General features: G+C 40.7%; 49 protein-coding genes, 1 tRNA gene and 1 pseudogene (1 of these 51 running past the window's edge). 28 read left to right on the top strand and 23 right to left on the bottom strand.

Annotated elements, in window-relative coordinates; all coding sequences use genetic code 11:
* A protein-coding gene (locus RMX98_RS22515; protein ID WP_322681508.1) for a PAS domain S-box protein crosses the window boundary here: on the top strand, positions 1-1194 show its final stretch. Its footprint begins 4455 nt before the window's first position; 1194 of the gene's 5649 nt are visible here — the last part of the coding sequence; its start codon lies beyond the left edge, outside the window; it ends in the stop codon at positions 1192-1194.
* A gap of 460 nt (positions 1195-1654) precedes the next feature.
* Here the strand turns inward: RMX98_RS22515 and RMX98_RS22510 are convergent, their stop codons facing one another.
* Both RMX98_RS22510 and RMX98_RS22505 read right to left on the bottom strand, forming a co-directional pair.
* A complete protein-coding gene (locus RMX98_RS22510; protein ID WP_322681509.1) occupies positions 1655-2137 on the bottom strand; it encodes a hypothetical protein in 483 nt (160 codons plus the stop codon).
* A gap of 184 nt (positions 2138-2321) precedes the next feature.
* Entirely contained in the window at positions 2322-4448 is a 2127-nt protein-coding gene (locus RMX98_RS22505; protein ID WP_409881499.1) for a cytochrome-c peroxidase, read from the bottom strand.
* 274 nt (positions 4449-4722) lie between these two features.
* Between RMX98_RS22505 and RMX98_RS22500 the strand changes: the two genes are divergently transcribed.
* Entirely contained in the window at positions 4723-5646 is a 924-nt protein-coding gene (locus RMX98_RS22500; RefSeq protein WP_322681511.1) for a DMT family transporter, read from the top strand.
* A gap of 507 nt (positions 5647-6153) precedes the next feature.
* A complete protein-coding gene (locus RMX98_RS22495) occupies positions 6154-7929 on the top strand; it encodes an alpha/beta hydrolase (protein WP_322681512.1) in 1776 nt (591 codons plus the stop codon).
* Positions 7930-7975: 46 nt separating this feature from the next.
* Here RMX98_RS22495 and RMX98_RS22490 read toward each other — a convergent pair whose 3' ends face one another.
* The gene (locus RMX98_RS22490; RefSeq protein WP_322681513.1) at positions 7976-8419 is read right to left on the bottom strand and encodes a type II toxin-antitoxin system PemK/MazF family toxin; all 444 of its coding nucleotides are present in this window, start codon (positions 8417-8419) and stop codon (positions 7976-7978) included.
* A complete protein-coding gene (locus RMX98_RS22485) occupies positions 8413-8655 on the bottom strand; it encodes an AbrB/MazE/SpoVT family DNA-binding domain-containing protein (RefSeq protein ID WP_322681514.1) in 243 nt (80 codons plus the stop codon). Before RMX98_RS22485 ends, RMX98_RS22490 begins: the two co-directional genes overlap by 7 nt.
* Before the next feature lie 313 nt (positions 8656-8968).
* Here RMX98_RS22485 and RMX98_RS22480 point away from each other — a divergent pair, with 313 nt between their 5' ends.
* From RMX98_RS22480 to RMX98_RS22470, 3 genes are all read left to right on the top strand, one after another.
* Positions 8969-11398, top strand: a complete 2430-nt coding sequence (locus RMX98_RS22480) for an ATP-binding protein (RefSeq protein ID WP_409881744.1) — start codon at positions 8969-8971, stop codon at positions 11396-11398.
* A gap of 52 nt (positions 11399-11450) precedes the next feature.
* The gene (locus RMX98_RS22475) at positions 11451-11924 is read left to right on the top strand and encodes a response regulator (protein WP_322680817.1); all 474 of its coding nucleotides are present in this window, start codon (positions 11451-11453) and stop codon (positions 11922-11924) included.
* Between the two features lie 280 nt (positions 11925-12204).
* Positions 12205-14019 (top strand): ATP-binding protein, encoded by a 1815-nt coding sequence (locus RMX98_RS22470; RefSeq protein ID WP_322680818.1) that lies wholly within the window; start codon positions 12205-12207, stop codon positions 14017-14019.
* Positions 14020-14339: 320 nt separating this feature from the next.
* Here the strand turns inward: RMX98_RS22470 and RMX98_RS22465 are convergent, their stop codons facing one another.
* The gene (locus RMX98_RS22465; RefSeq protein ID WP_322680819.1) at positions 14340-14846 is read right to left on the bottom strand and encodes a hypothetical protein; all 507 of its coding nucleotides are present in this window, start codon (positions 14844-14846) and stop codon (positions 14340-14342) included.
* A 448-nt stretch (positions 14847-15294) separates the two neighbouring features.
* On the opposite strand from RMX98_RS22465, the gene truB reads away from it, so the two are divergent.
* Entirely contained in the window at positions 15295-16179 is an 885-nt protein-coding gene (gene truB, locus RMX98_RS22460; RefSeq protein WP_322680820.1) for a tRNA pseudouridine(55) synthase TruB, read from the top strand.
* A 3-nt stretch (positions 16180-16182) separates the two neighbouring features.
* On the opposite strand, the gene RMX98_RS22455 is transcribed toward truB, so the two are convergent.
* From RMX98_RS22455 to RMX98_RS22435, 5 genes are all read right to left on the bottom strand, one after another.
* Positions 16183-17703: an ABC transporter permease subunit gene (locus tag RMX98_RS22455; protein ID WP_322680821.1), complete on the bottom strand. Its 1521-nt coding sequence runs from the start codon at positions 17701-17703 to the stop codon at positions 16183-16185.
* Between the two features lie 284 nt (positions 17704-17987).
* Positions 17988-18767 carry a hypothetical protein gene (locus RMX98_RS22450; RefSeq protein WP_322680822.1) on the bottom strand — a complete coding sequence of 260 codons (780 nt, stop codon included), beginning with the start codon at positions 18765-18767 and terminating at the stop codon, positions 17988-17990.
* 211 nt (positions 18768-18978) lie between these two features.
* Positions 18979-19815: a protein-glutamate O-methyltransferase CheR gene (locus RMX98_RS22445; RefSeq protein ID WP_322680823.1), complete on the bottom strand. Its 837-nt coding sequence runs from the start codon at positions 19813-19815 to the stop codon at positions 18979-18981.
* A gap of 35 nt (positions 19816-19850) precedes the next feature.
* A complete protein-coding gene (locus tag RMX98_RS22440) occupies positions 19851-20387 on the bottom strand; it encodes a hypothetical protein (protein WP_322680824.1) in 537 nt (178 codons plus the stop codon).
* Between the two features lie 185 nt (positions 20388-20572).
* A complete protein-coding gene (locus RMX98_RS22435; protein ID WP_322680825.1) occupies positions 20573-21139 on the bottom strand; it encodes an HD domain-containing protein in 567 nt (188 codons plus the stop codon).
* 795 nt (positions 21140-21934) lie between these two features.
* On the opposite strand from RMX98_RS22435, the gene RMX98_RS22430 reads away from it, so the two are divergent.
* Positions 21935-22234, top strand: coding sequence for a hypothetical protein (locus tag RMX98_RS22430; RefSeq protein ID WP_322680826.1), 300 nt, complete (start codon positions 21935-21937; stop codon positions 22232-22234).
* Positions 22235-22246: 12 nt separating this feature from the next.
* Here RMX98_RS22430 and surE read toward each other — a convergent pair whose 3' ends face one another.
* Positions 22247-22927, bottom strand: coding sequence for a 5'/3'-nucleotidase SurE (gene surE / locus RMX98_RS22425; protein ID WP_322680827.1), 681 nt, complete (start codon positions 22925-22927; stop codon positions 22247-22249).
* A gap of 641 nt (positions 22928-23568) precedes the next feature.
* Between surE and psb32 the strand changes: the two genes are divergently transcribed.
* Positions 23569-24306, top strand: a complete 738-nt coding sequence (gene psb32, locus RMX98_RS22420) for a photosystem II repair protein Psb32 (protein WP_322680828.1) — start codon at positions 23569-23571, stop codon at positions 24304-24306.
* A 206-nt stretch (positions 24307-24512) separates the two neighbouring features.
* Here the strand turns inward: psb32 and RMX98_RS22415 are convergent, their stop codons facing one another.
* Positions 24513-24896: a DUF4346 domain-containing protein gene (locus RMX98_RS22415; protein WP_322680829.1), complete on the bottom strand. Its 384-nt coding sequence runs from the start codon at positions 24894-24896 to the stop codon at positions 24513-24515.
* A gap of 915 nt (positions 24897-25811) precedes the next feature.
* Between RMX98_RS22415 and RMX98_RS22410 the strand changes: the two genes are divergently transcribed.
* Positions 25812-26492: a glutathione S-transferase family protein gene (locus RMX98_RS22410; protein WP_322680830.1), complete on the top strand. Its 681-nt coding sequence runs from the start codon at positions 25812-25814 to the stop codon at positions 26490-26492.
* A 75-nt stretch (positions 26493-26567) separates the two neighbouring features.
* Here the strand turns inward: RMX98_RS22410 and rpiA are convergent, their stop codons facing one another.
* Positions 26568-27278, bottom strand: coding sequence for a ribose-5-phosphate isomerase RpiA (gene rpiA / locus RMX98_RS22405; RefSeq protein WP_099099407.1), 711 nt, complete (start codon positions 27276-27278; stop codon positions 26568-26570).
* Positions 27279-27578: 300 nt separating this feature from the next.
* Positions 27579-27965, bottom strand: a complete 387-nt coding sequence (locus RMX98_RS22400) for a hypothetical protein (protein WP_322680831.1) — start codon at positions 27963-27965, stop codon at positions 27579-27581.
* Positions 27966-28219: 254 nt separating this feature from the next.
* Between RMX98_RS22400 and RMX98_RS22395 the strand changes: the two genes are divergently transcribed.
* The 3 genes from RMX98_RS22395 (at position 28220) to RMX98_RS22385 (ending at position 31213) form a co-directional block, all read left to right on the top strand.
* Positions 28220-28801, top strand: coding sequence for a restriction endonuclease subunit S (locus RMX98_RS22395; RefSeq protein ID WP_171974115.1), 582 nt, complete (start codon positions 28220-28222; stop codon positions 28799-28801).
* A complete protein-coding gene (locus tag RMX98_RS22390) occupies positions 28798-30264 on the top strand; it encodes an N-6 DNA methylase (RefSeq protein ID WP_322680832.1) in 1467 nt (488 codons plus the stop codon). The genes RMX98_RS22395 and RMX98_RS22390 overlap by 4 nt, the downstream gene beginning before the upstream one ends.
* 268 nt (positions 30265-30532) lie before the next feature.
* A complete protein-coding gene (locus tag RMX98_RS22385) occupies positions 30533-31213 on the top strand; it encodes an S-layer homology domain-containing protein (protein WP_409881506.1) in 681 nt (226 codons plus the stop codon).
* A gap of 30 nt (positions 31214-31243) precedes the next feature.
* Here RMX98_RS22385 and RMX98_RS22380 read toward each other — a convergent pair whose 3' ends face one another.
* Positions 31244-32446: a hypothetical protein gene (locus RMX98_RS22380; RefSeq protein WP_409881742.1), complete on the bottom strand. Its 1203-nt coding sequence runs from the start codon at positions 32444-32446 to the stop codon at positions 31244-31246.
* Positions 32447-32928: 482 nt separating this feature from the next.
* Here RMX98_RS22380 and RMX98_RS22375 point away from each other — a divergent pair, with 482 nt between their 5' ends.
* On the top strand, positions 32929-34569 hold the full coding sequence (locus tag RMX98_RS22375) for a metallophosphoesterase family protein (protein WP_322680834.1): 1641 nt from the start codon (positions 32929-32931) through the stop codon (positions 34567-34569).
* 303 nt (positions 34570-34872) lie between these two features.
* Here the strand turns inward: RMX98_RS22375 and RMX98_RS22370 are convergent, their stop codons facing one another.
* Entirely contained in the window at positions 34873-35805 is a 933-nt protein-coding gene (locus RMX98_RS22370; protein WP_322680835.1) for a serine hydrolase, read from the bottom strand.
* A gap of 9 nt (positions 35806-35814) precedes the next feature.
* On the opposite strand from RMX98_RS22370, the gene RMX98_RS22365 reads away from it, so the two are divergent.
* The 3 genes and pseudogenes from RMX98_RS22365 (at position 35815) to RMX98_RS22355 (ending at position 38963) form a co-directional block, all read left to right on the top strand.
* Entirely contained in the window at positions 35815-36543 is a 729-nt protein-coding gene (locus tag RMX98_RS22365) for a C40 family peptidase (protein ID WP_322680836.1), read from the top strand.
* Between the two features lie 14 nt (positions 36544-36557).
* On the top strand, positions 36558-37571 hold the full coding sequence (locus RMX98_RS22360) for a glycosyltransferase family 2 protein (RefSeq protein WP_322680837.1): 1014 nt from the start codon (positions 36558-36560) through the stop codon (positions 37569-37571).
* Between the two features lie 139 nt (positions 37572-37710).
* Positions 37711-38963 (top strand): annotated as a pseudogene (locus RMX98_RS22355) (MFS transporter).
* A 38-nt stretch (positions 38964-39001) separates the two neighbouring features.
* Here RMX98_RS22355 and RMX98_RS22350 read toward each other — a convergent pair.
* Positions 39002-39075 (bottom strand) — tRNA-Arg (locus RMX98_RS22350).
* 34 nt (positions 39076-39109) lie between these two features.
* Here RMX98_RS22350 and moaC point away from each other — a divergent pair.
* On the top strand, positions 39110-39616 hold the full coding sequence (gene moaC, locus RMX98_RS22345) for a cyclic pyranopterin monophosphate synthase MoaC (protein WP_322680838.1): 507 nt from the start codon (positions 39110-39112) through the stop codon (positions 39614-39616).
* A gap of 167 nt (positions 39617-39783) precedes the next feature.
* On the opposite strand, the gene RMX98_RS22340 is transcribed toward moaC, so the two are convergent.
* Positions 39784-40455, bottom strand: a complete 672-nt coding sequence (locus RMX98_RS22340) for a Uma2 family endonuclease (protein ID WP_322680839.1) — start codon at positions 40453-40455, stop codon at positions 39784-39786.
* A 124-nt stretch (positions 40456-40579) separates the two neighbouring features.
* Between RMX98_RS22340 and RMX98_RS22335 the strand changes: the two genes are divergently transcribed.
* The 3 genes from RMX98_RS22335 (at position 40580) to RMX98_RS22325 (ending at position 41765) form a co-directional block, all read left to right on the top strand.
* Entirely contained in the window at positions 40580-40837 is a 258-nt protein-coding gene (locus RMX98_RS22335; protein ID WP_322680840.1) for a hypothetical protein, read from the top strand.
* 118 nt (positions 40838-40955) lie between these two features.
* Positions 40956-41264 (top strand): DUF3181 family protein, encoded by a 309-nt coding sequence (locus tag RMX98_RS22330; protein ID WP_289799595.1) that lies wholly within the window; start codon positions 40956-40958, stop codon positions 41262-41264.
* A gap of 285 nt (positions 41265-41549) precedes the next feature.
* Positions 41550-41765, top strand: coding sequence for an acetyltransferase (locus tag RMX98_RS22325; protein WP_322680841.1), 216 nt, complete (start codon positions 41550-41552; stop codon positions 41763-41765).
* Between the two features lie 86 nt (positions 41766-41851).
* Here RMX98_RS22325 and RMX98_RS22320 read toward each other — a convergent pair whose 3' ends face one another.
* The 5 genes from RMX98_RS22320 to RMX98_RS22300 form a co-directional block, all read right to left on the bottom strand.
* Complete coding sequence (locus RMX98_RS22320; protein WP_322680842.1) at positions 41852-42334, bottom strand: ABA4-like family protein; 483 nt, start codon at positions 42332-42334, stop codon at positions 41852-41854.
* A gap of 110 nt (positions 42335-42444) precedes the next feature.
* Positions 42445-43485: a cobalamin biosynthesis protein CobW gene (cobW, locus tag RMX98_RS22315; RefSeq protein WP_322680843.1), complete on the bottom strand. Its 1041-nt coding sequence runs from the start codon at positions 43483-43485 to the stop codon at positions 42445-42447.
* 361 nt (positions 43486-43846) lie between these two features.
* Positions 43847-45055 carry an SfnB family sulfur acquisition oxidoreductase gene (locus RMX98_RS22310; RefSeq protein WP_322680844.1) on the bottom strand — a complete coding sequence of 403 codons (1209 nt, stop codon included), beginning with the start codon at positions 45053-45055 and terminating at the stop codon, positions 43847-43849.
* A 55-nt stretch (positions 45056-45110) separates the two neighbouring features.
* On the bottom strand, positions 45111-46208 hold the full coding sequence (sfnG, locus tag RMX98_RS22305) for a dimethylsulfone monooxygenase SfnG (protein ID WP_322680845.1): 1098 nt from the start codon (positions 46206-46208) through the stop codon (positions 45111-45113).
* Positions 46209-46880: 672 nt separating this feature from the next.
* The gene (locus RMX98_RS22300; protein WP_322680846.1) at positions 46881-47597 is read right to left on the bottom strand and encodes a heme oxygenase (biliverdin-producing); all 717 of its coding nucleotides are present in this window, start codon (positions 47595-47597) and stop codon (positions 46881-46883) included.
* A 569-nt stretch (positions 47598-48166) separates the two neighbouring features.
* On the opposite strand from RMX98_RS22300, the gene glmM reads away from it, so the two are divergent.
* From glmM to hpsP, 7 genes are all read left to right on the top strand, one after another.
* Positions 48167-49639 (top strand): phosphoglucosamine mutase, encoded by a 1473-nt coding sequence (gene glmM, locus RMX98_RS22295; RefSeq protein WP_322680847.1) that lies wholly within the window; start codon positions 48167-48169, stop codon positions 49637-49639.
* Positions 49640-49852: 213 nt separating this feature from the next.
* The gene (locus RMX98_RS22290; RefSeq protein WP_322680848.1) at positions 49853-50719 is read left to right on the top strand and encodes a glycosyltransferase family A protein; all 867 of its coding nucleotides are present in this window, start codon (positions 49853-49855) and stop codon (positions 50717-50719) included.
* Between the two features lie 35 nt (positions 50720-50754).
* Positions 50755-52410 carry a hormogonium polysaccharide biosynthesis protein HpsL gene (gene hpsL, locus RMX98_RS22285; protein WP_322680849.1) on the top strand — a complete coding sequence of 552 codons (1656 nt, stop codon included), beginning with the start codon at positions 50755-50757 and terminating at the stop codon, positions 52408-52410.
* An 11-nt stretch (positions 52411-52421) separates the two neighbouring features.
* Complete coding sequence (locus RMX98_RS22280) at positions 52422-53573, top strand: glycosyltransferase family 4 protein (protein ID WP_322680850.1); 1152 nt, start codon at positions 52422-52424, stop codon at positions 53571-53573.
* A gap of 394 nt (positions 53574-53967) precedes the next feature.
* The gene (gene hpsN, locus RMX98_RS22275; protein ID WP_322680851.1) at positions 53968-54948 is read left to right on the top strand and encodes a hormogonium polysaccharide biosynthesis glycosyltransferase HpsN; all 981 of its coding nucleotides are present in this window, start codon (positions 53968-53970) and stop codon (positions 54946-54948) included.
* A gap of 47 nt (positions 54949-54995) precedes the next feature.
* Positions 54996-56171, top strand: a complete 1176-nt coding sequence (hpsO, locus tag RMX98_RS22270) for a hormogonium polysaccharide biosynthesis glycosyltransferase HpsO (RefSeq protein WP_322680852.1) — start codon at positions 54996-54998, stop codon at positions 56169-56171.
* 49 nt (positions 56172-56220) lie between these two features.
* Positions 56221-57393, top strand: coding sequence for a hormogonium polysaccharide biosynthesis glycosyltransferase HpsP (hpsP, locus tag RMX98_RS22265; protein ID WP_322680853.1), 1173 nt, complete (start codon positions 56221-56223; stop codon positions 57391-57393).
* The last annotated feature ends 278 nt before the right edge of the window (positions 57394-57671 follow it).

Here is a 57671-nt window from a genome sequence, read left to right as displayed (position 1 = left end):
CTTTTGGGTAACGCCGTCAAGTTTACTCAAACAGGGGGAGTAACCTTACGAGTGAGCTTAGGGAGCGGGGAGCAGGGAGTAGGGGGAGCAGGGGGAGCAGGGGAGGCAGGGGGAGCAGGGGAGGCAGGGGAGGCAGGGGAGCAGGGGAGAAGTTGCAGTAAGTCTTTCTCCTCTGCCCCTCTGCCCCTCTGCCCCTCTGCCCCTCCGCACCTCTGCCTCTTTTCAATTCCCAATGCCCCATTCCTCCACTTTGAAGTCGAAGATACTGGACGGGGAATAGCACCAGAAGAAATGAATAACCTGTTTCAGCCTTTTGTTCAGACAACAAGCGGTATCCAAACCAAGGAGGGAACTGGGCTAGGGCTGACTATCAGTCGGCAATTTGTGCGGTTGCTGGGGGGCGATATTCACTTGACGAGTAGCGTTAGGCAAGGATCTACTTTTAGTTTTGACATCCAAGTGAATTTAGCCGCAGCTTTAAAAGCTTCGCCAAAGTTGAGTAAGGGGCGTGTACTCAAGCTGGCAGCAGACCAACCATCTTACCGTGTTTTGGTAGTGGATGACCGCAAAGAAAACCGCGATTTAATTGTGCAACTTCTTGGTAGCATTGGCTTTGAGATTAAGGCTGCGAATAATGGACAAGAAGCGATCGCTATTTGGCAAACTTGGCAACCTCACCTAATTTGGATGGATATGCGGATGCCTGTAATGAACGGTTACGATGCAACAAAAGAGATTAGAGCCAAGGAAAAAAATATAACTACAAATCACCGCACCGTAATTATTGCCTTAACTGCCAGTGCTTTTGAAGAACAACAAGCAAGTATCTTAGCCGCAGGTTGCGACGACTTGGTTCGTAAGCCATTCCGAGAGCAGGTGATTTTTGAAAAAATAGCTGAATATTTGCAGGTGCGTTATGTTTACGCAGAAGAAAGCCATGAAGATGGAACAGACAACAACCTAGAAAATATTGAATTTTCCCTTTTGGATCTTCGCTCTGCAATTACCATTATGCCTACTCAATGGGTAACAGAACTTAATCAGGCAGCCATTGAAGTCGATGCTGAAAGGATTTTCCAATTAATTGAGCAAATTCCGCCAACACATTCTGCTTTGGCAGAAAAATTGGCAAATTTAGTTCGCAGCTTCTGCTTTGATGAAATTATTGGACTAACTGAGGAAAATTGTAACTGAGTTTAGGATTGTAGACTTGCAAAAAGCAGCTGAACTACTTCGGCAACAAGGAAATACGGAGGGGTATCAAAAAGCTTTAGCGTTGATTAGAAAATATCAGCAGTAGAGTGGTGGGCAATGGACAGATACGGAGATGGTGCGATCGCATATTTGATAAGTAAAACTAAATTTGTATTAAACAAATTAGTTTTTTTATTATAAATAGTCATTTAATGATAAGTTAAAAAGAAGTTTTAGTTAATAAAATTCTTTTTAAACTTATTAATTAACAAGTTTTAGTGACTACAACTCCTTCTGGAGTTACTAACGAATAAGCTTTAGTGACTACAACTTCTTTCAATAAACAAATTCAGGAGTCAGCAATCTTGACGCAACGCTCGTTCCTCACTAACGCTATCCACGAGTTGTACAGAATACCCAACTGAATTATGACTCCTGAATTCTGTTCGATAAATATTTATCAAGTTGTTGCTAAAGCTGGTTCTGCCAAAAAATCTTTCAGATTTTCTTGCTGAGTGGCAAATTTCAAATACTGAGATGTCATTTCTGGTGTTAGCAATTCTATCATTAATCTGTTTTCCACCCAGAACTCAATCACATCAAAGAAAGAATCGCGGTTACAGCGCACTACACGCCAACCTTCACGGATACCGATTTCTTCAATTTCTTTCTGACTACTGGGTACAGAAATAGCTGCATGAATATCTGTATACATAGAGGTAATTGCAGTATGTACAAATACGCATTCTTCATCATTTTCACCAGGTTTAATTTGAGAGCCTAAAGGATAAAGTTCAATGGCTGTACCGTATTCATCAAAAGGTATAACCATATAGCTTCCTGGGTTAGGAGGAAAGGGAACAGTTTGCGCTTTTAAGATTTCTGCCAGAACTTGAGCAACATGGCTAGGATTTTTAACAGCAATTGAAATATGGTGAATCATAGGATAACCTCAGTTCGATATTTTATAAATTAGGAAACAATCGGGGAGAACTAGGGGAGGTAAGAAAGGGTGAGGACTGGGGAAAGGGAAAAGGGAAAAGGGAAAAGGGTAAGGGGTTTAAACCCTTTCCCCCTTCCCCCTTACCCTTTTCCCCGCCAAGTTCCCTTGGCGTAGTACTAGCAAGCTAACTCAAGAAATTTGGCGTGCCCTTACCACCATTCTTACCAACAGGGGCAATTTCTAGTAGACTATCTGTGGCTTTGCCAGAACCATCGTTGGTAACGGATGTAGAGTTACCCGGATGTCCATTGGGAACGAACAATTGCGGATGATCAAAGGGCGCTTTCTCGTGAACAACTCGCTCATCAGTGAGTCCTTTTAAGAAAGCTACTAGGTCATCCTTTTCAGATTGGCTTAATCCCAAGGGAGGGAGAACGCCTTGGTCGCGGAAATCTCCACCACGATTGTAGAAGTCTACCACTTGCGGCAAAGTCAAATAGCCACCATTGTGGAAGTAAGGGGCGGTGAGTTCTACGTTGCGTAATCCAGGAGTCTTAAACTGTCCGTTGGCAAGTACAGTGTCATCGGGGTTAACTGTAAGATTGGGGCTTGAACCGAGAAGTAGTGGGAATTTCCCTAAAGCAGCTACCCGCGATTCCGAAAGCGGATTACCAAATGGGTCTTGACCACCAACACCAGTATCTTCTAGCGTAGGTCTAACGCCAATATTGAAGAAGCCTCTGTCTGAGACGATTTTGGGAGTGGAGGTGGTAGCTTTGAGTCTTTGGTTCTTGACGTTGCTAACTGAGGCGCTGGTGAGTTCCAACCCACTATGGCAGAAGATGCAACCAGCTTTACCCCCGAAGAGGTCTTTGCCTCGTTGCTGCTGTTCGGTGAGGGCGGTGGTGTTTCCTTCTAAGAAGCGATCGTAGGGCGTATCGTTGGCAATAAGTGTAGACTCATACAACTGAATTGCCAGCCCGAAGAATAGCGAGAAGTTATACTCTAACAGCGTGTACTCATCGGTTTGGGAAGAGTTATCAGGCTTCTTGACAAAAGTCCGTCTACCTTCAGCATCAATTTGGATGAGTTGATTAGACTTCCACCACTCCGGCTTGAAGGCATCTTTAACCAGATCGTCGTAGGTTCTATCTTTGAGTCCAGGTTTCGGCCATCTACTGTCTGCACCTAAAACGCTGTCTTGTGGATGCACAAGCTGTTGGCCTAGTGGTTTGAGGCGAGATAATTTTTGCGCCAGTTTTCGGGGAAGTTTTTTACCTTTAGCAGCACTGCGAGATTTTTTGTCAATTCGCCCAAACTTATCACCAATTTCTTGAAAAGTGCGACCATCAGCCGAGGACTCGAAGGAACTGAGTGGCGGCCCGACTGCTTGGGAAGCTAAAGATGCATTATTCAGGCTGACTTTGACAAATTCAAGCTGATTTGGATTTTCTGCTTTGACGATAGAGGCGTTAGGATCTCTTAAACCGAAGGGATTCACCCCATTAAATATATTCTGTGCCCTTCCATCCCAGAAATTGCGGAAGTTGAATGCTGCGTTAATTACGGTTGGTGTGTTACGTGGCTCGACGCGGCGCACATTCGTACCTCCCACGTTAAACACTGGGTCTGCTTCATTTGTTACTTGGTCTTCCGCACTACCAGGTATGACATCCACAAACTTCGTATTGAAAACCCCCTGAGAGGAACTGACATCGTTACGGTCAGACACAACGGTTGTAGAATCACTAGATAGCTTGTGAAAGGGAAAATCTTCTGGCTTCAACTGATAGTTAGGTAGGCCGCCTACATCAAAAGCTGTATCTGGATTCTCTGTACCATCGGGGTTAACTCGCAAAAGCCCAGGAGCAATCTGATTTTTGGATCTGTTGTCGGCTCCAACATGGAAGTGACAACTAGCACAGGAGGTCTTTCCATCGCTCCCAACCTGCATATCCCAAAAAAGAGTCTTTCCTAATTTGATTGCAGCTACTTTGTCTTTTACGAAATCTCCAAGATTGTCAGGCTCTGGAACCGCTACACTCTTGAGCGAAACTGGAGCCGACCCTGTAACCTGTGCTGATACAGTATTTCCAGCTATTACTGCTGCCAAAATAATGGCAGCTATTGTTATAGTCCTTAAAAATCTTGATCTTAAGTACTTCGGCTTGCCATATCTAAATCTCCAGCTTTGGCGTTTTATTTTTGTCACCAAAGATTTGAGCAAAAATCGCTCTCTTGAGATCAACAGCAAATAACTAGATAAACTAGTAATAAAGACTACTAAGGTAATTATGGGTATAATTCCCATATTTTTTTGTAAATCAATAACATCGAAATAAAGTATACATTTACAATTGAGTTTGAAAATTAATATTCATGTAAATTAATTACGCAATTTACAAACTTTATGTGAACAATCAAATACCATCTCTGGGCTAAAAATGAATTGAGTATGCTAGATAAGCTGTTCTATATTGAATTTGCCTTAGCTAGGCTATTAAGATAATTTATCAACAAGAAGCTGATAAAATTTAGATATGTATTAACTTAATTATCAGCCCTACTTTGAGTAGGATATTTGAATGTCACTACATCAAAGTTCTGGTCGGTGGCGCTTAGGTCTAGGGTTATCTTTATTGACGGTATTATTATGGGGAATTTTACCTATTGCTCTTACAGTAACTCTACAAGTACTTGATGTTTATACCCTTATTTGGTTTCGCTTTTTGGGATCATTTGTAGTGCTTGCTGTGTATTTAGGAATACGAGGTAAATTACCAAAGTTAGAAGAATTGCGTTCTGCTTCTGGAAAGTTATTAGCGATCGCGACATTTTTCTTAGGGATTAATTACTTTTCGTTTATCCAAGGTTTAGCATTAACATCGCCTGCTAACGCCGAAGTTCTGATTCAATTATCTAGCCTTTTATTAGGTTTTGGAGGGTTAGTAATTTTTAAAGAACGTTATCGACTGTCCCAATGGATTGGCGTTAGTGTGATGATTTGCGGTTATGTTTTATTTTTTCGCGAACAACTCACGAATTTAATTACAGCACATGGCACATATATACTAGGTAGTGTTTTAATCGCGCTAGGATCGACAGGTTGGGCTATTTATGCTTTGGCACAAAAGCAGTTATTACAATCTTTATCTTCCACCAGTATCATGTTGGTTATTTATGGGGGCTGTGCTTTATTATTCACACCTATAGCTAAAGTTAAATCACTTTTTATACTCGATAGTTTCCATTTAGGAATGCTGATTTTTTGTGCCTTAAATACCTTAATCGCTTACGGTGCTTTTTCTGAATCATTACAACATTGGGAAGCATCACGAGTAAGTGCAGTAATAGCTTTAGCTCCCATTGTGACATTAATAGCAGTCGCAGTTGTATCAGTTATTGCACCTGATTGGACACCACCAGAACACTTCACTCTTATAGCAATATTGGGAGCGGGTTTAGTAGTTACAGGTTCAGTAGCGATCGCCTTGGGAAAAGCTGATTAATTGCAATGTTTTTCAGGATTTTTACTAGATTTTTCATCTAGTAAATTTGTGCAATATTCAAAGCTACAACATAAACACTGAGGCAGACTATTTTTTATTTGTTATGATTTAATAGTGAAGGCAAACTACTGAAGTCATCTAGATACTTTACTCATCTACGTGACTTTGTAGGATTTAATTGTTGACTTGATAGCCGAAAAAACCTTGAAGAAGAATTCAAAAATCAAAATTCAGGAGTCAGAATAAATTACTAGGGCATTGGGAATCACTACTTTTTTGACTACTAAATCTCAGATTTAGTGGAAATTATAAACCCATTTATACCCTTTATTTTCAGCCAGCTACATTCGCAAGTCATACATTAATTCATCGTGAATTATAATTACTGACTCCTAAATTCTGTTTTGAGAAAATTGAGGCTAATAACTTTAAGTAAACCAAGCAGGGCGCCCGAATAACTACCAAAGCCAACACCTGATAAAACCAGACCACCGAAACAGTTGAGCGATGAATAGTTTGTTTGGTAATTGGGCCAGCACCCTCAGAAAAAATTCTTTATTGCTGGTTCTTTCAATGGTGCTGCCAACGTTTGGAATTAGTAATTCTGTGTTGGCAGCAGAGCGGATTTATGCATCTTATTCAGCTTTAGAACTTTCCATTTCAGTCAGGACTTTAGAAAACTACGCCAAAACAGGTGTAATTAGCGAAGATTTGGCAGCCTATCAGCAATATCTTCCTTTACAACAGCTTCAAGAACTGCGGCAGATTTTACTTAATCGTGTAAAAGTTAGTCCGGTAGTAGTTTCGCAACTTCTCTATACACCCCAAGGACAATTTTTACTGCATCGATTGGCGCAAGTGATTAAAACCAATCAGCCAGAACCAGGATTTGCTACTTTGCGTTCGGCGCTAATTTTGGCCTCTGGTGAATCGGGAGGCTTGACACTTTTAAATGTGTTGCGTAAATATCCCACCAGCAGTATTCGCCTTGATGTCGCCGAGACTTTTGAAATAGCTACGGAATTGGAGAAACTTGTTAACCAAACCCATCAGGCGATCGCAGTTGTTTCTCAAAAGTCTAAAATAGAAGCTGAGAGCATTTCTCAACCAAATTTCTCGCAATTGCCCGATTTAAAGGTTCCGGGAAAATTTAAGTCGCAAAAATACATCCTGAAGTTTTTCGACTCAACCCGCAATCGCCTTTTATTGACTGATGTTTACATTCCCAATGTCCAGAAGACTGCACCGATAATTGTCATTTCTCACGGCTTGGGTTTAGACAGCAGTAACTTTCAATATTTAGCCACTCATCTAGCTTCTTACGGATTTGCTGTCGTTGTTCCCAATCACCCTGGTAGTGATGCGAAACAATTGCGTTCTCTCTTAAAAGGACGCGCTATTGAAGTAGCAGAACCAAGTGAATTTCAAGACCGACCTTTGGACATAACATATATATTGAATCAATTGCAAAAAGGTAATCAATCTGATTCACGGTTTAAAGGTCGCCTAAATCTGCAACAAGTCGGAGTATTTGGTCAATCTTTGGGAGGCTACACAGCCTTGGCCCTAGCAGGCGCTAAAATTAACTTTGAGCAGCTAAAACAAGACTGTCAACCAGCAGCACTCCAAAATACCTGGAATATGTCTTTACTGCTCCAGTGTCGCGCTTTAGAATTGAGCATTAGTAAGTCTGGCAAAGATTATAACCTCCGGGATGAGAGAGTAAAAGCTGCGATCGCAGTTAATCCTATTACTAGTTCAATTTTTGGCAAAGCTGGCTTAAGTCAAATCAAAACTCCAGTGATGATTGTCAGCAGTAGTGATGATACTGTTGCACCAGCTTTATCCGAGCAAATTTTACCTTTTTCCTGGTTAACGAATCCTCAAAAGTATCTCGTCACCCTTGAAGGTGGCACTCACTTCTCCACCATTGGCAATGCAAACCCTGCAAATCAACAAGTAGCATTACCTGCTGATATGATTGGCGATGCTTCTCAAGCGCGTCGTTACATGAATGTTTTGAGTTTACCTTTCTTCCAAACATACATTGCAGGCAGGCCGCAATACACACCCTACCTAAACGCCGCTTACACTCAAAGCATTTCTAGTAAGCCTCTTGGTTTGAGTCTCGTTAAGTCATTGAATACAACTGAATTAGCACAATTATTGGATATAAAATCAGCCAAACTCGTTAAAAAGAAAGTTCCCAACACCATAGTCAGCTTCGGATTTTGGATGTTGGATATTGGTGTTGCGTTGCTGCATGTAATGATTTTTATTTGATTTGTACAGACGTAATTAATTACGTCTGTAGAGTTTATTTACACCTTTATAAAATCAGAGGTTCAATTCTTGCTTGCACTTCTTCAATTAACTCCTGTTCAACTTTCTCTACAAACAAAACCTTTCTAGCTTTCCAGTCTAGTGATTTGATCTGATCGGCTAGCACCACGCCACTGGTTATCATTCCGTCAGGAAGCGGAACCTCAAAGTTAAAACCTTTTTTTTGATTAGTAATTGGACAAACTATAACTATAGAAGCCATTCGATTGTATTTTAATGGCGACATAACTAAAAAAGGACGATAGCCCATCTGCTCACGCCCTTGAGGTTTTAGTTCAGCATTAAGCGTTTCAGCAATATCTTCAAATGACATTCCTGATGTTCTCAGGGCTAATACATGTCGAATCGAATCAGCCGTAATTTGCTTTGTAGTTCCGCAGTCTAACTTGACAATATCACCTCTATCTGGAATGTATGGTTTAACTACCAAACTTCATTCCCCACAGCAGATCCACTATCTATTTCAGAATGAAAATTATCTGGAGTCATACCTTCCAATAATTCATCAAGCGTATATTTTTTTCGCTGCTGCGGCGTGATGACAATACTATTGCCTGAAATGCTGAAAGTTATGTCTGTCCCCTCTTTGACATTAACTTGTTCAGCCAAGGCTTTCGGAAGTCGAATAGCTAGACTGTTTCCCCACTTCGTAACAACTGTAGTCATAACTACCTCAAAATAAATGCTTTCTTAGAGAATTTCACACCCAAACATAAAACTTTCGGAGCTTGACGCACCTAATTTTGGAATATTTTACGTATCTACTTTGAATATACCATAATTTGTATTTTCGCTATGTTACAGAAGCCTTGCCACGCTACTACACCATCTTCTAATGATTTGCACTTACCTTAACTAGTGTAAAAACCATAATCAGCACAGATAGATGCGATCGCATTCATACTTCTCGATTTATACTTTAAAGAAATATGACATTTAATTACGCTATTTTAAAAATCAGCTTTACATAAGTTCAGTTATGAGCCAGCCGGAATATACTACAGCCCAAGCTACTGCCCTGACTAACCACGATCGCAAACCTATTCACATACCTGGCTCTATTCAACCTCATGGCATTCTCCTGGCACTCAGTAATCAGCTAGAGATCCTACAAGTTAGCAATAATACCCAAGTGTATTTGTACAAAGCTCCAGAAGAGTTGCTCGGTCAACCTTTGAGCTATTTACTTGAACCTCAACCAGTAGAAATTGTCAAGCAGTGCTTAGTAAAAAAGGTTGGCAGTGCTAATGTGTTTAAAGTATTAATAAATACTTTATATGGAGAAATATACTTTGATGCTATTGCTCATCGTACAGAAGAAGCTGTGATTCTGGAGCTAGAACCAACTGACTCGGAATTTGAGATGAGTTTCTTAAACTTTCATAGTTTTGCGAGTGAAGCGATCGCTAAAATGCAAAGGACATCGAATTTGGGAGAATTTTTGCATTTAGTAGCCGAAGAAGTTCAAAAAATCATCGGTTTCGATCGAGTGATGGTTTATCAATTTGACGAGTCAGAAGCGGGTTCTGTTGTTGCAGAAGTTAAACGGGAAGATTTATCACCTTATTTAGGACTCCACTATCCCGCTACAGATATTCCAGCGCAGGCTAGGGAGTTATACACGCGCTGCTTTCTGAGATTTCTCCCCGATTTGACTGCCGAACCTGTCAAACTAGTTCCAACGGAAAATCCGACTACACATCAGCATCTTGACTTAAGCTACTGTCTGCTACGGAGTTTTGATTGGTGTTGTACTGAATATCATCAAAATATGGGAGTGAAGGCTCTTTTGGTGATTTCAATTATTCAAGAACAAAAGCTTTGGGGATTAATATCCTGCCACCATCAAACACCAAAGTATATTTCTTACGAAGTCCGCAAAATGTGCGAATTTTTGGGACAGATTGCATCTTCAGAATTAGCACACAAAATTAGTAACTCGGAATGGGATTATAAAGTAAAACTCAAATCGCTACAGTCTGAGTTTCTAGAATCTATTTCCCAAGCAGACAATTTTATTGATGCCCTAATCAAACCGGAACTCCGCTTGCTCGATCTTGTTAGTGCTTCAGGAGCTGCGGTTTGTCTGGATAATGAAATTACTCTTGTAGGAACAACACCGAATATTGATGAAGTTCAAGCACTTATTGAATGGGCGGATACTCAAGTTAGTGACAACCTGTTTGCTACTGATTCTCTGCCGAAGCTTTACCAAGAGGCGCTAGTATTTAAAGATACTGCTAGTGGCTTGTTGCTACTGCGGATTTCTAAAATTCGGCGCTATTATATCCTTTGGTTTCGCCCTGAAGTTCTTCAAACGGTACACTGGGCAGGAAATCCACAAGAATCTATGCAAGCACAGGCAGACGGTAGCTATACCCTGTCTCCCCGAAAATCCTTTGAACAATGGCAAGAAACGGTTAGATTAACTTCTCTGCCTTGGAAACCTTGCGAACTTGACAGTGCGATCGCTTTGAATAATGCGATCGTTGGTATTGTACTCTCAAAAGCAGATGAATTAGCTAAAATCAACCTGGAGTTAGAACGCAGTAATCAAGAACTAGCATCCTTTGCCTACGCAGCTTCCCACGACCTCAAGGAACCTTTGCGAGGCATTTATAACTTTTCAACAGTGCTGTTAGAAGACTATGCCCAAGTATTAGATGATGATGGAATGGAGTGCTTGCAAACAGTAGTATCCTTGTCTGTACGCATGGAAACTCTGATTAATGCTCTCTTGCGACTCTCGCAGTTAGGACAAGCCCAACTGCGCTTGCAAGCAACTGACCTCAACGAATTACTCAACCAAGTAATCGACATTTTTCGTGCTAGTCGCCAAGACTCTGGGCTTGCCGATATTCGCATTCCTCGGCCTTTACCAACAGTTTTGTGCGATCGAGTCCTGGTTAATGAAGTCTTCAGTAATCTGCTTGGTAATGCGTTCAAATACAACGATAAAACAGAGCAATGGGTTGAGATTGGCTACTTTTCTCAAGAAGAGGCAGGGGAGCAGGGGAGCAGGGGAGCAGCACTTCGGCTCCTTTCGACTTCGCTCAAGGCAAGTCGCTCAGTGACCGAGGAGCAGGGGAGCAGGGGAGCAGGGGAGCAGGGGAGCAGGGGAGAAGTTGCAGTAGTTTCCCCTCTGCCTCTGTGCCCCTCTGCCCCTCTGCCTCTTTCCCATGCCCCATACCCAATCTTTTATATCCGAGATAATGGCATTGGAATTCCACAGCATCACTTAGAAACTATCTTTAGATTATTTAAGCGGCTCCATTCCCAAGAAAAATATGGCGGAGGAGCCGGTGCTGGACTAGCTATTGTTAAGAAGATTGTTGAGCTTCATAACGGTAAAATTTGGGTGAAATCTACTGTAGGCGTTGGCTCAATTTTTTATTTTACGCTGGAATAGTTTAAGATAATGACTAAATATATATTTTTGTTAAGCTCTTTTAAGACTACGAATGACAAAAAAACTTCATGAACCTCTGCTCGTTGTTGAGGACAGCAATGAAGATTTTCGGATGCTGCAACGTCTGATGCAGCGTATGTCTGTCCAGAACCCCATACACCGTTGTACTAATGGGGATGAGGTTTTAGAGTTCCTCTATCAACTGGGGAACAATGCCTACACGAAAGGCGAAGACCTACCTAACCCTAAAGTAGTATTACGGCCCTCTGTAATCTTGCTCGATCTCAATTTGCCAGGTATTGATGGGCGTGACATTTTAGATCGGCTCAAGCAAGATAAGAGTTTCAAGGGAATCCCCATCGTTGTTTTTACCACATCATCTAACCCCAAGGATATTGAATTGTGCTACCAAAAGGGCGCAAATGGATATCTGGTAAAACCGATGGATGCTCAAGAACTAAAAAAGACGATCCAGGCATTTGTAGACTACTGGCTGGAAGCCAATACGCCGCCTGTGTTTGATTAATTTATTTATTTTCTGTTGATCTGGCAGTAGGGGAAAAACGATAATAAATGAAACGGCTCAAAGGACACAGAGACATTTTCCTCTTTGAGTCACTGTGTCTGTTTGTCTCTGTTAGATTCCTTTTCCCCATTCTCCTGTTTTTGACTATTTGGTATTTCTTTAGGATTACTAAAGAATTTAAATTTTATTTACACTTATTTTATATTATTTTTAGAATTATGCAAGAAAACACAATCTGGATAAAAGGGATCTATATGGCTCCCTGATCCTCATAACCTTAATGTTGGACACATGGACGCTACTTATCATCGATGATTGTGCCGCAGATCGGAAAATCTATCGTCGATATCTTTTGAAAGATCCGCACCAGTCCTACCAGATTTTGGAGGCAGACTGTGCAGAAGAAGGACTTGCTTTGTGCCAAAAAGTACGCTGCGATGTCATTTTGCTGGATTTTTGCCTACCTGATATGAGTGGGTTAGAACTTTTCGATCGCATCCAGCAGGAGATATTTAAGACTTCTGTCCCCGTGATTATGTTGACAGGGCGCGGTGATGAAGAAATCGCTGTGCAGGTAATGAAACGGGGTGCTTTGGATTACTTAGTCAAGCAAAATCTGACACAGGATGTGCTGCAACTAGCAGTCCGCAACGCCATTAAGCAGTTGTGCTTGCAAGCGCAACTGCTCAAAACTCAGGAGAGACAACGCCTAATTGCCACAACTGCTTTACGAATTCGCCAGTCTCTTAATCTAGAGCAAATTTTGAATACGGCTGTAGCTGAGGTTCAGCAACTTCTGAAGTGCGATCGCGTGATGGTTTATCAGTTTGCCCCAGATAGAGATGGTAAGATAGTCGCCTCATCAATTGAGTCATACCGCACTGTGGCATTGTGCGATCGCGTCGGGGCTAGGGCTGGGGAGCAGGGGAGCAGCACTTCGGCTCCTTTCGACTTCGCTCAAGGCAAGTCGCTCAGTGACCGAGGAGCAGGGGAGCAGGGGAGCAGCACTTCGGCTACGCTCAGTGACCGAGGAGAAGTTGCAGTAGGTCTTTCCCCTGTGCCCCTCTGCCCCTCCGCCCCTCTGCCTTTTGTGCCTAATTCCCAATCCCCAATCCCTTATATTTATGAGCTTGGCTTGTGTAATTGTGTCAATCTAAAAGAGCAATTTAATACTAAGGCAAATCTGGTAGTTCCGATTAATCTGAGCAACAATGGGAACCCAACGCCCAAACTTTGGGGTTTATTGATTGCTCACCATAATTCCGGGGAACGACATTGGCAAACTGATGATGCAGAAATGCTCAATGAAGTATCAGTACAGTTAGCGATCGCGATTCAACAAGCGGAATTATTAGCCCAAACTCAAGCAGCCCTTGCCAAAGAAAAGCAACTCAATGTATTTAAATCCCAAATAATTACAACGGTTTCCCATGAGTATCGAACGCCGCTAACTTCAATTCTGGCTGCGGCATCAACTTTGGTAAAACATAGCCAGCAATTAGATGAGTCTAAACAACACAGGTTCTTGGGAATCATTGAGCAGAAAGCCAGGTATATGTCCAAACTTGTGGATAATATGCTTCTGGTTAACCAACTTGAACTGGAAAAACCCAAGTTTCAACCAATATCAGTCGATTTACTGCAATTTTTTTCTGACCTTTTAGAACAAGAGCGAGAAACAGTAGACGATCGCCACGAATTGATTTTTAAAATTACTGGTAATAATCATTTATTTTGGGGCGATCGCGGGCTTTTGCAACAAATTTTTATTAACTTGATGTCCAATGCAATTAAGTATTCTCCAGATGGAGGTAGTGTAGAATTCCACCTGATTGGCAAAGAATCAGAAGCTATTTTTTACATTAAAGATGGGGGAATTGGTATCCCGATGGCAGATCAAGAAAATTTGTTTCAATCCTTCAGCCGTGGAAGTAACGTTGACACAATTCCTGGTACAGGCTTAGGGCTAGCGATCGCTAAAGCTTGTGTCGAGTTACATAGTGGCAATATTACCTTGTCGAGTGAAGTGGGGCAAGGAACTAAAGTTACAGTTAGCTTACCGAAAATATGCCCAACTGGTCAATTATCCACTTGATTTAACGTGAGTTCGATAAACCTCTCCCTCCCAACCTCCCTCTCCCACGGAGAAAGGGAGGAGCAACGATCAATTAGGATTTTGGCTCCCCTCTCCGACACGGAGAAGGGTTGGGGGAGAGGTCAAAAAAGGGCTTGTCGAACTCACGTTGATTTAGATAATTTTAAAAAGCATATTGTAATATCATGTCCGCCAAATTACCCATAATAAAAGAACCCCACCCCCAACCCCACCCCGCTCTTTGGGAGGGGAGACAAAGCACAGCTTTGGCGGGGTGGGGTGATTCGGGTTTAACAAGCAATCAGGCGGACATGATATAATTATTGCTCTTGAATTTCTATCTTGCTAATTAACCATTCTTTGATTGTTTTTCCGCAAGGCTCAGAACTTTGGCAATCACTGACGTTCTCTAGAGAATAAGACATTTTTACTTTTTTGTTGACGTATTTCTCTGGTTCGCAAACCTCAAAGACTGCACCGACACCTTCATATACTTTCCCATTTTCATCGACAACAGTAACGTAGCATTTCAAGTCTCCGTTTTGCATATCTTTGATAGTACCAAAACTTGGATTATCGTTTTTAATTTCCTTGGATTGATTGTTTTTAGCAGATGTTTTTTTAGTTGAAGCTGACTTAATAGTTTTTTTACTGTTATCTAGTTTTACTTGACTTACAGAAATAGATTCAGAATTAACTTGTGTAGCTATTGCAGTATTTGTTGGATTAACTTTATTCTCTTGAGAAACACTATTGTCTAAGTTACTACAACTCACAATCAACATAGAGCAAAAAAGCAATGTAGTAGTGAAGATTGATTTTTTCATTTGATTTATGTTAGTAAAAATTATTGATAGTTGTTTTGCTCAAAGCGCTACAGTAAAATCTTTGATTGACAATCAAAACTTTCATGAAGTTTTCTATTAAGTTTCTTGATTATTACAGTTTTATATGTTGAAAGTTATAAATGACATCGTGATATTTGCGGAAAATACTCGGCGTTATCTGCACTTTTTGGATATTATTCGGTAAAGTGCTTAGAGAATGTCTTGATACTGATAAAATAATGCAGAATAGAAGAATAATGCAGAATAGAGAATTCAAAATTCAGAAATCTTGACGCTCTTTACGACTCGCTATCCGTTTTTTCGGTCAGAATGAATTCTGACTCCTGACTCCTGAATTTTGTTTCAATAAACTTTGATTGCTAAATATTAATGCTTTGAGCAGTAAATAAGTATTTAATAGAGTTTAGAAGCTGTTAGTATTGATTTTGTGTTATTTCAAGGTTTTCTCAACTTAAACAAACCATTTGACTGGACTTCCCACGACTGCGTAGCGCGGGTGCGAAAATTGCTGCGCCTCAAGCGTGTAGGACATGCGGGAACCTTAGATCCAGCAGCTACAGGGGTTTTACCGATCGCACTTGGTAAAGCCACAAGATTATTGCAATATCTGCCAGAAAATAAAGCTTACAAGGCTACGATTCGTTTGGGTGTGCGGACTACAACCGATGATTTAGAAGGTGAAATCATTAGTTCTCAAGCTTGTCCGGGATTGAGTTTGGCAGAGGTGAAAACTGCACTGGCACAATTTGAAGGCAAGATTGAGCAAATCCCACCGAATTATAGTGCAATTCAAGTGGATGGGAAACGTCTCTACGACTTAGCACGCCAAGGGAAAATGGTGGAAGTTCCAGTGCGAACAGTGGAAATTTTTCAGATAGATATTTTGGACTGGAGAGAAGGAGATTTTCCCGAATTGGATGTAGCGATCGCTTGTGGTTCTGGTACATATATTAGAGCGATCGCTCGTGACTTAGGTGCAATCTTAAAAACTGGTGGCACTCTTGCGGCTTTGATCCGTACTCAAAGCAGTGGTTTCGATTTAACAGATAGTCTCACTTTCACCGACTTAGAAACTAAATTGCAAGGCGGGACGTTTCAACCCCTCGCTCCTGATGCAGCCTTACAACATTTGTTGTCTGTGACTTTACCAGCAACATCTGCTCAAAAATGGTGTCAAGGTCAGCGAGTTTCTCTAAATTCTGATGTTATTGGAATCGTGCGAGTTTATGAAGAAGAGACTCGCTTTTTAGGTGTTGGACACTTACAAGATGAAGTGTTAATTCCGCAAATGGTTTTTGAACCGAGTTCTTAAAACTTACTTGCTTTTTTCTTTAATGGGATTGAGCGATCGCTCCAAGCGACTAAACGCTTGAGAAGAAAGCAAGGTGAGGAATAAATAAACCAAGGCGACAGTGGCGTAAATCTCAAATGAACGATAGTTCTCAGCGACAATCAACTGTCCTTTGCGGAACAACTCTTCAAACCCGATGATCGCGACTAAGCTGGTGTCTTTGAGCAAGCTAATGAACTCATTGCCCAGAGGTGGCAGCATCCGCCGCAGGGCTTGAGGAAAGATTACATAGCGCATCGTTTGCACTGAGCTTAAACCCAGTGATTTAGAGGCTTCTGCTTGCCCTGGCTCAATTGATTGAATGCCCGCGCGGACAACTTCAGCAATGTAAGCAGCGCTATTGAGACTCAATGCAATCACCCCTGCTGCTAAACGATTTAAAGTGAAGGTGAAACCAAAATTTTGCGCTAAAGCAGGCAACCCAAAGTAAACCATAAAAATCTGCACCAGCAACGGTGTTCCCCGGAAAAAATCTACATACGCTCTAGCAATCCAGGGCAAAGGCGGGGTGGGTAAAAGGCGAACAATTCCAATCAGTGTACCCCCAATCATCCCCAGCAAAACTGAGATTGCTGTGAGTTCAAGTGTTACTAAAGCCCCACTTAGCAAGGTGGGTAGAGACTTAAAAATAATGCTTAGTGAGGTAAATAGTTGGGATATGCCTTTTTCGGAAGTCTGGTTTTCGATGGGTGATTTTTCTGGTAGTTGTGGCGGTTGGATACCAAACCACTTTTGGTAGATTTTGGTGTAAATACCATTTTTCAGCACCGTTTCTAGACCTTGGTTAATCGCTTGCAGGTTGGGCGATCCTTTGGGTGTAGGAATGCCATAAAATTCTTCTGTAAGCAGACTGCTGGCCACTTTGAGTCCCTTGAGGTTGCCGCTTTTTATGCCATATAAGATAACAACTCGATCGTTAAGAATGGCATCGACATTACCATTGATTAATGCTTGAAAGGTTAAAGGTGAATCATTAAAAGTGCGAATTTCAGCACCGGGAATACTTTTAGCCTTCTGTGCGCCAGTTGTGCCAATTTGCACGCCAATGGTTTTGTTTTTAAGATCGCCGAAATTGCTAATGTTTTGATTATCTGTGCGGGTGACGATCGCTAGCCCTGATTTGAAGTAAGGACGCGAGAAAGAAATTGTTTTTGCGCGTTCGGCAGTAATCGTCATTGCCGCAACTGCGGCATCTACACTTTGCGCTTGCAATGCTGGAATCATCCCAGCAAAAGGCATATTTTGATACTTAATTTTAAAGCCAGCAGATTGAGCGATCGCATTCATCAAATCAATGTCAAAGCCTTGCAACTCTCCACTAGCAGATTGAAACTCGAAAGGCGGAAAGGTAGGTTCTGTAGCAACTGTAAGTGTGTTACCAACAGTGGAATTATCTGTAATACAACCCGAAAGTAAAAGTAGACAGCTTAAGCTGAAGCCAAAAACTAGCTGACGTAACCAAAGAACAACAGGTAATCCAGTCATAATTTTTTAGACTTCTCCAAAAATACCTAAGCTGAGACTATGACTGGTTTTCCAAAATCAGCCGAACATAATATCAGGAGATCAGAAACATTATTTATTCCCCTCATTTCAAATCCCAAAATTACGAATTACGAATCGGGGTACAAAGCAATACATTTCGGATAAGCATTTTTCACTTTCCATGTGGTCTGGGGATAAGGGGCGGGGGTAAAGGGTAAAGTAAAGGATGTATTCAAAACCTTTCCCCTTTCCCCTTTAACCAAACTGTATTGCGGTACAAGGCATTAAACCAAATAACTTGTATTTGGTACGATCGCAAAGAAGGCATACTCATACCAAGCAGTCCAGATGAAACTGCGAATCCATCGCTGGCGTTTTTCAGGACTCAATTCATATTCAAACGCCCCACGAGATACATCAATGGAAGATAGATGAGAGTTGCAACCGCAGCCATGCTGATAAGTAAAACCGTATTTAGAAGCAATACTTTGCACCTTCATTTGGATAGCAAACACCTTACCTGCATGGAGTATGGCATCCCAAGAACGTTTGTGTTCGATATCGCGTTGATCGAATCGCAAGGCACGTTCTTCAAAAACATGATCGCGGTAAATTGGTGCTAAATGCACATGATAGAAACTTGCTGGTAGTTCATAACCAAACTCGTTGAACAAATCTATACCAATGCGAGCCACTTTTACTTCATTAGCATATTCTGTTCCTTTTGACTCCACATCACGGAGAATTTCTGCAAAGTTCGGATAGCTGTGTTTGAGAAAGTCTTGCCCAAAAAACTCTAGAGTTTCCCATGCTAGTTGTGCAAATAGCTGGGAAAATGCCGATATCAAGTGAGCTAGTTGGGGGCGATCGCTAAATAAATCAACATCACCACGTTCTAATTTATACAAAAATAACTGTGCCATCTCAACATAGCTTTGGGGTTGGGAAAGTCCGACACTCGTGGTTCCTCTAGCAATGTCTTGCCATATAGAAGGTAGTTGAGAAACATGAACCGCATTTTCTCCAGCAATGACTGCAACAGGAGGACATTCGAGAAGTTGCATCGACAATCTCCTTTAAGACTTTAATGTGTAATTTACCTTAAGCGATCGCTTTATTTATCTTCTGAACACAATAAAAAATGTTTGACAGACTGTCTTTTGACAACGAGCATAATTTTATTTCTAAAATTTTTTGGTTGATTGGGCATGGGGCATTAATTACTTGACGATAATTTCTCATTCATAATACAGTTTTTTTCTCAGAATATTCTCTTCAAGCACCTGCAATTTTCTTATATATTTTCTCACCTTTGATTATCTCTTCATAGTGCTGCTCATGAGAGGTGAACCTGATAGATTCTTGTTTTCCTAAACCCAAGATTCCAAAGGTGCAGAGACTATTATAAAAAAGTTCATGTACCCGCTTTTGAAGTACTTGATTGAAATATATGAGGACATTACGACAAAGAATAACATTAAACTCATTAAAAGAACTGTCAGTTGCTAAATTATGCTGGGCGAAAACAACATTTTCTCTTAGGGATGCTCGAAAAATCGCGTTATCATAAGCTGCTGTATAATATTCTGAGAAAGACTTCTTGCCACCTGCTTTCAGATAAAGATGAGTATATTCCTGCATCATTTTCAAAGGGAAAATCCCACTTTTGGCATTTTGTAATACCTTCTCGTTCGTATCAGTGGCATATATACGGCAACGATGGTAAAGTCCTTCTTCTTGCAGTAAAATTGCCATTGAATATACTTCTTCACCAGTTGAACATCCAGCGTGCCAGATACGAATAAATGGATAGGTTTGCAAGAAGGGGATAACTTGATTTCTGAAGGTGTTATAAAAGCTGGGATCGCGAAACATTGAGGTTACATTCACCGTCAGAGCAAGCAAAAATCGTTCCAAATAGACACGGTTGTGGAGTAACCGCTCTTGCAATGCAGAAACATTTGTTAAACCCTCTAACTGCATGAAACTCTGAATGCGGCGCTTGAGTGAAGAAAGAGCATAATCGCGAAAGTCATAACCATAGTACTGATAAAGACCTTCCAAAAGCAGATGTATTTCAATATCCTCCAAGATCGGTTTGGGCAGAGGCATAATATTCATACTTCATAATTCATAATTTATAGGTTTCAATTTAACCGAATGGCTGTTACGACTAAAATAGCGATCGCTGTTATTGAAATCCCAGCTAACCATCTAACTTGATAGCGGAGATTTTTAATTTCTTGGCTCAGAATTTCTTTTTGCGGTATGGAATATGGTTCTAGTTGTACAACTTCGATAGGAACTTGTTGGGGTGTATTTTGGGGTTTTTCAAAAGCAACCTGTGTATGTAGCCAATTAGTAATCAATTGCGGACAGTTCTTTTTAAACCAATTTAAAGCTATGACTCTAAAAACTGGTTTGGACATTCTGGCAATTAATTTCATCACCCTATTTAAGGGTTTCAGGCGAAGCTTTTGATTGATCAGATTGACTGAACCAACATCATAAAGACAATCCAGAATTAGTTTTACAGTGGCTTCTTCACTGTTAATCAAGTTTTGTAATAAAAGCAGAACATCATGCATACGCTCTGCTTCCATATACTTTTCTGCCACGTTTTCTGGAGGACTCACTGAAGGATTTAGGTTTGGATTTAGAGCGTTCTGTCTTACTATTGTCATATTGGTAACATAGCAGCCATAATAATTTAACTACACCTATCTACCGAGAGAAAGATTTTTTATCTAGAGAGAGAACCTAAAAGTCAAAAGTTGTTCGTGAGAGATATGACTATATCGTGTCTGTAAAAAGGCTATTTGTATAGTTTAGTATGAATCTTTTTTCTATTTCTGAGGAAAGAAAATTTTTATTGAGAAGCTAATAGCTCAATTTGGACAATTACCCGTTCTAATTCCTCAATTATTCCAGTGGTTCCTGTCTTTCTGAAGGCATCCACAAGCGCCCGATAATACCAAAGAGTACCATCTTTGCGTCCCTGAAACCGTTCCCAAAGTGATTCGCCCAAAATACGGTAATCTTTGAGAATAGACTGGGCGTTGTAAAGTTTATCTGCTGATGAGACAAGCAAAACTGATGGGGAAGCAGTAGGAATATGAGCAATATATGCTTCCTTGCGTTGTCGCCAAGGGGGTTTTGGATCTGTATCAGCGTCAGTACAACCATCTACAATTGCTGTTACATTTTCGCCAAAGCGACGGCGAATTTCTTCGCGTGTTGCAGCGCCACCTTGGTCTTCGATCGCATCGTGTAATAAAGCTGCGATCGCTTCATCTTCATTTGCCCCGTATTCTAAAGCAATACTGGTGACACCTAATAAATGTGCAACATAAGGCACACCCGAACCTTTACGAACTTGGTTGGCGTGCAGTTCGGTGGCGTAGGTGAGGGCTGCGGTAAAACGTTCTGAAAGCATTGTAATAGAAAGAGTCAGCAGATTTTAAATTTTTGATTTTGGATTTGTGTTACCCACAAGGGGGCATGGCAAAACGTTAGTCTGGCATAAACCAAAAGATTCTTTAATCTAAAATTGGCACAGTCAGGAAAATTCGATCAAATAAAGGGTTTGTGTTAATTTTATAACAAACCGCTTCCAGCGTAGAGGTAACAAAGCATGAGAAGAATATAATTATTGGGGCTTGATTATACTAGAAACTTAGCTTAATTAAAAGTATTTATTTTAACTATACTTTACCTAATCTTAGTTAAGTTTTAAGTTCCACGTTTTTAATTAAGTGTCGGCTCCTTTTGTCTTCTCTCAAAGGGAGACGCTAAAAACGATCTGCCTCGTGAACTATAAATAGCTAAATACAACATTGGGTAGAAGCATTAAAGAAGGAAATCATACATATTGTCAAAACGGAATTCAGGGGTCAGAATGAGCTAAACCCTAGCTATCCGCTAACAGAATTGAATTCTGTGTGAAAAAGCGTCTGAATCAAAGGGTTTAATACCCCCACTAAATTTTCTCTTTCAGAGACGCTGCGCGAACGGTTTAATGGTCAACAAGACAGTGGTGGGTCTGAATCCCCCACGCTCTTGATTCTGACTGGAGCAACGGAAACGTCTCCGGCTTTGCTCCTGAATTCTAACTTCTGAATTCTTCTTCAACGTAATCCCAGTGTTATCTAATGTTTATACTGGGATTAATTATTTCAATTGCTATTAAGAATCGTACTAAAATGCTATCTCAAAATTAGGGTGTAAGGAAATGATTTCAGCAGGGGTAGAAGTAAAAATAAATCGTTTGGAATCTATTGTTGAGCAAATTGGGGAAGCAGTACTCTCTACAACTGAGACAATTGAAAGTCTTGCAGAAAGATTAGAGAGTCTCAGCATCCAAATCGAAACACAGGGACAACAGGTGCAACAGCAAGGCTATCAAATTGTCGCTTTGTGTAATGCGGTACAGACTCTTGCAGAATCTCACCATGATTCACTACAAAAAATCCACGAACTTACACAAACTGTAGATCGGTTTATGTCCTTAATTCAAGGATTAAATGACTAGTAGCAATAATTGTCAAACCCTTAACTGAGTTACTGCGATATTGCCTGAAAAACATACATCTACATCGCTACCAGGAGTGCGATCGCGTTTGCTATATTCCCCTACATAATAAAAATCATCGCCCTCAATTCGATAGTTCACGGGTAAAGGTTTGGTACAGGGTTGGCAAAACACCAAATTAGGATCTGGTTCTCCTGGTTGCAGATGCGGCAAGTTTACATTCCAGAAGCTTCCCGGTTCTAGAGGACGTTTGAGTAAATCTGCTAAAACTTCAGCTGTTAATTTGCCAGCCAGATCCCAATCAAAATTCTGCTTGGCTTTGCGATACTGAGAAATGGCAACTCCCGGAATACCGTGCATCGCGCCTTCTCGCACAGCAGCCACTGTGCCAGAAATATAAACATCGACTCCCAAGTTACCGCCAGCGTTGATACCTGAAAGGATAAATTTGACATCTGCGTTAATTTGTGATATAGCAATTCTTACACAATCAGCAGGAGTTCCAGCGATCGCATATTCAGTCTGAGAACGTCGCTGGAGGTTAATGCCACGAGTAGTAGTAACTTGATGTCCACAGCCAGACTGATGATCGGCAGGAGCAGCGATAATAGTATTTTTGCCCTTTACAGCTTTGAGTAGAGCTTGGATACCAGGGGCATCAATGCCGTCGTCGTTAGTTAAAATTATAGTCATGTATATATTATTGATATAGATTTAGCTAAAATATCAGAAAAATGCAGATATCATAATAGGCAATAGGCAATAGGCAAGAAGCTTTTTTGAGTTGTACTGATTTTTTTCAGAAATCAAATATGAGTCCTATAGAGACTTAGCAGTGAGATATTTCTGCATTATTTTTCACTCATATCTGGTGTTGCTGAATTGAGGAATGAATTTGGATGTAGAGACGTTGCAATGCAACGTCTCTACAAGGATTTTGAAATAACGCAAAATTATTTTTCATACCGCAATCAGCAACGCCCATATCTTTAATGGCTACGGCAAGAAAAACTACTTGCAGATATGAAAAAATATACTTGATTCTGCCAAAAATATTGATCGTAGGATATGATTTCTAGATGGTTTGCAAATTCCGCCCTAAGCATTTGGGTTAACTCCCAAAATGGGCGGTATTTCTTGTCACTAGCAAGGGTGTAAGGGTCAGGTTAATGCTTGCAAATGCCTTGAGAAGAAATTTGTGTAATCCAAAATCCCGTACAATATATATCTGCTGGCAGTAGCAGAAATTTTATACTGGAGAAAACCGGGAAAGAGGTGATTTTTCCAGTGGTTCTGTAGTATTTTTGGTGCAAGTTTGTCTTAGGGATCACACGATGAAACAGCTCCTCAAACAAGTATTTAGCAGTCAAAAACACCTCATCCAGCTAATTCTACCTTTGGTGACGGTTATTTTAGCAGCCTCGCTGTTTGTCGCACCTGCTTTAGCCACAGGTGTCTATCAAATACCCAATCTCACACCGGGAAATAACACGTGGGTTTTGGATCAAGGTGAAGTCATCAGCCGTCTGAATGAAGGTAAAATTAGCAACGCTTTCGAGGATTTGGCAAAGCAAACTCAGAAGGAAGTCAGAATTGTTACTGTTCGCCGCCTCGACTACGGCGAAACACCGGAAAGCTTCAGCAAAGAACTGTTTGAAAAATGGTTTCCCACAAAAGAAGCCCAAGCTAATCAAACCTTATTGGTTATTGATACAGTTACCAATGGTACTGCCATTATTACTGGGGATCAAGTCAAGCCAATGCTTACTGACTCTATTGCCGAGAGTGTAGCTACTGAAACAGTAAGCGTGCCGTTACGCAATGGTAATAAATACAACCAAGCATTTTTAGATGCAAGCGATCGCCTAGTAGCCGTTCTTTCTGGTAAAGCCGATCCAGGCCCACCCAAAATTACTGACAATGTGCAGGTTGAAGGTACTTACAAGAAAGCAGAAGAAACCGACCAAGGTAATGCTACTGCTTGGGTAGTCGGATTGTTAATTGCCGCCACCGTTATCCCAATGGCGACTTACTATATCTATCAGATAAATCAGCCATCATCTGATGGGTAATGGGAGATTCAATTTTAGATTTTAGACTTCGACTCCTTTCGGCTCCGCTCAAGGCAAGTCGCTCAGTCGAACGATTTTAGATTTTTCCTTCAGGGAGAGCCTAGCAACTTCTCTACAAGACGCTATACGAACGCGGAGTGTCTCGTAGAGAAGAGAGAAGGCCGCGCTGCTTTACCAAAATCCAAAATTAAAAATCTAAAATTGGCTTAATCCTGAACATACTCTTGCCCTGTGACTAAAGCAATCTCAGCTCGGACAAATTCTCTACCCAAATAAGCTGCATGATTTAATTGAGTTACAGGAGAGGGCTGAGTTTCTTCAAAAATCTTCACGCAAAGTTCTTTAGCCGTCCTCGCGTTAAAAACTGTTGTATGAGTTCGTTCTACTTTTTCTCGCGCCGGAATTACCTTTCCTGTTTCTGGATCGACAGCTAAACCACGCTCATCAATTACATTTGTAAAATGCTTGGCATAAATTAACGCTGCATCTCGATCCAAGTAAATAATGAAATATCCACCGGAATCAAGGTCAATATGACGCTGAGAAAGTTTATCATCAATTGCGGCTAAATTCTCAACTATTAAATCCATAAGCATTATAAAAAGAAAATTTCTTTTTTGAGGGTTCTTATACTCTATATCAAGTGTAATTCCTATCTTCCTTAGTCTTCTCTTACTGTTGGCGCAATCGAAAATAAGTTTAATGCAATAAAAGATGATCGTTTTTAGTAATCTTTGTATCAAATTGATGATGATTGTGATTAATAATACATTTATCCGACAAATAATCTCAGGGCAGTTTTGACATAAATCATCCGGTTCCTGTACGGAATCTAGAAAAGCCGATGAATAATCGCTCTACCTTTATGCAAGAGAGAGGAATGGAAGTGAGGTCAGAATATTAAGTCGCACATCGCGTTAGGTATACATATTTCAGAAAGACTGTATAATCTTCTTACTACGGTAAATTGACCGATGAACCGTAATATATAGGACTCATATTTGATTGCCTGAAAAAAACTCAGTACACTTTTATTCCTTCTTCCCAGTCCCTAGTCCCCAGCGATGCACTGAGTTTCGACTACGCGGTAATCGAGCGAAGTCGAGATTCAACTACCGCGCAGTCGTTGTGTCCCCGGTTTTCACTCCTTAATTCAGGAATCAAATCGGATTACTATATCCAAACAGCATCGATACCCAATACTTTTCGGGTTTTGGGGGAAAGGGGAAAGGGAAAGGTTTTAATTCACCTTTCCCCCTTACCCTTTAACCTTTTCCCAGACCAAAAGAGAGATTGTTAAGCTTATCCGAAAAGTATTGCATCGATACCTGCCAGTCAAATTAATTATTTAATTGTAAGGATCAACACAGTTAGTTTTTGTATTGTTGCTCTGGTTTGAGTTTAGCAATTTAAAATGCTCTGTGTTCGCGATAATTACAAGCTGTCGTTTGAGTTTGGCAATCTCAAACATTCTGTGTTCACGATAATTACAAGGAAAGAATTTCATGAGCAACATACAACTGTACTTTGCCAAAGCATCTACCTTCTCTCAACGCACGCGTGTAGTTTTACTGGAAAAAGGCATTGATTTCACCCCGATAGAAATTGATTTACAAAATAAACCAGATGGGTATACACAGATTTCCGCTTATGGCAAAGTGCCGGCTATCAAACATGGGGATATTGAAATCTACGAGTCTGCGATCATCAATGAATATTTAGATGAGGTTTTTCCAGAACCACCTCTACTACCCCGCGATCCCGCAAACAAAGCGATCGCCCGGATTTGGATAGACTACGCCAATACTCGCTTTGTACCTGCATTTAACAAATTCCTACGCGGGAAAGATGCCCAAAAACAAGAACAAGGACAAAAAGAGTTTACAGAAGCACTCTTGTATCTTGAACAACAAGGATTGGGCAAAGTGTCTAATGGTAGTTATTGGTTAGGAGATCAGTTTAGCCTTGTTGATATCAGCTTCTATCCCTGGTTTGAACGTTTACCACTCCTAGAACACTTCCGCAAATTCACGCTACCAGCAGAAACACCTCGTTTGCAGACATGGTGGAACAGCTTAAGCGATCGCCAGTCAATTCAAGCAGTAGCAAATCCTGTAGACTTTTATTTGCAAAGATTCGCCAAAATTCTCGGTGAACCTCTTCCTGTTGGTGCAGCTCAAAAATAATTTCCCCTTACCTCTTCATTCACAAGTTTGAGCGCCAAAAGCAGGCGCTCAGACTTTCCGTAAAATCTACAACTCTTACAGTTGCCGCACTAATGGCTGACCATCTTTGACTTCACCAATTAAAACTAAATCGACGCAGTTAACGAAGATACCATTTTCCAGAACGCCGGGAATGTTATTCAATGTTTTTTCTAGTCCGGCTGGATCTTCAATAGAGTCAAATCTGACATCTAAGACAAAGTTGCCTTGATCGGTAATCACTGGGCCAGCTTTTTTTACACCCATACGCAGTTCTGGTTTGCCACCGAGTTTTTTGATGGCATTGGTAACAGGAGTAATTGCCATTGGAATTACTTCCACAGGCACAGCGAAACTAGAACCTAAGCGCTCTACTAACTTACCACTATCTACCACGACGATAAACTGTTCAGCTAGATAGTCTACGACTTTTTCGCGGGTATGTGCTGCACCACCGCCTTTAATCAAATTCTTCTGCGGATCGACTTCATCTGCCCCATCAATGGCAATATCGATGTGGTCGATAGCGTCTAAGGTGGCCAAGGGGACACCATACTGCTTCGCCAGCACTTCTGACTGAAACGAGGTAGGTATGCCAATGATATCTTTGAGTTCACCAGACTTGAGGCGATCGCCCAAAAACTGAATCGTATATGCTGTAGTTGACCCCGTACCCAACCCGACAATGGAACCCGATTTGACTAGGGCGGCGGCGGCTTTGCCAACTTCTTGCTTCATTAACTTTACGGGATCTGCTGCTGCGGTCATTGCCAAAACTGCTCCATAAAACTTATCTAAGATGAACATAACCTAAGTTACACACCTTTTACTGTTTATTTTCAGCTTCATAAGAGAGCGTCAGCAACACTTTCTCGACTCGTGTTTTTGGTCAAGCCAAGCAAAAGAAAGATACTTTTTCAATTTTAAAGATACATTGAAATCTCTATCTTTAATAACACTACAGTTTTTACAATCAAAAGCTTGTGAATAATTTTTGCTGATGTAAATAGAACACCAAAGTGTCATTTGTGAGACATTTTGGTGTTCCATAGTGAAAATTATAAGACCTTAACCAGGATATAGCGGGATACGATTACTCAGTTCTGGAAAACGCTGCTTAACGTAAGCACAAAGCTGGTTATAACTTTTGCTTTGAAGTTTGTCCAAGTCTTTATAAGGGTCAAGTCCCTGAGCCTTGGCATGTTCTATGGTTATTGCCATAAGGATTTTACAAGCTTTAGCCTCAGTTTCAATCTTTTGCTGTGCCTCAGCCTCAGCCCTTTTTTGGCGTACAGCCTCAGCCCGATCTTGCTGGATATAGCTAATCCGCGCGAGAAATTCAACGGATTTGTTGAGAATCTCACGCCCGTCTTCTCGGTTAATCACCATAGATAAAAATGTCAGAGGGTCTGACTGAGAGTCATCTGAGTTAGGATTATTTGGTGGAGAGATCATAAATTTTTCCTCAAATTAAATTGACGGTCAACAGGCAGTGCGCCTGACCGTTAATGGATGGACAACCAAATTACAAACCTTTGAAATTAAAACAACGCTGCTGGACTGGTACTCCAGCTAGCGTTTTTTTCATGGTTTTACAATCTGGTTGCGGATATTCTAGCAAGCTCTATGCTAGACTGCCAAGCAGTAAACTTATTACTGCAATTGCAATAAGTAACTTACTGCTTATTAATAGATATCTTAGCAGATTTATGTCTCATTCAGTTCTGCCTCTTCAGAAAATAGGGGAAATATTCCAAGGAATTACACTTAGCCGTTATGCAGACGATAACGGTAGACCAGAGCGCGTTGTTAGCTTGTCTGATCTTGAGTACCTATACATTGAACGTAACCCAAGTGTGGTTCAGTTACGCTTATCTGATCTTGAGCGGTATCGAATAAAAACTGGCGATGTCGTGATTTCTAACCGAGGTACGCTTCTAAAAGCGTCAGTAGTTACAGATAAATTAGAAGGGAGCTTGGCAAGCAATAACGTGGCTGTTATCCGCCCCATAGTAGAAATTGATCCTGTGTATTTGGCAGTTTTAATGCGTTCAAAATGGCTAGAACAGCAACTAGCCACTTTGTACTTGCAATCTTCTACCATTCAATTGATTCCAATTTCTCAATTACGTACTCTCAAGATTCCATTACCTAATTTGGAGACTCAAAATAAATTAGCTCAACTTTTTTTAGCTACTGAAAGAGCTAACCGCATTACCTTGGAAATTTTAGACACACGAAATAATTTATCAGAATTTGCTCTTTTTCAAACTTTGGAAGGACAGCAATGATTACTTTAGAATACTTGAAAGATATACTTTGGACTGCTGCTAGTATCCTACGGGGGTTTTGTAGCGGTGATGATTATATTAACTATTTGTTCAGGCTTCTGCTTCTAAAGCGATTCTCTGATTTATTTGAGGAAGAATCTTATAAAGCCAAACCACGGTTTTTTCTTCCTGCAATTTCGCAATGGAATTATTTACAGCAAATACCTGAAAATATTGGTCAGGCACTTAATGAAGCTGGTAGAGCTATTGAAACTTATAACCCAGGCATCAAAGAATTACAAGGAATTTTCATAAATTATAATTTTGAACATAACCACAGTCAAGTTGCCCTTATAAAGCAAGATCAAGTGCTACGCCAATTGATTTGGCATATCTCAGAGATTAAACTCCAGAATAAATACTTTGCTAAACCAGACTTATTAGGAAAAGCTTGTGAATACTTCACAGCACAATTCGCAGCTAGTCTTGGTAAAAAATCTGGAGAGTTTTTTACTCCGCAGAAGGTAGCAGAACTCTTAGTACGTCTGCTTGAACCACAACCAGGAATGAGTATTTGTGATCCTTGCTGTGGATTAGGAGGTATTTTGACTGAATGTATCAAGCAAATTAAACATTTGGGAAATAAGCAAAATGATTTACTGCTTTATGGACAAGAGATAAACCAAAATACTTTTAGCCTTGCCAAAATTAATTTACTTTTGCACGACATTTTTGATTTTGACATCCGCTTGGGAGATACTATCCGCGAACCACAATTAGTTGAAAGCGGTAAATTAATGCTTTTTGACAGGATAATTTCTAATCCCCCATTTAGCGTCCATAACTGGGGTTATGAGCTAGCTAAAATTGATGTTTATGGTCGCTTTCGTTATGGAATTCCTCCTAGAGGTAGTGGTGACTTTGCTTTTATTCAGCACATACTAGCCACACTCAAAAACACTGGAAAAGCTGGGGTAGTAGTTCCACTTGGAGTTTTATTTCGTGGAGGTGCAGAAAGTGAGATTCGCAGAAAGATTATTGAATCTGATTTAATTGAATCAGTAATTGGTCTTGCACCCAATTTATTTTATGGCGCAGGTATTCCTACTGCTATTTTGATTTTTAATCGGGATAAGCAAGAAAACCGTATAAATAAAGTTTTGTTCATTGACGCAAGTAATGAATATCAAAAGAGCCGTAATCAAAATTACTTGCGTGAAGAAGATGTCACTCATATCATCACAACTTACCAAGCCTTTCAAGATGAAGAGGGATATGCCAAAGTTGTGGCTCTAGAAGAACTAGCTGCTAATGAATATATTCTCAATATCAACCGCTATGTCCTAACCCCCAAGGATGAAAATGACAAAATTGATATTGAGGCGGAGATTATCAAGCTATGCGAATTAGAAGCTCAACGTGCTGAAGCAGAGAAGGATATAAATAAATACTTACGTCAATTAGGAATAAAATTAAGTGATTGACTAGAAGCGATCGCAAAATAAATTAGCCTGAAAAATAAGGATTTCACTATACTTACACTTACCTTAAAAGGGCTAGGCTGCACACCTACTCAAAACTTTTTCAAATCTGCATCATGCTTCATTTGATACTGGCAGTCTAAATACATTACCCATAACAGGCAGATATGCAACATCGCCTAGCCCAAATTCGTCATTAACTGAAGATGAAATTTTGCGTTAACCTCAGTAACGTAGTTTTTTCAATTCCCGTTAGCAGCAAAAAGTGGTTATGGTGATGCGTCAGCTTTCAATTACTCTATCTTTAGTGGCATTACTACAAAGCTTGCCAGCAATTGCTCAAGTGCCAGAATCTACTTCTGGAATCTCATCTGATTCTATTCAACAGGTAACTGCTGCCAAATGGATGACAAATTTTTCTGATGGCAAGTTTTATCCAGAAAGGTTAGTGAGTAGGGCAGAATTAGCCTCAATTATGGTAAAAGCATTTGGGCTAAATAAAAGAGAAGCTGTTAACAAAGAAAATTTAGCGATTCCAGATGTTCCTCGTTCTCATTGGGCATTTAATGATATACAGACAGTCTTAAAAACTGACATCATGAAAGGCTATCGGGGTAATGAATTCTTCCCTAACCAAAAGGTGACAAAAGCAGAAGCTCTGGCTATTTTCGCTCAGGCTTATGGTGTATTTCAGTTTCCCGATGACGCTGTTAATGAGACTCTGGCTTCATATCCAGATGAAAAGTCTATCCCAACTTGGGCTAGAAAAGCGATCGCTACAGTAGCTACCGAGGGATTTCTGAACACAGATGCTCAAGGCAATATTTCCCCATTAAAACCCGTTACGCGTGGAGATATGGCTTATGTATTGAGTAAATATTTGCAACGACAACAGCGACAACCAGAAACACCAGAAGTTCCGGTTATTCAAAATAGTCCACAATCACCTTAGCTAGAATTTTTTTAACCAACGTACTTATAATCAGTTTTGACCCGGACTTCTATATTTGTCTCGAATCTGACGAAGATATAAAGCATTAGACTGTGTTGGTTGCTGCAACACATAATTAGGTTGTGATGGTTGCGTCGGTTGCTGCAACCCATAATTCCCATATCCTACAGGGTTTGTGGGTGTAACAACACTTTGACTCTGGCTAGAGTAAGGTGCAATATTACTTGGTGCGATAGGAGTGACTGGGAGCGGCACTGGTGCTACATTAGGCACTACTTGACCGTTATTGAAATTGTTATAAGAATTTGGCGGTAAGTTTGTACCCGTTGATGGATAACCTGTGCCAGTAGTTAAACCATTATTAGGCAATACCTGACCGTTATTGAAATTGTTATAGGAATTTGGCGGTAAGTTTGTACCCGTTGATGGATAACCTGTGCCAGTAGTTAAGCCAGTATTTGGTAGAGAATTCTGGCTGGGTAAGCTGTTGATGGGTGGCATTAACGTTGTTCCTGCCTCTGAGGCTTGGCCTAAGTCATTTGTCTGAGTTGGAGTAATTTTAGTGAAGCTAGACAATTTCTGGTTTGTCGATTGGTTGAGTTCTGCTTGCAGAGGGTTGATAGAGAGAGAATTTTGATTCTTGTTGGTTTGATTAGTCAAACCAATATCCAGGCTAGAGGATGCTTGTTCTTCCTCTGTTGGTTCAGACGCGGTATTTAAGGTTTTAAGACCTAGAAACTGATCACCACTATTAAGCGTCCCAGTACGCAATAAATTGTCTGTTTGTACAACAAAGGGATTTTTCAAGGCTGGGGAGGTGTTGCCATTAACGCCTAAACCAGGATTTAATTTGGTATCACTTGCAGAATTTTGTTTTTTAATTACATCTTCTAATAAGCTTTTGCTGTTTTTGGCCTCAGTCTTTTCTTTAGGGGTATTTGCCGTTAATGGGAGGTTTGCTTCGTCAAAGTCATTAAACAAAGCTGGCAGGTTATCAATATCGGCTGCGATCGCTCTGTTTTCATCTGATAGGGACGAATCAACAGGTTTTTCGGAAGCGACTTGGCTTTTTTGCTTATAAACGAAAATATCTGGATTTGACCAGTATTCCCAGGTTACTAGCCCAACTACAGATAAAAAAATTGCAGTTACCCAAAAACTAGGTCGTCCTAGATTCCATAACCTGGCTCTGAGATAGCGTAAGTAGGCGGGAGGATAATGACGATTTGGCATGGGTTTGGTAATTTCAATTTACTATAAATTGGTAAAATTTGACGCCAGAAGTGTTGCTGTTTGATTCTTTTGCTCATCTTGGCAGAAAATATCTCAACTGAAGTTCGATTATAATTTCATGCTAACTTCTCAAGAAATTATTAGTCATTAGCAAGTCAAAAATTTACTCTTTACTTACTCTATATCAAACTAAACCGTTTAGTTTGAATTTCTAGTAGTTTCGCCAATTATCACTCTCAAACACCTGTAAAATACCTAATTAATAGTGCAGCAATCTTTGATGGCGGACACTTGTAGAACATCTATGAGGCAATCAAGCAAGTATAAAACTCTGATTTGATGTATGAAGTAAAAAATTAACAAAATTTGGTGTGTTACTCATGCTCAGACGTAAAAGCCGCCGTAAAATCTCCTCAGTGGCTATGCTTGTGCTTGTTATATGCTTTACTCTGATAAGTGTGCGTTCATTTGGGCAAACAATTATGACATCAGTACCCCAACTGCTCACCGATCCATTTTTGCAACTGCCAACTGAAACCTCAGTGCGAGTAGTTTGGTTTACTGAGTTTGCTGGTGTTAATCATACAGTAACCTACGGCGAAAATCTCAAACAAACTGCTAGGGCAAATACTATCAAACTTAGTCGCACGCGTGAAGACCAACAATCAAGAGTTGCAAACCAAACCGAAGACGGTCAAATCTATCAAAAACCCGTCCAGCGTCATATTTGGCGGCATGAGGCTGAGGTAACTGGGTTAACTGCTGATGTACGAGTAAACTATCGGGTTACGAGTGTACGAGAAGACGATGAGAGTGTTAGCAGTGATGTTTTTACCCTCACAGCTACTCCCAAATCAGATACACCACTAAAAATTCTACTGACCTCAGATCATCAATTAAAGCCGATGACATCTGCAAATCTGCAAAAGGTGGTAGAAACAGTTGGACGAGTCGATGGTGTGTGGTTTGCTGGTGATTTAGTCAATGTTAGCGATCGCGCCTCAGAATGGTTTGATGATAATGGTGGTGGTGCATTGTTTCCTGGTTTGCAAGGTCGTGCTAAATATGAAATGACGCACGATGGTGTTAAAACAACCTACATTGGCGGACAAATAATTCAACATGCACCCATGTTTACTTGCATTGGCAATCATGAGGTGATGGGACGCTTTGCGAGGACGGGAAGTTTAAATGATGAATTTGATGATACAATTCCCCGTGTCGTTGCTCAAAAAATCTACCCAGATAAATCTTTAATCGATAATTCTTTTAATACTAATACCTATGAAGAGATTTTCTCTTTACCAAAAAGTAAAGAGGGTGGAAAAAGGTATTATGCAGTTAGTTTTGGTGATGTGCGTTTGGTGGTATTGTACGCTACGAATATGTGGCGGACTCCCAGCTTAAATGCAAAGCATAAGGGTAGATATCGAGAAGCTGAAAAGGATTTAAATAATCCTGAAAATTGGGGTTATGGACAGGTAATTTATGAGCCAATTGCTAAAGGCAGTAAGCAATATAATTGGCTAGAATCGGAACTTAAAAGCCCTGAGTTTCAACAAGCAAAATACAAAGTTGTGATGTTCCATCATCCGCCTCATACTTTGGGTGATAATATAGTTCCTGCTTATACAGAACCAGTACAGATAATTGAACGGGATAGCGACAATATCAAAGCAGTGCGTTACGAATATCCCAAAGACGCAGATTATATTATTCGCGATGTTGTTCCAATACTTGAAGCAGCTAATGTGCAATTGGTATTTTATGGGCATTCCCATTTGTGGAACCGCTTTCTTAGTCCCAGTGGAATGCATTTTCTAGAAACATCTAATGTAGGTAATAGTTACGGTGCTGCTTGGGGTGATAGAAAACGAGAAGTACCAATTGGATATCAAGAGGATTATGTTAAGCTTGGCGATCCCAATGGGTTAGAACCGATAGTACCAACAATTGCCCCTTTACTGGGTGAAGATGGGAAACCGATGCCTTACATTGCGAGTAATGATATTACAGTTTTCAGTATCTTTGATACAGGTACGGGTACGATAAGTAGTTATCGTTTTGATACTCGCAAGCCTGATTCGGAAGTCTTAAAGTTTGACGAATTTAAGTTGAAATAGTCATCCTTACCATTACCGCCTGGGAATAAATTCCCCGGCTAATAGCTAAAGTCCTCTCAAGAGGACTAAATACCAATCTACATCTGGATTCATACCGCAATTGGGCAAAGCCAAATTTTTAGCCATATAGATGGCTATCATCTCTAAAATGGAGAATTTCAGTCCACTTGAGTGGACTTTAGCTATCAGCCCAGAACTGAAGTTCTGGGCGGGATATCGGGTGAGCGCAATACTTTGACTGTTACAAAAATATGGCTAACGACAAGTAAAAAATGGAATATCTCTTCTTCGTAAATCCTAAGATTATAAACTAGCGATCGCTTCGGCAACTCGCCTAGAAACAAAGGGCAAAATATCCCGACTTTTAGCTTGGGCTTTACCTTCAGTAAATACCACTAAAAGATAAGGGCGCTGTTCTGGTAACTCAATATACGCGGCATCATGGCGAACTTGACTTGTCCAACCTGCTTTTGACCAAATTTGAGCATTTTCAGGCAATCCACCGCCTAAGAAACCTGTCACCTGATTTTCCTCGGTGTCAGTGGGCAAATCGTTGAGAGGACGTTTTAGTAAAGCCATCATGGCTTGCGATCGCGCACTTGAAACCGCCACTCCACCGACAATACTATGTAGTAACCTAGCGATCGCATTTGTGGTTAACATATTGCGATTGTCCAGTAACTCTCCCACAAACGCCCGTTCGCGTCCATAAGGGCCGTCACCCCAAGTTTTTTGACAGACGTTTATTGTCTCCAATTCTTCCCAACCCAATGATTGGTAATAGCGGTTAACTATATTACGCTGATATTTCCAGGTTTCAAAGGGGCCGATTGCTAATTCTGGCCCTGATGTGGTGCCTGTCAAAATATCTACAACCAAGCTGGTAGCATCGTTACTAGAATCTACAATCATATCCCGCAAAGCTCGCTCCAACTCCTTGGAGGTTTGACTCATGCCTTTTTCTAGCCATTCGTTTACCGCCACCAGGTAAAATAGCTTGACTATACTAGCAGGATAAATCCGCTCAACACCGCGATAAGTGAACCCACGAACTGGATGATCCCAAAAAGCGTTAGGAGTCAGCGCCCCACCAGTATTTACTCGCACTGGTGGATCGTAAACAACCCAAGTCAAGGCAATTTGGTTACGCGCTAAGGTCGGAAATGCTGCCCAAGTTGCATCTAAAATGCCATTACCAAGATTTTCGAGTTGTTCGTCTTTATTAAAAAAAATCATTCTCTGATAATGTCCTTTAATCTAAAATCCAAAATGGTTCGACTGAGCGAAGCCGAAGTCCAAAATCCAAAATCAGGGGAGTATCAGTGTTTAGCTGACCTGAATTTATATGATTCTCCTGAATGTACGCGTTTAGCAACTCAAGCTGCATCTGGGAGACATTTGTGGCTAACATCAAATCATCAAAATTCGGCGGTTGAGGTGTATTTATGTGAAGATGACTATCCGGGATGGGTATCTGTTTCAGATTTTGATTCATTACAATCTGCTACTGTACCTTATCAGGCTGCAACATTTTCTGAATCGGAGATTAAAAAACTCCTAGCAGAGATTATCGCCTTTACCCAAAAAGCGATGCAACAATCAAATTATTACCTTTGGGGTGGTACGGTTGGGCCAAATTATGACTGTTCTGGGTTAATGCAAGCGGCGTTTGCTTCGGTGGGTATTTGGCTACCTAGAGATGCCTATCAACAGGAAGGATTCACTCAACCAATTACGATTGCAGAATTAACAGCCGGGGATCTGGTATTTTTTGGAACTAAGCAAAAAGCCACCCATGTCGGGCTTTATTTGGCGGATGGTTATTATATCCATAGTTCTGGAAAAGAACAGGGACGGAATGGGATCGGAATTGATATTCTCTCGGAACAGGGAGATGCTGTTAGTCAGTCGTACTATCAGCAGCTGCGAGGGGCTGGTAGAGTTTTTAAGAGTTACGAACCACAGAGACGCTGAGGGCGCTGAGGCTTATGAGGAGTGGGTTGGTTGATCAAGGGGTAATGGGGGAAAATGGGGTGATTTCAGCAATTGTCCCAGATGTTTCGGTGGTAGTACCAATACATGACGAGGTGGAGAGTTTACCGCTTTTACTAGAAGCGATCGCCTCTACTTTATCTTCTAGTCAGGTAAATTATGAAATCATTTGTGTGGATGATGGTTCTACAGATGGTTCTGGGGATTTTCTCAAAGAACAGGCGCAAATCCGCACTGATTTAAAGGCGGTGATTTTGCGTCGTAACTACGGACAAACTGCGGCGATGGCTGCTGGATTTTATTATGCAGTCGGTAAAGCGATCGTTACTTTAGATGCCGATCTTCAGAACGATCCGGCTGATATCCCGATGTTATTAGCAAAGCTGGATGAGGGTTACGATTTGGTGAGTGGTTGGCGGCAAAAACGCCAAGATGGGGCTGTAAATCGGTTACTTCCTTCCAAAATTGCCAATTGGCTAATTCGCCGCACCACTAGCGTGAATATTCATGACTATGGCTGTTCACTGAAAGCCTATCGTGCAGAACTTTTAGCAGATATGAACCTCTACGGCGAATTACACCGATTTTTGCCTGCTTTGGCGTACATCGAAGGAGCTAGAATTACCGAAATACCTGTACGTCATCACGCCCGTCGCTTTGGTCGTAGTAAATATGGAATTTGGCGGACATTCCGGGTATTGATGGATTTGTTAACCATTCTGTTTATGAAAAGATTCCTCACCCGCCCAATGCACGTTTTTGGGCTGTTGGGCTTGATTTCCATGTTTTCGGGAACTGCGATCGGAATTTACTTGACTTTCGTAAAATTAGCTTTAGGTGAGATGATTGGCAATCGCCCTTTGCTAATTTTAGCCGTTCTCCTGCTAGTAACCGGAGTACAGTTGTTTTGCTTCGGTCTTTTGGCAGAATTACTCATGCGTACATATCATGAATCCCAAGGACGGCCTATCTATCGCGTGCGAGAGGTTGTAGCAAAAAATGTTAAGTAAGGTAACAATAGTAGTCATTAGTCATTGGTCATTGGTCATTAGCAAATAATTAAGAGTAAATATTGCTTGACTCTAGACAAAGGACAAATGACAAAGGACAAATGACAAAGGACAAAAAACTAGTTAAATTGCATCTACCTTGAAAGCATTTAATACATTTAATGCCGAACTGCGGCATAACCTGCTTATTTTATTTACGGCAGGTTTATTATTCTGGTCGAGCTTATCTTCGCTTCTACCAACTCTACCGCTTTACATTGATGATGTGGGCGCAAGCAAGCAAGAGATTGGGATTGTCATGGGTAGTTTCGCCATTGGGTTATTGTTATCTCGCCCGATGCTGGGACGGTTAGCCGATGAACGCGATCGCAAAATTGTCTTGTTGATTGGTACGATCGTAGCGGCGATCGCACTTTTGGTTACTTGGCAACCCAATCGATTGGGCTGTTGATCTTGGTACGGATTTTTCACGGCGTTAGTGTTGCCGCTTTTACCACTGGCTACAGTGCCTTAAGCGCAGATTTTGCTCCAGCTGAAACTCGTGGTGAAATCATTGGTTACATGACCCTAGCAACTCCCATTGGTTTAGCTATTGGCCCTGCCTTGGGTGGGTATTTAGAAGCTACAAGTGGTTACGGAATATTATTTCTGTTATCCGCCGAATTGGCTTTTGTCGCCTTCTTGGGTATTTTACAAGTTACGAATCCGCCAGTGCAAACGCAGGAGCAAACAGAGGGAGAGGATGGCAAATTTTGGCAAATTTTGTTTAGCCCACGGGTGAGAGTTCCAACAATAGTTATGTTGCTAGTTGGTTTGTCCCTTGGTGCTGTACATACTTTTGTGTCGTTGTTCCTCAAATCCACTGAGGTGGACTTCAATGGCGGACTGTTTTTTACAGCTGCGGCAATTTCTAGTTTTAGTATCAGGGTGTTTGCTGGTAAGGCAAGCGATCGCTTCGGGCGGGGTTTGTTTATTACCTTTGGGATTTTTTGCTACATTTTGGCGTTAATACTGCTGTGGCAAGCTGACAGCGCGATCGTTTTCTTACTGGCTGCGATCGCTGAAGGTGCAGGTGGTGGTACACTGTTCTCGATGATGATTACCATCATGGCAGACCGTTCACTACGGCAAGAACGGGGGAAAATTTTTGCTATCTGCATAGCTGGACTCGATCTAGGAGTTGCGATCGCTGCTCCTCTTTTGGGTATCATTGCCGAACGCGTAGGCTACCGCGATATGTTTGGCTACGGTGCTGCGATGACTTCTCTAGCACTTGTCCTCTTCCTCACCCAGTCCAGCAAAAATATATCAAACTCACTGCGCTTTGCACTAGGTCTAGCTCCAGATGCCTACGCCTTGAAAAACTTAAAAGTTAGGAGTGATGAAATTTAACTCATCACTCCTAACTTTCAACTCTTAACTTTTTAAAACGGGCGAGGAGGGATTCGAACCCCCGACACCGTGGTCCGTAGCCACGTGCTCTAGTCCACTGAGCTACACGCCCTCACCGACAATCTATATTAACACGTTCTAACCAAATGGCGCAAGATAATTTTCCAGCTAACTTTGCTTCCTTATCTCATCTAGATCCCCAAGGACAGGCACAGATGGTTGATCTGTCTGATAAAGCACCCACCATTCGCCAAGCAGTAGCAGCTGCCAACGTGCGAATGCTGCCAGCCACCTTCGCTGCCATTCAAGCCGGAAATGTGCCAAAAGGGGATGTGTTGGCAACTGCAAGATTGGCTGGAATTATGGCAGCCAAGCAAACAGCCACTTTAATTCCCCTGTGTCATCCGTTGCCTTTGCAAAAAATCGCAGTCGAGATTATACCCGATCCCCAACTACCGGGTTATCAAATTCAAGCCACAGTCAAAACCAAAGCTGAAACCGGTGTAGAAATGGAGGCCTTAACTGCCGTTTCTGTAGCTGCTTTGACTTTATACGATATGGCCAAAGCTTTAGAAAAGTCGATTCAAATTGAATCAATTCGTTTAATAAGTAAGAGTGGCGGTAAATCTGGAGATTATTCGTCGGCAGAGTAATCAGCTAGCTATTGGGCATTGGGCATTGGGCATTGGGTATGGGAAAAGGGTAAGGGGAAAAGGGGAAAGATTAAATTTATTCCTTTTCCCTTTAACCTTTAACCTTTAACCTTTTCCCCTGCTCCCCTGCTCCCCTGCCCCTCTGCCTCCTATTGCCCACTCCCCAGTCACGGCAGATTATCAGGATCGATGCCGAGATTACGCAAATATGCTGCTAACTGTTCAGCGCGTTGGCGTTCTTGTTTTAGCAATAACTCAGCCTGTTCAGCCCGTTGATTGAGTTCCAGGGAATTCAAAAATCTCTGTCCATCTGGACGGTAAATTACTAACTCCCCTTCCCCAGTTTGAAATCTAATTCCTAAACGGGGACTGACCCAACTATCCATTTGCCATAGCTTATTCAAATGGTTGTTTTGCCGCAACCAGCCATCTAGTTGAAAACTTTCAGGGTCGTATAAATAGTATTCTTCAACACCATAGGTATCGTAAAACTCCAGCTTACGCTCCATCTCCTTGGTATCATTACTATAAGAAAGAATCTCAAAGACTACTTGCGGCGGGATATTGTCTTCTTGCCACTGACGATAGGAACGACGTTTGCCCTTTGGTCTACCGAAGACAACCATCACATCAGGTGCAGTCGGTGTAATCAGCCGAGAACGGACGGGATACCAAAGCAAATCTCCTGCAATCAAAATATTGTCATTATTAGCAAACAGAATCTCTAGATTCTCCTTAATCAGGACGATCCAACGGTATTGCTCTGTATTGTCTGCCATTGGTTTGCCGTCGCTATCTGGATAGAGGAGATCGGGGTCTATTTGCTCAAAGATTGTCATCGGATTTAACCCAGTGGCTCTTGACTTGCAATTCAATTATGACTGCTTCTAGAAGTCTAATAGCAACGACTGCACTAAAAACCTTAGAATGAGTAGGGTGTATTTAAATCTGTAACAAATATTTATGCCTCCTCGTTGGCCTCGCAAACCCGATCGCAAAGACCCTGATTACCGCAAGATTGATGACCGGATGAATTTTGCCGTCCATGTGGCGATCGCAGCTATGATTAATTCTGGCTTATGGTTTTTTCATATTTTGAAAAGCACTACCTGGGACTGGCTGCCGTTGTTTACTGCCAGTTGGACAGGAATAGTATTAGTGCATCTGATTTATATTAGTGCGATCGCTAATTACAGCGAAACTCCACCTAAATCCACCTGAAGACGGATTACTGATGCTGGGGCGATTGTAACCTGTGGTAGTAGAATCAGCCTATTAATTGAGCGATAATGTAAAAAGCTTGAGATTTCGCACTTTTTCTTAACGTAGGGTTATTTTTATGGCAAAGACTAACACCACAGAATTACTGGAAGCCCTAGCAGCTGAAATTGGCGAAAATGTCTACATAGACATTGCTAAATGGCATCTTTATTTATCTAATGCCAAACTGCACACCCTTGTTGCTGAACAGTTGTATCCCTTAATTACTTCCAACAATGTAAGTGAAGATCAAGTTTTAAAAGTCTTGAAATCAATTACAGTAAAAATTGGCGGCGGTAGAAGCGAACTTCCTTTAAGTGATTTACTGCCACTGCAATGCCAAGTAACATTAGTTGATATTTTAGAAAAATATCAACGCGAAATTTAATCTCTACAACCAAGATTATTTGAATTAGACAATTTTCTCGGTCAGTATTCCCTAATTTGATTTGACATGCTGAATTGAGGATTATTTTGTTGCGCCAATTTTATAAAAATAAAAACTACAGAGACACAGACACATAGATTAATTTTGGGTAATTTATGTATGTATATCTGGTAAAAATTTCCTTTAACAATTAAGGAATCTCGACCTTATAAATTGGTTGAGACGAGAATGAGTTTATCTTAAACTTGCTCTTAACTTTCATGCAAACTTCTTGAGGCAATTTCTATGCTTTTACAAGTCAAAGATAGTGGTGAATTGGTAAAAATTGTTGAAATTCAGGAATTAATTGACCCGAATACTGATGTTGTTCAGGCAAAAGACCAAGAAGGTCAAGAAGAACAGCAACCTGAAACTTTTAAAAAAGAAAATCTTGTTTTTCCTTCAGGTGAAGTTCTACCACGCTGCTGGATAGATGCTGACTATAGACACGATAACGGTTAATGATTTTAAAATGAGATAATTGGTAATGGAAGTAAACTATTAGCATATTATCATTAGTAGGGGCACACATCTGTGTGCCCCTATTGCTATGTGCCAGTTGATGGTACTTCTTGTTCTGCTAATGTTGCCTTTTCATTCTGCTGAAACTTTGGAAAAAATCTCTTAGTAAGCCAGTCAGTTAAAATGTGAGATAGTAATCCCAACGGCCCAGCAAACAAAGACAAAGCCAGAGAGTGAATTGTCCAAACACCTGTTTTCTGTCCTTCCCAATAAATCCAGCGACCGACGAATAAATCCATCACTAAAAAATGAATCCAACCTGTTGCCGTAGCTGTTTCATCTGCAAAAAACCGTGCAATATCAGCTAATTGAGGATTAGATAAAGCTTGAGCATTTTCTGGAGTAATGCTGTTAATAAACAAATATAAATATGTTCCTGCTAATAGCACAAAGGGTAGATCTGATGACATTATCCACCGTGTAACTTTCCAGTTTGGCAATAAAATCATCAAAGCCCAAAATGGCAATACGAAAATGTTGGCAACGTTAAATAGTTGAGAAATCGTCATATTTTTGCAAAGTGAAGAATTTTTGTTTTGAATTAACTAATTATTCATAACTAGTAACTCTCAGTAGAAAGATCCCCGACTTATTAAAGAAGTCGGGGATCTGGGTATACTTATAAAGCTACAAGCTGTGATTCGATTTCTGAAGAATTCAAATCACGTCCGATGAAAACTAAGCGCGTCTGCCTAGCTTCTTCTGGTTTCCAGGGGCGATCGTAAAATTTATCAAATCGAGTTCCCACGCCTTGCATTACTAAACGCATGGATTTATTAGGCACTGCGACAAAGCCTTTAATCCGGTAAATTTCTTGTTGTTGTACCAATGTTTGCAACTGCTGTTGCAATTTTTCGGGTTCAAATGTACGATCTAAAATTAAATTAGTTGAGGTGATTTCTTCGTCGTGATTGTGGTCTTCTTCGGTATCATGATGACTGGGACGAGAATCTAAATTGTCTTCAACTGCGGCTTGGAATCCTAATAATATAGATGCGTCTAGTTGAGAACAATCGCTCTCGACAATTTTCACCACTCTGGGCAACTCTTGCTTAATCAATTCCTCAACTCTGGCTTTTGTCTCGGCATCTACCAAGTCAATTTTATTCAACACCACCAAGTCTGCACAAGCAAGTTGGTCTTCAAACAGTTCTTGCAAAGGTGTTTCGTGTTCTAGATTATCATCTGCTTGTCGCTGGGCTGCGATCGCCTCTGGATCGCTAGCAAATGTCCCTGCCGCTACCGCCGCACAATCTACCACGGTAATTACAGCATCCACAGTGGCGGCGTTACGAATTTCTTGCCAACGAAAAGCCTTCACCAGTGGTTTTGGTAAAGCTAAACCAGAGGTTTCAATCAAAATGCAGTCGATGCTATCCCGCCGCTTAATTAACTCTTGCATCGTCGGGTAAAACTCTTCCTGCACGGTGCAGCATAAGCAACCGTTGGTTAATTCAAAGATATTAGTGTCGCCCTCACCATCTTCGGGGCAAATTTGACAAGATTTCAATAATTCGCCATCAATACCGAGTTCGCCAAATTCATTGACTAAAACGGCAATCCGCCGTCCTTCGTTGTTTTGTAATAAGTGGCGAATTAGGCTGGTTTTTCCACTACCTAAGAAGCCTGTGATCACTGTGACAGGAATTTTCGTAGCCATATTTTTGCCTGATTAACTCAGTATGGTAAGTTTTACGGGTTACAAACTTAAATACTGAGATTAAGCTTGGTTTGAAGATTGACTTAGTTATTTTAAGCTGAAAGTCTATAGTAAACCTGAAAATATTCCCGTTTTTGTTGAGTTTAGGTTTGGCTTTAATTCCTCAAATCACTGTAGCACAAACGTTAGAAAAGTTGGAACAAAAAGCAACATCTGCCGAATAAGTGAAAAATTATGAAGAACTCGCTAATATTTGGCGGAGTTTGATTGAACGGGATGATAAATCAATAAATTTATCAGGGGTAAAGCATTCTGCTAAATGTTAATTCTGAAAGCTTCACCCCAGTAGAAAATGCTGCAATTACAACCAAGGATGGCGTGGAGGATAAACACCGTTGAGGAAGTAGTTACCAACAGCGTAGTACTTCCAACGCACAGGATCGTGGAGTGTGTGAGCGCGGGCATTTCGCCAGTGACGATTGTAGTTGAATTGCTCCAATGTGGATTTAGTACCTGCTAGTTCAAACAACTTGTTGGTAGCTAGTAGTGATGCTTCGGTGGCTAAGGCTTTGGCTTCTGCAACTGCGATCGATGCTTCAACTACCTTGGGTTCTTCTAAGCCTGACTCGTTGGCGATGTCAATAAATTCGCCTGCACGACGCAGCAATGCTTCAGCAGCGTGAACCTGAATTTGGACATTGCCCAAGTTATAGAGCGTCAGGGGGTCTTCGTAGCCTTTTTCTAAATTGCTGTCAACCCAAGGGCGAGTATGGTTGCGGACAAAGTAGATAGTGTCACGGACTGCGGCTTTAGCAATTCCCACGTCTACGGCGGCTTGGATGATTTGGGCGATCGCACCCATTGGTGTAGCCCTCTCAAAAGCCAAGTAGTGCGGAATCACGTGTTCTGCCTTAACTTTCACATTTTCAATAATCGTAGTGCCGCTAGCAGTGGTACGCTGTCCGAAGCTTGTCCAATCATCAAGTAGGGTTAATCCTTCGGCATCTCTTTCGACAAATGCCACCACTGTTTTACCATCTGGATTACTGGCAATTACAGGAACCCAATGTGCCAATAGTGCCCCAGCAGAGTAGTATTTACGTCCGTTGAGTACAAAGTCAGATCCATCTGGTGTTAATTTTGTTTGGACATCAGTCACAGACTTAGTGCCAATTTCCGAGAAGGCGTTACCAAAGCGCTTACCTTGGAGAACCAAATCAAAGAAGAACTTCTTCTGCTCATCTGTACCATCCAATCGGACTGCTTCCACCATATAGAGGTGGTTTTGGGGAATTTGACCGAGGCTAGAATCAGCTTCGGAGATGATTTTAACTACTTCTGCTAAAGTGGCATTCGATACAAAAGCACCGCCATACTCCTTCGGGACTGTAATTCCCCACAATCCACTCTGGGAAAACTTTTGCACTTCCTCAGCAGGTAAACGCCGATTTTGGTCGCGCTCTGAGTCTCCCTTGGCAAACTCAGCTGCTAATTCATGAGCGATCGCGATCGCTTCTTTGTCATCCCGAATAATATGTGCCTTCTGGTCAGTACTAATTACTGATGTCATAACATAATTCCTTCTTGATTGTGATTAAATAACGAACAACAGAAAAACGAACCAGCTACACTGCAATTAACTCATCAGCTGAACGCCGATTACCTTTGAGTTCGCGCACAATTGGTATTACCGTCTTACCAAATGCTGGTAAATCATCTGTGTAGTGTAAGAAGCCACCAAGAATTAGATCGACTCCTACTTCATGGAACTGGCGAATCTTTTCAGCTACTTGTTCAGCCGTACCAATCAAGCCTGACCGGAAGCCATCGTTATACTGCACCAAATCTTCAAAATTGGAATTCGCCCACATTCCCTGACGTTCACGAGTTGAAGCTCCCGCCTGTTTTACCGCTTCGCCAAATCCTTTTACCGCTTCCACATCAGCTTGGGCAATAATATCGTGCAATACTTCATGCGCTTCTGCTTCCGTATCTCGCACGATGATAAAGGAATTCAAACCAAACTTTATTGTGCGTCCTGCAAGACTCGCTAATTCAGATACTTCTGCAATCTGCTCTTTCACCCCTTCTATGGTGTTGCCATTCATGAAATACCAATCAGAGACGCGGCCAGCCATCCGTCGTGCAGCCTTCGAGTTACCACCTTGGAATATTTCCGGGTGGGGATTCTGATTAATTGGTTTAGGCTTCACCCAACCGCCGTTAATCCGGTAAAAGTCGCCCTTAAAATGAAACTCATCCTCAGTCCACAAACCCTTGAGAACGCGGATAAATTCTTCTGAACGGCGATAGCGTTCGTCATGGTCTAACCAATGTTCGCCATATATAGTGAATTCATCTTTGAACCAACCACTAACTACATTCAGAGCAAACCGGCCGTTAGAGAGAAAATCAATACTTGCACCCATTTTGGCAACTACTCCCGGATGCCACAATCCAGGATGAACTGCTGCAATCAATTTTAATTTCTTGGTGACAGGAGCCAGAGCCGACACAGTTGTAAGTGCCTCTAGTTGGTATTCAGCGCCATAGCTAGCGATAAATCTGGCTTGTGCTAGAGCATATTCAAATCCAACTTCTTCAGCCGTCTGAGCTAGTTGAGCATTGTATTCATAAGTCCAATCTGTGCGTTGGGGAATTTTACTCACAACTAACCCCCCGCTAACGTTGGGAATCCAGTATGCGAACTTAATATCTACCATAATTGTGCGTTTGTAATTGAAACTGCTTGGTTATTTCTCTCACTTTGCAAGTGATGTAACAAAGCCCAATTTGTCATCGCTAACAAATCAGCCAAAACTCGATCGGGCAAAATTTTAGTCAAAATCGAAAGCTTGAGAGCGGCTGGAAACTATTCTGAGTTTACAAGTAGACAATTTTCTGATTGTGGCAATATACCATAAATCTATCGTATTACCGTAGTTTTTAATTAATCGGACTCGATCGCGACAATTTTTTCGATGTCTTGACTCGATATACTTAAATTCCATTTCCGTATTCCATTTTGGAATACTACCGACTTTTACTGAGTATTTTATTATTTTATATTTGCTGGTTATCAGCCTGATTCAGTCAGAACTAGACAAAGCATCGATACTGATAAATGTGGTAGTGTAAACTACTAAACTAGAAATATTTCAAAATTTAGTTGGGATTTTGAATCCAGATACTTATCTTCCCAATTCCCAATCCAATCAAAATTGAGGGGCAATCTCCCCATGCTTACTTTCACATCTCAAAAGCAGTCACAAGGCTATTGCCCCTAAATATTTTGAGCGTCGATCGCTCTTTCGCCAGAAACACCTATGAATTATCCTTCATCAGGCTATCTGAATTTATGACTCCACACACCATACTCCGCAATCTCAACACGATTACTCAGCTGTGACGAGTTCAGTACTACCACGTGTACGACGCCGTGTAAGACTATTATATAGCATCACACCGATCGCCTTGATCAAATTGCCTTCCAATTCCTGGAACAGCTTCATGTTCGTGCCAAAGGCGGCGTTAGCTTCATCAACGATGCGATCGGTTGCCGCCTCGTCAAGGGGTAATTCATCCAAAATTTGCCGATATTTGGCTTTAAATGCCTTCTCATCAGTAATTTCAGGAAACTCATAAAAGGCTGTACCTTGTCCATCAGACAAATTCATTGCTGTTACAGCAATATTTTTGAGAATTTGTCCCCCAGATAAGTCACCCAAGTAACGAGTGTATGAATGAGCGATTAACAATTCCGGTTCTGTAGCAGATATTTCTCGGATGCGCTGTACATAAGCTTCACCTGCGGGAGATAGTTTGATTTGCTCTCTCCAGTTTGCACCAAAATAATAACTCAGGTCTTGCTCTAAACTATGCTTGCGGTTTAGCTGAGGAAAGTTAATTTTAGAAACTATTGGGTGCTGGCGGTGCTTTTCCATCTCCTCTTCCATCGCTGAGTAGACGAAGTAGAAGTTAGCAACAAGTTTCCGGTAAGAGTTTTTTTCCACTACTCCTTTTAAAAAGCACTTGACAAAACCAACATTTTCTGCCATTGTGTGGGCTTTCTTAGTGCCTACACGTAATTTGGTTGCTAAATTGCTGCTCATGCTAAATTTCTCAACTTTAAAAAGTTTACTGCCGCAGTTTTAATTCACTAACGGCTAAAAAGGCCATTAAAACGTTACCTTAAAACTATTTGATGAGAATTTATATTAAAATTTTTTAAGCTGCGATGATTTTGTAGTTTTTTACACATCGATAAGGCTAAAACAAGAGAAATTTACATTTCAAGATTTTGAATTTTTGATGTTATTAGCTGAATATTGCTTTCATTTTCAGCTTTGTCGAAAAACCTTTATTCTAAAATAGAGTAATATTTATTACATATTTTTTGGCGAGTAACATTGCCAAGTGCGAACTAATACAGATAAAAATTCAAACTAAAGTTAATGGCATAAAAGGAATAATTAGCTAAAATGTGGAGACTTTACAGATAACGTAAAAACCAATACTGACTTTATGAAAGATTTACAATAAAAGCCGGAAAAAATCAGTATTCTTACGTAAAGATAGCTTGAACTAAAATGAATTACTAAAGAGAAAAAGCATGTCAAAATTGCTGAATAAAGTCTTTAAGTGCAATTTTTCAGTGTGATTGTGTGGAGTGTTTAAAAATATGGTTTCATCTATAACTCGGACATCAGGAATCTCTGGGGGTTCTGCTTCTGAAGCTGAGGGATTGGGCAAAGGGATTGAGAGCAGTTTTGGACTGAATTTAATCCCACTACCGGCAAATCCCTTATTTGGCACAGATGGGATTCGCGGACGAGTGGGAGAATTACTAAGTGCGCCCCTAGCATTGCAAGTTGGTTTTTGGACGGGGATTGTTTTACGTAACCATGCTACTCAAGTAGGGCCAGTCATTCTCGGACAGGACTCTAGAAACTCCAGCGATATGCTGGCAATGGCTTTGAGTGCAGGGTTAACAGCAGCAGGGTTAGAGGTTTGGTATTTGGGATTATGCCCTACTCCTTGCATTGCCTATCTCACCAGCGTCACTGATGCCATCGGTGGAGTGATGATTTCTGCCAGCCACAATCCCCCAGAAGATAATGGGATTAAGATTTTTAGTGCTAATGGTGGAAAGTTACCGCAAATATTGCAGGCAGAAATAGAAGCGGGACTACGTGGCAAAATATCACCTATTACTAGAGTCAGTAATTGCGGACGGCATTACTCACGTTGCGAGTTAGTCGGGGATTATAGTTCGGCGTTGAAAAAACCCTTGAATGATGCGCTAAATCTTCAGGGAATGAAGATTGTTTTAGACTTGGCATGGGGAGCAGCAGTTGGGTTAGCACCATCGGTGTTTACAGAAATGGGGGCAGAGGTAATCTGCTTGCATAACGAAGCAGATGGCGATCGCATTAATGTTAACTGCGGTTCCACGCACCTAGATATTTTGGCAGCAACGGTACAAGAACATAACGCCGATATCGGCTTTGCCTTCGATGGCGACGCCGATCGCGTCTTAGCAGTAGACAATACTGGAAGGCAAGTTAACGGCGATTACATTCTCTACCTATGGGGACGACACTTACAACAAAACCAACAATTGCCAGACAACTTGATTGTATCTACAGTCATGGCCAACTTAGGCTTTGAGAAAGCTTGGCAGCAAATTGGTGGTAACTTAATTCGTACCTCAGTTGGCGACCAATACGTGCAAGCCGAAATGCACCGGACTGGGGGAATGCTAGGTGGTGAACAATCAGGCCATATTCTTTGCCGTCACTATGCCGTCACAGGAGATGGTTTGTTAACCGCATTACACATAGCATCTTTGGTGAGAGAGGCGGGTGTTCCCTTGAGCGAATTAGTAGATCAAAGCTTCCAAACCTATCCGCAATTGTTGCGGAACGTGCGAGTTGTCGATCGCGATCGCCGTTTGGGATGGCAAGATTGCCAACCTGTGCAAGAAGCGATCGCTCTTGCAGAAGCAGCAATGGGTGATTCCGGCAGAATTTTGGTTCGCGCCTCTGGTACAGAACCAGTAATCAGAGTAATGGTAGAAGCCGCCAATGCCGAACTTACCAACTACTGGACAAATGAATTAGTTTCAAAAGTCCAGCAGCATCTAATGGACTAAGTTAGCCATTATCTCAGCTTTTAACAAGCGCCAATTTTTCGTCACAGCTTCTACAAATTAACCAGCCTGGGTTATCTGTAGAAGCTGTGGCATTTATATTGTTAGATCGTGTCCGGCTAATTACTTATCAAAAAACTCACTGCGTCACCATATAGCGCTTCTCGGTTGAGTCCAATACAGACCAATACTTGTCGGGTTTTGCGGAAAACGGGAATGGGAAAACCTTTAACCCTTACCTTGTACAGAAGTGAGGTCAGTCTGAAGGTGTTATTATACTTCGAGATTATTAGTTATTTGTTCTCAGATAATATAATGCTTGTTTTTGTGATCCCACTCAAAAGTGCAAAAGTTTCCAATTCCTGGGAGCGTGTTACACAATTATTTGAAAGATGCATTAAATCAGTTTGCAATCAAACCTCACCTAACTTTCATGTTATTGTTGTTTGTCACGAAAAACCCAAAATAGAATTCACTCATCCTCATATCACATATATTAAAGTTAATTTTGCTCCTCCCAACGAGACTAACCCTGTAGCAAAAGGAGACACAGATAAAGGGCGTAAAATATTAAAAGGATTAATGTATGCTCGTCAATTTTCTCCCACTCACACTATGACAGTTGATGCTGACGATTGTGTTAGTAAAAACTTAGCTAAATTTATTCAACAACACCCTGATTCTAATGGATGGTTTATAAATCAAGGTTATAAATATCAGGAAGGCAGTAATTATATATATATTAAAAGAAGCAATTTTTATAAAATGTGCGGCAGTTGTAACATCATTCGATATGATTTGAATGATTTACCCGAAATCGCAGAATATAATCGTGGTTATGGATATTATAGATATTATATAGACCACGCGAAAGTCAGAGATATTTTAAAGAACAAAGCCAAAGTCATTAAATCATTACCATTTCCCGGAGCAGTTTATATTTTAGAAACAGGAGAAAATCTTTTTGATAATTCCAAAAGATTAAGATTTAGCATTTTTAATCGCAAATTATTAAATCAGTCAGTTAGAGACGAATTCGGATTATATAATCTACAGCAATCCAAAGAAATTTGTCAACTATAATAGATTCTCTGAGACTGATAGGCTACAGTGCCACTATGCCAAAATTCAAATCCAAATCTCAGCAATCTAAAAACTCGAAAAAACAGGCTAAAAAGGGAACTTCTACCCTTAGCCTCAAAGAACAGTTAGCCCAAAAGCGCAAAGCAGCCCAAGCGCGTAAAGAACTCATAAGCTTACTCACCACCGCCGGCTCTGTCGCTTTCTTCATTGGTATTCTACTTTTTTTCGTAGCTGGAATTAAAGCAGCAGTCCCAGCTGTCTTGGGGATACTTGTCATAGCCCTTTCTTACAAATATCCGCGCCAAGCCCTATATGCCTTCATCATTTACGTACCGATTGGGGGTACTATCACCTACTACTTGGGCAATAGTCCCATACTCCAATTAGCTAAAGATGCCTTTTATGTTCCAGCGCTAATTGGACTATGGCAGACTTGCCGTAAACAAGGGATACCCCTAATTATTCCCCAAGGCATTAAAACCCCACTTTATATTGTTTTGGGCTGTTGTATCCTAACCCTATTGTTTGTTAATGGTGGCCAACAGTTTAACCCGCCTAGCGTCGGATTATTACAAAAAGCAGAGAAAGAAATACCTTTAGGAATGGGAATTCTGGGACTGAAAGTATTTTTAGGTTATGTCCCCCTGCTTGGTTGTGCTTACTATTTAATTCGTGATAAGCGAGATTTTCTATTTTTATCGCGCCTCCAGATTGCCCTGACGCTGATTTGCTGTGTGCTGGGATTTATTCAATACCTCTTACTACTAACTGGTATATGTCAGGGCACTAGAGGTCTTGAAGGAAATGCCCTATTTGTCACATCACTAGAAGCCCGGTGTTATTTTGGTGGAGCGCTCTTATATAGCCCCGACGAAGGAGTTATTCGCCTCCCAGGGACATTTGTAGCTCCTTGGCAGTGGGCATGGTTCTTAATTTCCAGCACCTTTTTTACTTTTGCCACAGGCTTCACTGATCCCTCCATAATATGGCGGGTAATCGGTTTAGGTTCTTTAGTGACAGTCTTTATTAATGCTGTAATCTCTGGTCAGAGAATCGCCTTAGCTTTAGTACCAACCTGCTTCGGGATTTTGCTATTGCTCACTGGACAAATTGGCAACCTGAAACGATTTATCCCCATAGGCGTAGGACTTGCCTTCGTTTTGGGGATTGTGATGATGACTAACCCTACTGTAGTACAAGAGAGAACCGAGAGTTTTACCAGTCGCTGGGACGCATCACCACCTCAAGATTTTATCGTCCAGCAATTTGCAGAGAATTGGAAAAACGTAGACGGGCCACTGGGAAGTGGGTTAGGTCGAGCAACCAACTCTGCCCGTGTAATGGGTAAAACTAAGCTTGTGGAAACCTACTACCCCAAAGTACTTTATGAAGTTGGAATTATTGGAGTACTAGCGTTTCTCGGTTTGGTAACAACTTTAACAATTCTTGGCTTTAAAACCTATCGCTCTATAAAGAACCGTAATTTCCGCAGTTACGGAGCAGCTTTGTGGGTGTTTATATTGTTTATTAGCTACAACACCTACTACTATCCTCTGGATGTCGATCCAGTTGCTGTCTATTATTGGTTTTTTGCAGGAGTTCTTTTTAAATTGCCAGAACTGGAGAAACAAGATAAAGAAGATGCTAACCCTCAGCAAAAAAACAAGAAAAAACGTCTAAAAACAATTTAAATGAAATAAAAATGGCAAAAGTTATCATCTGTGGTCAGAATCATATCAGAATTCCTAACCTACCGCGTAATTCTAGACATAAACTAATCCATCGTAAGTCTTTTCCTACAGGTAGATATCCGATAGAAAAACTTTGGTATCCTTTAGCGAGCTTTATGGCTTGGCAACCTTTATGGGAAAAATACCAGGCTATTCATTCTTTCAACAGAATTTTATATACAAATAAACCTTGGTTTCTCACATTTGAAGATCATCGGGTTTTATATAGAAATCCTAAAAATAAACAAGAGGCAGTAATTTATGAATTATTAAACAATCGTTTAGCGCTAGATAATTGCCAAAAAATTATAGCTATGTCAGATTATGCCAAGCTGAGATTTATTAACCGGATAGAAGGCTGGAAAATAGAAGAAAAATTGATTAATAAATTGGATGTAATTCATCCAAATTTTGCTGCTAGAGTTGACCAACCTAAAGTTTATCAACCAGACCAAAATTTACAGCTTATTTTTGTAGGGCATCACATTGCTAGAAAAGGTGGAATTGTTGCTTTAAGGGTAGCAAAAAAAGCTGAAAAACTAGGTTTACCTCTTACTATCCATATCATATCGGGATTGGGACATGGTTCAGGAGTACCTACAGATTTTCCTGATACTACCAAATATCTGGAAGATTTAAAGTTACTAAATTTAAATAATGTTGTTTTTCACAAATATATCCCTAATGAAAAAGTTATTGAGTTATTATCCCAAAGCCATTTTCAATTAATGCCTACACTACAGGATACTTATGGCTTTAGTGTCATCGAAGGCTTTTCAGTCGCTACGCCAGCAATTACTACTAACGTATGTGCTTTACCAGAGTTTGTTCATCATGGGGAAAATGGTTATATTTTAGAATTACCAATTAACGAAATTAGGCACTGGAGTGATTGGTTACACGGAGAGAAAACCAAAACTAATGAATATTGGGAAATTCTAAACAGCACTTATGATTATTTAGCAGAGCAAGCTTTACAACAAATCATCCAATTTCTTGATAGAACTGATAAACGAGAACATTATGAATTTTTAAGTGCAGGAGCATTAGCTCAAGTGCAAAATATGCATAACTCTGAAAAGCAAAATGAGTTCTTTGATAATCTCTATACAGCAGCAGTGTAAACAATTGATTGAATGTCAATTCAGACTAGTTTAAATTGATGGGTAAACATGTTGATAGTAAGAACTAAAATCTTTACTATCAACTTTTAAAACTAGCTTGTTAAAGGGAGAGAAATGAAAGCAAGGTTTTCTAAAGCCCAATACGGTTCAGTTAAGAAAAATTGTAGGTTGGGTTGCGCTTTGTTTAACCCAACAAAGCCTCGGAAATGTTGGGTTTCGTTCCTCAACCCAACCTACACAGTTTAAAGTTTTTGGCGCTAACCCAAGCGTATTATTCCAGAACCCGTGAGAAGTCAAAAAAATGTAAATTAAAGCAATGACAGCTTACTGAATTTCATGAAAATTAATTTTTACAAGGCTATTATAGAAGTAGTAAAATTACTTAATAAAATTTATGAATAATTGGCCATTAATTACTGTAGTAATTCCGACTTATGGGCGGGAAGAAGCGCTACGCGATAGCATTGTGGATGTATTAAAACAGGACTATCCGAATTTTGAAGTTTTAGTTGTAGACCAAACTGCAAAACACCAACCAGAAATTCAAACCTACCTAAAGGAAATGGCAGAGGCAGGTAAAATTAAATGGTCGCGCTTAGATTGGGCAAGTTTGCCAGGGGCGCGAAATTATGCTGTCCGGCGGTCTTCTGGCGAAATAATATTATTTATTGATGATGATGTTCAGCTAACCCCAGGATTGTTAGCAGCCCATGCAAAAAATTACTTGCAAAACCCAGAGGTGGGGGCTGTAGCCGGACGGGTATTTGACAGAATGAAATTAGGTGATTCTGGAGGAGATTTACAGATTGAATATCTGCCTCCCGAAGCTATGGATCCTGGAATTGCTTGGTATCATATTGATTTAGTACATACCACAAAACCCCAGCAAGTGTTGACAGCTAGGGGTTGCAATATGTCTTTTCGGAGCGAAATTTTTACTAAGTATGGACTAAGGTTTGATGAAAGGTTTCGCGGTAGTGCAGTGCGTGAAGAGTCAGATTTTTGTTTGCGGGTGCGACAAACGGGGTATAAGATTTGGTACGACCCAGAGGCCCATTTGGTGCATTTAGGCGAAGAAACGGGGGGTTGTCATGATATTAGTATGCGATCGCTCAAATATCAACTCACCTTCTACCACAACCATTTCTTACTGGGGTTGAAAAACCTTACTGTTACTCAAGCTTTACGCCTATATGCCCGTTTATTTGACTGTCACGTTCTGGGACGGCCACCTTGTCATAAAAGCGGTTCACCCATCAAAATTGCCACTCGCGCTATTTTCTACATTTTGGGTTTTTTCAAAGCCTTGGGTACTGTCATCCAATCAATATGGAACGATGGTCAAATTTACAGCCGATTGGATAAACAAATTTAGTTATTGGGCATGGGGCATTAGTTATTTAAAAAAAATGACAAATAATAATGAAAATTTTAGTTGCTAGTCACACTTATATCGTAGACCTCAACTGTGAAAAATTACGCGCTTTATCTCAATTAGAACCGGACATTGAAGTGACAGTTGTAGTTCCAAAGCGCTGGAAACCAGGTGGTGTGCAAAACAGAATTATTGAAACTGAATATCGTGATGAAGGCACATTTAAAATAGTTCCAGTTTCTAATTTTAGCCAAAATCATCAGGGACTTCTTACCTTTGGCGCTGATTTGATATCTTTATTGAAACAATTCCGTCCCCAAATCATCCAAGTAGAACAAGGTTCTAGAGCATTAGCTTATACTCAAATGATTGCCTTAAATCAGCTATTAGGACTCAAGGCAAAAAATGTATTTTTTACTTGGTGGAACCTCCCATATAATCTAAAATTGCCAATTGCTTTATTAGAAAAATATAACCTCAAGCACAGCCACGGCATCATTTCTGGCAATCAGGATGGAGCAGAAGTTTTGCGGCAACGGGGATATCAAGGAACAATTAAAGTCATGCCACAACTGGGTATAGATGAAAGTCTATTTACTCCCAAAGCCCAACCAGAATTAGCTGCTAAGTTTGGCATTGATAAAGGAGATTTTGTAGTAGGATTTGTTGGGCGATTTGTGCAAGAAAAGGGTTTATTAACACTTTTACAAGCCTTAATAACTTTGAAAAACAAACCTTGGAAATTGCTATTACTGGGACGGGGAGAGTTGCAAAATGAATTAATAAAAATAGCGGCAGAAAATAATCTTAAAGAACGGTTAATTTTAATAGAAAGTGTCCCCCATGATGAGGTGACAAACTATATTAATCTAATGAGTACCTTAGTACTACCTTCCGAAACAACTTACAAGTTTAAAACCTTAACTTCTGTTGGCTGGAAAGAACAATTTGGTCATGTGCTAATTGAGGCAATGGCTTGTCAAGTTCCTGTAATTGGTTCTGATTCTGGCGAAATTCCCTATGTAATTGGTGATGCTGGTTTAGTGTTTCCCGAAGGTGATGTTCAAGCGCTTGCTAATTGCTTAGTTCAATTAATGGATAAACCCGACTTTGCTCACACTCTCCGTGAAAAGGGTTATCAAAAAGCTATGATTAAATACACAAATAAAGCTTTAGCTAAACAGCAATTAGAGTTTTATCAAGATTTAGTTATTGGTCATTAGTGAATAAAAAATGATATAGGACAAAGGACAAATAACAAATGACACAAAAATGAAAATATTACAAATTGTTCCCTCAATTTCTTTGATTTACGGCGGCCCCAGTCAAATGGTATTAGGATTAGCGCCAGCATTGGTAAAAGAGGGAGTAGAAGTTACGATTCTTACAACTGATAGTAATGGCGATAATGGTCAAACACCCCTGGATGTTCCTTTAAATCGCCCAATCAAACAAGATGGCTATGAAATAATTTACTTTCGTTGTGCGCCGTTTCGTCGGTACAAATTTTCCCTAGATTTATTAAACTGGCTAAAACTTCATGCTTACGAGTTTGATATAGCACATATTCATGCTCTATTTTCCCCAATAATTAGCGCTGCTGCTATTGTGTGTCGTCAGCAAAAGCTACCTTATATTTTCCGTCCTTTGGGTACTCTCGATCCGGCTGATTTACAAAAGAAAAAGCAATTAAAACAGCTTTATGTTGCACTTATAGAACGTCAAAATTTAGCTAGTGCGGCAGCTATTCATTTTACTAGCGCTCAAGAAGCTAAAATATCAGAACGATTTGGAGTATCTACACCAGATTTGATGATTCCTTTGGGTGTAATACCTCCTCAATCCCCTATTAAAAATCTATCTAGTCAGTTAGAAATACCAAAAGATGTACCAATGGTATTGTTTATGTCACGAATTGACCCAAAAAAGGGGTTAAATTTGTTGATTCCAGCGCTTGAAAAGCTGTTAACAGTTGGTTATAAGTTTCATTTTGTCTTAGCTGGGACAAATCCTCAAGATCCAGATTACGAACAAAAGATAATATCCCAAATTCAAAATTCACCACTGCGATCGCACACTACAATTACAGGCTTTGTCACTGGTGAACTCAAAGTTAGTTTACTACAAGCTGCTGATTTATTTGTCTTACCTTCCTACTACGAAAATTTTGGGATTGCTGTAGCTGAAGCGATGGTAGCAGGTGTACCTGTAGTCATTTCTGACCAAGTGCATATTTGTCAACAGATACGTGATAGCGAGTCGGGTTGGGTAGGCGCAACAGATGTCCAAGCACTGTTAGAGTTACTGCAAGAAGCTTTGCAAAATCCCACAGAACGCCAACGACGGGGATTAAACGCCCAAAAATATGCCTTGGAAAATTTTAGCTGGGATGCGATCGCAAAGCAAACAATCCAAGCCTACCAAAAAATCCTGGCAAACAAATGAATTTAACAAGAAAGAATTCAGGAGTTATGAGTCAGATTCAGAATTGAATTCTCTGCGGCTGGTAGAGGAATAAATGGTTAAACACCACACCAAAATTTCAATTTGGTAATCTTCAAGACCCTCTCTAAGATACGCTATCAGTGGCTGGTCAAAATCCCCAAGTAAATTGCATTCTGACTTCTGAATTCTAAATTCTGAATTCTCCAGGACTTACGCAACTGGCACAGCGTGATCGCTATTTTATAGTATTTATGTACTATATAAAGTGGCTGACCCAT

The sequence above is a fragment of the Nostoc sp. DedQUE02 genome (assembly GCF_034531035.1).
GTDB lineage: Bacteria > Cyanobacteriota > Cyanobacteriia > Cyanobacteriales > Nostocaceae > Nostoc.
This window is presented reverse-complemented; position numbering and strand designations above follow the sequence as displayed.

What these genes read in the sequence shown, in the direction of transcription:
- RMX98_RS22510 (WP_322681509.1), bottom strand. Translation starts at nt 2,137, where the DNA reads ATGATTCACCATATTTCAATTGCTGTTAAAAATCCTAGCCATGTTGCT.
- RMX98_RS22505 (WP_409881499.1), bottom strand. Translation starts at nt 4,448, where the DNA reads ATGGGAATTATACCCATAATTACCTTAGTAGTCTTTATTACTAGTTTA.
- RMX98_RS22500 (WP_322681511.1), top strand. Translation starts at nt 4,723, where the DNA reads ATGTCACTACATCAAAGTTCTGGTCGGTGGCGCTTAGGTCTAGGGTTA.
- RMX98_RS22495 (WP_322681512.1), top strand. Translation starts at nt 6,154, where the DNA reads ATGAATAGTTTGTTTGGTAATTGGGCCAGCACCCTCAGAAAAAATTCT.
- RMX98_RS22485 (WP_322681514.1), bottom strand. Translation starts at nt 8,655, where the DNA reads ATGACTACAGTTGTTACGAAGTGGGGAAACAGTCTAGCTATTCGACTT.
- RMX98_RS22480 (WP_409881744.1), top strand. Translation starts at nt 8,969, where the DNA reads ATGAGCCAGCCGGAATATACTACAGCCCAAGCTACTGCCCTGACTAAC.
- RMX98_RS22475 (WP_322680817.1), top strand. Translation starts at nt 11,451, where the DNA reads ATGACAAAAAAACTTCATGAACCTCTGCTCGTTGTTGAGGACAGCAAT.
- RMX98_RS22470 (WP_322680818.1), top strand. Translation starts at nt 12,205, where the DNA reads ATGTTGGACACATGGACGCTACTTATCATCGATGATTGTGCCGCAGAT.
- RMX98_RS22465 (WP_322680819.1), bottom strand. Translation starts at nt 14,846, where the DNA reads ATGAAAAAATCAATCTTCACTACTACATTGCTTTTTTGCTCTATGTTG.
- RMX98_RS22455 (WP_322680821.1), bottom strand. Translation starts at nt 17,703, where the DNA reads ATGACTGGATTACCTGTTGTTCTTTGGTTACGTCAGCTAGTTTTTGGC.
- RMX98_RS22450 (WP_322680822.1), bottom strand. Translation starts at nt 18,767, where the DNA reads ATGCAACTTCTCGAATGTCCTCCTGTTGCAGTCATTGCTGGAGAAAAT.
- RMX98_RS22445 (WP_322680823.1), bottom strand. Translation starts at nt 19,815, where the DNA reads ATGCCTCTGCCCAAACCGATCTTGGAGGATATTGAAATACATCTGCTT.
- RMX98_RS22440 (WP_322680824.1), bottom strand. Translation starts at nt 20,387, where the DNA reads ATGACAATAGTAAGACAGAACGCTCTAAATCCAAACCTAAATCCTTCA.
- RMX98_RS22435 (WP_322680825.1), bottom strand. Translation starts at nt 21,139, where the DNA reads ATGCTTTCAGAACGTTTTACCGCAGCCCTCACCTACGCCACCGAACTG.
- RMX98_RS22430 (WP_322680826.1), top strand. Translation starts at nt 21,935, where the DNA reads ATGATTTCAGCAGGGGTAGAAGTAAAAATAAATCGTTTGGAATCTATT.
- surE (WP_322680827.1), bottom strand. Translation starts at nt 22,927, where the DNA reads ATGACTATAATTTTAACTAACGACGACGGCATTGATGCCCCTGGTATC.
- psb32 (WP_322680828.1), top strand. Translation starts at nt 23,569, where the DNA reads ATGAAACAGCTCCTCAAACAAGTATTTAGCAGTCAAAAACACCTCATC.
- RMX98_RS22415 (WP_322680829.1), bottom strand. Translation starts at nt 24,896, where the DNA reads ATGGATTTAATAGTTGAGAATTTAGCCGCAATTGATGATAAACTTTCT.
- RMX98_RS22410 (WP_322680830.1), top strand. Translation starts at nt 25,812, where the DNA reads ATGAGCAACATACAACTGTACTTTGCCAAAGCATCTACCTTCTCTCAA.
- rpiA (WP_099099407.1), bottom strand. Translation starts at nt 27,278, where the DNA reads ATGACCGCAGCAGCAGATCCCGTAAAGTTAATGAAGCAAGAAGTTGGC.
- RMX98_RS22400 (WP_322680831.1), bottom strand. Translation starts at nt 27,965, where the DNA reads ATGATCTCTCCACCAAATAATCCTAACTCAGATGACTCTCAGTCAGAC.
- RMX98_RS22395 (WP_171974115.1), top strand. Translation starts at nt 28,220, where the DNA reads ATGTCTCATTCAGTTCTGCCTCTTCAGAAAATAGGGGAAATATTCCAA.
- RMX98_RS22390 (WP_322680832.1), top strand. Translation starts at nt 28,798, where the DNA reads ATGATTACTTTAGAATACTTGAAAGATATACTTTGGACTGCTGCTAGT.
- RMX98_RS22385 (WP_409881506.1), top strand. Translation starts at nt 30,533, where the DNA reads ATGGTGATGCGTCAGCTTTCAATTACTCTATCTTTAGTGGCATTACTA.
- RMX98_RS22380 (WP_409881742.1), bottom strand. Translation starts at nt 32,446, where the DNA reads ATGCCAAATCGTCATTATCCTCCCGCCTACTTACGCTATCTCAGAGCC.
- RMX98_RS22375 (WP_322680834.1), top strand. Translation starts at nt 32,929, where the DNA reads ATGACATCAGTACCCCAACTGCTCACCGATCCATTTTTGCAACTGCCA.
- RMX98_RS22370 (WP_322680835.1), bottom strand. Translation starts at nt 35,805, where the DNA reads ATGATTTTTTTTAATAAAGACGAACAACTCGAAAATCTTGGTAATGGC.
- RMX98_RS22365 (WP_322680836.1), top strand. Translation starts at nt 35,815, where the DNA reads ATGTCCTTTAATCTAAAATCCAAAATGGTTCGACTGAGCGAAGCCGAA.
- RMX98_RS22360 (WP_322680837.1), top strand. Translation starts at nt 36,558, where the DNA reads ATGAGGAGTGGGTTGGTTGATCAAGGGGTAATGGGGGAAAATGGGGTG.
- moaC (WP_322680838.1), top strand. Translation starts at nt 39,110, where the DNA reads ATGGCGCAAGATAATTTTCCAGCTAACTTTGCTTCCTTATCTCATCTA.
- RMX98_RS22340 (WP_322680839.1), bottom strand. Translation starts at nt 40,455, where the DNA reads ATGACAATCTTTGAGCAAATAGACCCCGATCTCCTCTATCCAGATAGC.
- RMX98_RS22335 (WP_322680840.1), top strand. Translation starts at nt 40,580, where the DNA reads ATGCCTCCTCGTTGGCCTCGCAAACCCGATCGCAAAGACCCTGATTAC.
- RMX98_RS22330 (WP_289799595.1), top strand. Translation starts at nt 40,956, where the DNA reads ATGGCAAAGACTAACACCACAGAATTACTGGAAGCCCTAGCAGCTGAA.
- RMX98_RS22325 (WP_322680841.1), top strand. Translation starts at nt 41,550, where the DNA reads ATGCTTTTACAAGTCAAAGATAGTGGTGAATTGGTAAAAATTGTTGAA.
- RMX98_RS22320 (WP_322680842.1), bottom strand. Translation starts at nt 42,334, where the DNA reads ATGACGATTTCTCAACTATTTAACGTTGCCAACATTTTCGTATTGCCA.
- cobW (WP_322680843.1), bottom strand. Translation starts at nt 43,485, where the DNA reads ATGGCTACGAAAATTCCTGTCACAGTGATCACAGGCTTCTTAGGTAGT.
- RMX98_RS22310 (WP_322680844.1), bottom strand. Translation starts at nt 45,055, where the DNA reads ATGACATCAGTAATTAGTACTGACCAGAAGGCACATATTATTCGGGAT.
- sfnG (WP_322680845.1), bottom strand. Translation starts at nt 46,208, where the DNA reads ATGGTAGATATTAAGTTCGCATACTGGATTCCCAACGTTAGCGGGGGG.
- RMX98_RS22300 (WP_322680846.1), bottom strand. Translation starts at nt 47,597, where the DNA reads ATGAGCAGCAATTTAGCAACCAAATTACGTGTAGGCACTAAGAAAGCC.
- glmM (WP_322680847.1), top strand. Translation starts at nt 48,167, where the DNA reads ATGGTTTCATCTATAACTCGGACATCAGGAATCTCTGGGGGTTCTGCT.
- RMX98_RS22290 (WP_322680848.1), top strand. Translation starts at nt 49,853, where the DNA reads ATGGGAAAACCTTTAACCCTTACCTTGTACAGAAGTGAGGTCAGTCTG.
- hpsL (WP_322680849.1), top strand. Translation starts at nt 50,755, where the DNA reads ATGCCAAAATTCAAATCCAAATCTCAGCAATCTAAAAACTCGAAAAAA.
- RMX98_RS22280 (WP_322680850.1), top strand. Translation starts at nt 52,422, where the DNA reads ATGGCAAAAGTTATCATCTGTGGTCAGAATCATATCAGAATTCCTAAC.
- hpsN (WP_322680851.1), top strand. Translation starts at nt 53,968, where the DNA reads ATGAATAATTGGCCATTAATTACTGTAGTAATTCCGACTTATGGGCGG.
- hpsO (WP_322680852.1), top strand. Translation starts at nt 54,996, where the DNA reads ATGAAAATTTTAGTTGCTAGTCACACTTATATCGTAGACCTCAACTGT.
- hpsP (WP_322680853.1), top strand. Translation starts at nt 56,221, where the DNA reads ATGAAAATATTACAAATTGTTCCCTCAATTTCTTTGATTTACGGCGGC.